Origin of the sequence: Bradyrhizobium sp. Ghvi, assembly GCF_900115265.1 — a bacterium.
Lineage (GTDB): Bacteria > Pseudomonadota > Alphaproteobacteria > Rhizobiales > Xanthobacteraceae > Bradyrhizobium.
Genome location: NZ_FOVU01000013.1, coordinates 1 through 57,300, shown reverse-complemented (window position 1 = coordinate 57,300; position 57,300 = coordinate 1). Strand labels below are relative to the sequence as shown.

At 64.5% G+C, this 57,300-nt stretch carries 51 protein-coding genes and 1 pseudogene (1 of these 52 only partly in view); 26 read left to right on the top strand and 26 right to left on the bottom strand.

What is annotated here, in order from left to right:
* Positions 1-690: the 5' portion of a protein-L-isoaspartate O-methyltransferase family protein gene (locus BM374_RS32330; protein WP_092302234.1), read on the bottom strand. The gene continues 105 nt to the left of window position 1, outside the view; 690 of the gene's 795 nt are visible here — the first part of the coding sequence; the start codon lies at positions 688-690; its stop codon lies off the left edge, out of view.
* Entirely contained in the window at positions 687-4,151 is a 3,465-nt protein-coding gene (locus BM374_RS32325) for an ATP-binding protein (RefSeq protein WP_092302232.1), read from the bottom strand. Before BM374_RS32325 ends, BM374_RS32330 begins: the two co-directional genes overlap by 4 nt.
* 134 nt (positions 4,152-4,285) lie before the next feature.
* Between BM374_RS32325 and BM374_RS32320 the strand changes: the two genes are divergently transcribed.
* The 4 genes from BM374_RS32320 (at position 4,286) to BM374_RS32310 (ending at position 12,955) form a co-directional block, all read left to right on the top strand.
* On the top strand, positions 4,286-10,711 hold the full coding sequence (locus BM374_RS32320) for a non-ribosomal peptide synthetase (protein WP_092302230.1): 6,426 nt from the start codon (positions 4,286-4,288) through the stop codon (positions 10,709-10,711).
* A 138-nt stretch (positions 10,712-10,849) separates the two neighbouring features.
* Positions 10,850-11,017 (top strand): hypothetical protein, encoded by a 168-nt coding sequence (locus tag BM374_RS38925; protein WP_164938853.1) that lies wholly within the window; start codon positions 10,850-10,852, stop codon positions 11,015-11,017.
* Positions 11,018-11,246: 229 nt separating this feature from the next.
* The gene (locus BM374_RS32315) at positions 11,247-11,978 is read left to right on the top strand and encodes a 4'-phosphopantetheinyl transferase family protein (protein WP_092302228.1); all 732 of its coding nucleotides are present in this window, start codon (positions 11,247-11,249) and stop codon (positions 11,976-11,978) included.
* Entirely contained in the window at positions 11,975-12,955 is a 981-nt protein-coding gene (locus BM374_RS32310; protein ID WP_092302226.1) for an LLM class flavin-dependent oxidoreductase, read from the top strand. The genes BM374_RS32315 and BM374_RS32310 overlap by 4 nt, the downstream gene beginning before the upstream one ends.
* A gap of 122 nt (positions 12,956-13,077) precedes the next feature.
* Here BM374_RS32310 and BM374_RS32305 read toward each other — a convergent pair whose 3' ends face one another.
* The 3 genes and pseudogenes from BM374_RS32305 to BM374_RS32295 form a co-directional block, all read right to left on the bottom strand.
* The gene (locus BM374_RS32305; RefSeq protein ID WP_092302224.1) at positions 13,078-14,103 is read right to left on the bottom strand and encodes a histone deacetylase family protein; all 1,026 of its coding nucleotides are present in this window, start codon (positions 14,101-14,103) and stop codon (positions 13,078-13,080) included.
* 131 nt (positions 14,104-14,234) lie between these two features.
* The gene (locus tag BM374_RS32300; RefSeq protein WP_177248692.1) at positions 14,235-15,176 is read right to left on the bottom strand and encodes an SMP-30/gluconolactonase/LRE family protein; all 942 of its coding nucleotides are present in this window, start codon (positions 15,174-15,176) and stop codon (positions 14,235-14,237) included.
* Positions 15,133-17,150: pseudogene (locus tag BM374_RS32295) on the bottom strand (PQQ-dependent sugar dehydrogenase). The gene BM374_RS32300 and the pseudogene BM374_RS32295 overlap by 44 nt, the downstream one beginning before the upstream one ends.
* Before the next feature lie 264 nt (positions 17,151-17,414).
* Between BM374_RS32295 and BM374_RS32290 the strand changes: the two are divergent.
* Complete coding sequence (locus BM374_RS32290) at positions 17,415-17,648, top strand: DUF6894 family protein (RefSeq protein WP_092302220.1); 234 nt, start codon at positions 17,415-17,417, stop codon at positions 17,646-17,648.
* 9 nt (positions 17,649-17,657) lie between these two features.
* The gene (locus BM374_RS38920) at positions 17,658-17,834 is read left to right on the top strand and encodes a hypothetical protein (protein ID WP_177248691.1); all 177 of its coding nucleotides are present in this window, start codon (positions 17,658-17,660) and stop codon (positions 17,832-17,834) included.
* A 185-nt stretch (positions 17,835-18,019) separates the two neighbouring features.
* Here BM374_RS38920 and BM374_RS32285 read toward each other — a convergent pair whose 3' ends face one another.
* Positions 18,020-18,793, bottom strand: a complete 774-nt coding sequence (locus BM374_RS32285; RefSeq protein ID WP_092302219.1) for an enoyl-CoA hydratase-related protein — start codon at positions 18,791-18,793, stop codon at positions 18,020-18,022.
* Positions 18,794-18,871: 78 nt separating this feature from the next.
* Here BM374_RS32285 and BM374_RS32280 point away from each other — a divergent pair, with 78 nt between their 5' ends.
* Together BM374_RS32280 and BM374_RS38915 are read left to right on the top strand one after the other, a co-directional pair.
* Complete coding sequence (locus BM374_RS32280) at positions 18,872-20,461, top strand: gamma-glutamyltransferase family protein (protein ID WP_092302217.1); 1,590 nt, start codon at positions 18,872-18,874, stop codon at positions 20,459-20,461.
* A gap of 205 nt (positions 20,462-20,666) precedes the next feature.
* Positions 20,667-20,897 (top strand): hypothetical protein, encoded by a 231-nt coding sequence (locus BM374_RS38915; protein ID WP_177248690.1) that lies wholly within the window; start codon positions 20,667-20,669, stop codon positions 20,895-20,897.
* Positions 20,898-20,952: 55 nt separating this feature from the next.
* Here the strand turns inward: BM374_RS38915 and BM374_RS32270 are convergent, their stop codons facing one another.
* From BM374_RS32270 to BM374_RS32255, 4 genes are read right to left on the bottom strand one after another with little or no spacing between them, the layout of a single operon-like run.
* Positions 20,953-22,236, bottom strand: coding sequence for an NAD(P)/FAD-dependent oxidoreductase (locus BM374_RS32270; RefSeq protein ID WP_092302215.1), 1,284 nt, complete (start codon positions 22,234-22,236; stop codon positions 20,953-20,955).
* 12 nt (positions 22,237-22,248) lie between these two features.
* Entirely contained in the window at positions 22,249-22,980 is a 732-nt protein-coding gene (locus tag BM374_RS32265) for an amino acid ABC transporter ATP-binding protein (RefSeq protein WP_092302213.1), read from the bottom strand.
* Positions 22,977-23,630 carry an amino acid ABC transporter permease gene (locus BM374_RS32260; protein WP_092302211.1) on the bottom strand — a complete coding sequence of 218 codons (654 nt, stop codon included), beginning with the start codon at positions 23,628-23,630 and terminating at the stop codon, positions 22,977-22,979. Before BM374_RS32260 ends, BM374_RS32265 begins: the two co-directional genes overlap by 4 nt.
* A gap of 24 nt (positions 23,631-23,654) precedes the next feature.
* Entirely contained in the window at positions 23,655-24,413 is a 759-nt protein-coding gene (locus BM374_RS32255) for an ABC transporter substrate-binding protein (protein WP_092302209.1), read from the bottom strand.
* 180 nt (positions 24,414-24,593) lie between these two features.
* Here BM374_RS32255 and BM374_RS32250 point away from each other — a divergent pair, with 180 nt between their 5' ends.
* Positions 24,594-25,235, top strand: coding sequence for a helix-turn-helix domain-containing protein (locus tag BM374_RS32250; protein ID WP_177248689.1), 642 nt, complete (start codon positions 24,594-24,596; stop codon positions 25,233-25,235).
* A 114-nt stretch (positions 25,236-25,349) separates the two neighbouring features.
* On the opposite strand, the gene BM374_RS32245 is transcribed toward BM374_RS32250, so the two are convergent.
* Both BM374_RS32245 and aptA read right to left on the bottom strand, forming a co-directional pair.
* Positions 25,350-26,615, bottom strand: coding sequence for a D-amino acid dehydrogenase (locus BM374_RS32245; protein ID WP_092302204.1), 1,266 nt, complete (start codon positions 26,613-26,615; stop codon positions 25,350-25,352).
* Between the two features lie 70 nt (positions 26,616-26,685).
* Positions 26,686-28,014 (bottom strand): omega-aminotransferase AptA, encoded by a 1,329-nt coding sequence (gene aptA, locus BM374_RS32240; RefSeq protein WP_092302202.1) that lies wholly within the window; start codon positions 28,012-28,014, stop codon positions 26,686-26,688.
* 148 nt (positions 28,015-28,162) lie between these two features.
* Here aptA and BM374_RS32235 point away from each other — a divergent pair, with 148 nt between their 5' ends.
* The 3 genes from BM374_RS32235 to BM374_RS32230 all read left to right on the top strand — a co-directional run bounded on the left by BM374_RS32235 (position 28,163) and on the right by BM374_RS32230 (position 30,821).
* Positions 28,163-28,711 carry a cupin domain-containing protein gene (locus BM374_RS32235; RefSeq protein WP_028180135.1) on the top strand — a complete coding sequence of 183 codons (549 nt, stop codon included), beginning with the start codon at positions 28,163-28,165 and terminating at the stop codon, positions 28,709-28,711.
* A gap of 183 nt (positions 28,712-28,894) precedes the next feature.
* On the top strand, positions 28,895-29,047 hold the full coding sequence (locus tag BM374_RS38910) for a hypothetical protein (RefSeq protein WP_177248688.1): 153 nt from the start codon (positions 28,895-28,897) through the stop codon (positions 29,045-29,047).
* Between the two features lie 391 nt (positions 29,048-29,438).
* The gene (locus BM374_RS32230; protein ID WP_210188613.1) at positions 29,439-30,821 is read left to right on the top strand and encodes a lysozyme inhibitor LprI family protein; all 1,383 of its coding nucleotides are present in this window, start codon (positions 29,439-29,441) and stop codon (positions 30,819-30,821) included.
* On the opposite strand, the gene BM374_RS32225 is transcribed toward BM374_RS32230, so the two are convergent.
* From BM374_RS32225 to BM374_RS32215, 3 genes are read right to left on the bottom strand one after another with little or no spacing between them, the layout of a single operon-like run.
* Complete coding sequence (locus BM374_RS32225) at positions 30,718-32,979, bottom strand: xanthine dehydrogenase family protein molybdopterin-binding subunit (RefSeq protein ID WP_092302198.1); 2,262 nt, start codon at positions 32,977-32,979, stop codon at positions 30,718-30,720. The genes BM374_RS32230 and BM374_RS32225 overlap by 104 nt on opposite strands.
* A complete protein-coding gene (locus tag BM374_RS32220) occupies positions 32,972-34,024 on the bottom strand; it encodes an FAD binding domain-containing protein (protein ID WP_092302195.1) in 1,053 nt (350 codons plus the stop codon). Before BM374_RS32220 ends, BM374_RS32225 begins: the two co-directional genes overlap by 8 nt.
* Positions 34,021-34,518, bottom strand: coding sequence for a (2Fe-2S)-binding protein (locus BM374_RS32215; RefSeq protein ID WP_092302193.1), 498 nt, complete (start codon positions 34,516-34,518; stop codon positions 34,021-34,023). The genes BM374_RS32220 and BM374_RS32215 overlap by 4 nt, the downstream gene beginning before the upstream one ends.
* 241 nt (positions 34,519-34,759) lie before the next feature.
* Between BM374_RS32215 and BM374_RS32210 the strand changes: the two genes are divergently transcribed.
* Entirely contained in the window at positions 34,760-35,398 is a 639-nt protein-coding gene (locus BM374_RS32210; RefSeq protein WP_092302191.1) for a TetR/AcrR family transcriptional regulator, read from the top strand.
* A gap of 53 nt (positions 35,399-35,451) precedes the next feature.
* Positions 35,452-35,859: a DUF4864 domain-containing protein gene (locus BM374_RS32205; protein WP_092302189.1), complete on the top strand. Its 408-nt coding sequence runs from the start codon at positions 35,452-35,454 to the stop codon at positions 35,857-35,859.
* Here the strand turns inward: BM374_RS32205 and BM374_RS32200 are convergent.
* Positions 35,856-37,121 (bottom strand): MFS transporter, encoded by a 1,266-nt coding sequence (locus BM374_RS32200; protein ID WP_092302186.1) that lies wholly within the window; start codon positions 37,119-37,121, stop codon positions 35,856-35,858. The two genes, BM374_RS32205 and BM374_RS32200, sit on opposite strands and share 4 nt — an antisense overlap.
* A 170-nt stretch (positions 37,122-37,291) precedes the next feature.
* Here BM374_RS32200 and BM374_RS32195 point away from each other — a divergent pair, with 170 nt between their 5' ends.
* The 8 genes from BM374_RS32195 (at position 37,292) to BM374_RS32160 (ending at position 44,580) form a co-directional block, all read left to right on the top strand.
* Positions 37,292-37,708, top strand: a complete 417-nt coding sequence (locus BM374_RS32195) for a hypothetical protein (RefSeq protein ID WP_244552767.1) — start codon at positions 37,292-37,294, stop codon at positions 37,706-37,708.
* Between the two features lie 76 nt (positions 37,709-37,784).
* Positions 37,785-38,066 (top strand): hypothetical protein, encoded by a 282-nt coding sequence (locus BM374_RS32190; protein ID WP_092302184.1) that lies wholly within the window; start codon positions 37,785-37,787, stop codon positions 38,064-38,066.
* 9 nt (positions 38,067-38,075) lie between these two features.
* On the top strand, positions 38,076-39,500 hold the full coding sequence (locus tag BM374_RS32185; protein ID WP_092302182.1) for a TolC family protein: 1,425 nt from the start codon (positions 38,076-38,078) through the stop codon (positions 39,498-39,500).
* 13 nt (positions 39,501-39,513) lie between these two features.
* On the top strand, positions 39,514-40,845 hold the full coding sequence (locus tag BM374_RS32180) for a copper oxidase (protein WP_092302379.1): 1,332 nt from the start codon (positions 39,514-39,516) through the stop codon (positions 40,843-40,845).
* Between the two features lie 12 nt (positions 40,846-40,857).
* Entirely contained in the window at positions 40,858-41,337 is a 480-nt protein-coding gene (locus BM374_RS32175) for a cupredoxin domain-containing protein (protein WP_502689477.1), read from the top strand.
* 16 nt (positions 41,338-41,353) lie between these two features.
* On the top strand, positions 41,354-41,653 hold the full coding sequence (locus tag BM374_RS32170) for a copper-binding protein (protein WP_177248686.1): 300 nt from the start codon (positions 41,354-41,356) through the stop codon (positions 41,651-41,653).
* Between the two features lie 290 nt (positions 41,654-41,943).
* A complete protein-coding gene (gene flhA, locus BM374_RS32165; protein ID WP_177248685.1) occupies positions 41,944-44,085 on the top strand; it encodes a flagellar biosynthesis protein FlhA in 2,142 nt (713 codons plus the stop codon).
* A gap of 294 nt (positions 44,086-44,379) precedes the next feature.
* The gene (locus tag BM374_RS32160) at positions 44,380-44,580 is read left to right on the top strand and encodes a hypothetical protein (protein ID WP_092302175.1); all 201 of its coding nucleotides are present in this window, start codon (positions 44,380-44,382) and stop codon (positions 44,578-44,580) included.
* A 420-nt stretch (positions 44,581-45,000) separates the two neighbouring features.
* On the opposite strand, the gene BM374_RS32155 is transcribed toward BM374_RS32160, so the two are convergent.
* The 5 genes from BM374_RS32155 to fliI form a co-directional block, all read right to left on the bottom strand.
* Positions 45,001-45,960 carry a helix-turn-helix transcriptional regulator gene (locus BM374_RS32155; RefSeq protein WP_092302173.1) on the bottom strand — a complete coding sequence of 320 codons (960 nt, stop codon included), beginning with the start codon at positions 45,958-45,960 and terminating at the stop codon, positions 45,001-45,003.
* A gap of 297 nt (positions 45,961-46,257) precedes the next feature.
* Complete coding sequence (locus BM374_RS32150) at positions 46,258-47,307, bottom strand: anti-sigma factor (RefSeq protein WP_092302171.1); 1,050 nt, start codon at positions 47,305-47,307, stop codon at positions 46,258-46,260.
* A 206-nt stretch (positions 47,308-47,513) separates the two neighbouring features.
* A complete protein-coding gene (locus BM374_RS32140; RefSeq protein WP_092302168.1) occupies positions 47,514-48,059 on the bottom strand; it encodes a sigma-70 family RNA polymerase sigma factor in 546 nt (181 codons plus the stop codon).
* Positions 48,060-48,380: 321 nt separating this feature from the next.
* Complete coding sequence (fliJ, locus tag BM374_RS32135; RefSeq protein ID WP_092302166.1) at positions 48,381-48,800, bottom strand: flagellar export protein FliJ; 420 nt, start codon at positions 48,798-48,800, stop codon at positions 48,381-48,383.
* 133 nt (positions 48,801-48,933) lie between these two features.
* A complete protein-coding gene (fliI, locus tag BM374_RS32130) occupies positions 48,934-50,259 on the bottom strand; it encodes a flagellar protein export ATPase FliI (protein ID WP_092302164.1) in 1,326 nt (441 codons plus the stop codon).
* Positions 50,260-50,704: 445 nt separating this feature from the next.
* Here fliI and ctrA point away from each other — a divergent pair, with 445 nt between their 5' ends.
* From ctrA to BM374_RS32110, 4 genes are all read left to right on the top strand, one after another.
* Entirely contained in the window at positions 50,705-51,406 is a 702-nt protein-coding gene (gene ctrA, locus BM374_RS32125; RefSeq protein WP_016848562.1) for a response regulator transcription factor CtrA, read from the top strand.
* A gap of 160 nt (positions 51,407-51,566) precedes the next feature.
* On the top strand, positions 51,567-51,971 hold the full coding sequence (locus tag BM374_RS32120) for a DUF350 domain-containing protein (protein WP_092302162.1): 405 nt from the start codon (positions 51,567-51,569) through the stop codon (positions 51,969-51,971).
* Position 51,972: 1 nt separating this feature from the next.
* On the top strand, positions 51,973-52,413 hold the full coding sequence (locus tag BM374_RS32115) for a hypothetical protein (RefSeq protein WP_092302160.1): 441 nt from the start codon (positions 51,973-51,975) through the stop codon (positions 52,411-52,413).
* 3 nt (positions 52,414-52,416) lie between these two features.
* Entirely contained in the window at positions 52,417-53,577 is a 1,161-nt protein-coding gene (locus BM374_RS32110) for a glutathionylspermidine synthase family protein (RefSeq protein WP_092302157.1), read from the top strand.
* Positions 53,578-53,630: 53 nt separating this feature from the next.
* On the opposite strand, the gene BM374_RS32105 is transcribed toward BM374_RS32110, so the two are convergent.
* The 5 genes from BM374_RS32105 to BM374_RS32085 form a co-directional block, all read right to left on the bottom strand.
* Positions 53,631-54,101: an MORN repeat-containing protein gene (locus BM374_RS32105; RefSeq protein ID WP_092302155.1), complete on the bottom strand. Its 471-nt coding sequence runs from the start codon at positions 54,099-54,101 to the stop codon at positions 53,631-53,633.
* Between the two features lie 249 nt (positions 54,102-54,350).
* On the bottom strand, positions 54,351-55,223 hold the full coding sequence (locus BM374_RS32100; protein ID WP_092302153.1) for a CheR family methyltransferase: 873 nt from the start codon (positions 55,221-55,223) through the stop codon (positions 54,351-54,353).
* Positions 55,220-56,413, bottom strand: a complete 1,194-nt coding sequence (locus tag BM374_RS32095) for a protein-glutamate methylesterase/protein-glutamine glutaminase (protein ID WP_092302151.1) — start codon at positions 56,411-56,413, stop codon at positions 55,220-55,222. The genes BM374_RS32100 and BM374_RS32095 overlap by 4 nt, the downstream gene beginning before the upstream one ends.
* A gap of 70 nt (positions 56,414-56,483) precedes the next feature.
* Complete coding sequence (locus BM374_RS32090; protein WP_007600538.1) at positions 56,484-56,849, bottom strand: response regulator; 366 nt, start codon at positions 56,847-56,849, stop codon at positions 56,484-56,486.
* A gap of 72 nt (positions 56,850-56,921) precedes the next feature.
* Positions 56,922-57,300: chemotaxis protein CheW (locus tag BM374_RS32085; protein WP_092302149.1), on the bottom strand; the 379-nt coding region annotated here is incomplete at its 5' end.

Here is a 57,300-nt window from a genome sequence, read left to right as displayed (position 1 = left end):
GCCGCGGCCATGACCTGGAAAGATCCGGAGCTGCTGCACCGCCTCGGCCTCGAATCCCTTGCCCTTGCGCGTGATCTTGAGGGCGGCTCCCTCGCGGTCCCGCTGCGTCAGCGGCACCAGCAGGCGACCGCGCGGGCGCAGCGCATCAAGCCAGAGCGGATGCGGATGTGAGAAGCCGGCATGCACAATGATGATGTCGGCCGCATTGCCGATATCCCGGCAGCCGTCGCCATGGATGACCTCGACATTGTGATAAGCGCGAAGACAGGCCGCGGCGCGCGAGGCGATCCGCTCATCGCATTCGATGGCGTGCACCCTGCCCTTCGAGCCCACGATCTCCGACAGGATCGCCGAAAAATAGCCGAGCCCGCAACCGATCTGGATCACGCGATCCTTCTCCCTGACACCGAGCAGATCGATGAAATGGGCCCACAGACTCGGCAGCCCGGTATCGAGCTTGCGGCGCGCATCGATGGCGACCAGCACATTGGCGTAGAGATGGACAGGATCGGCATTGGGCGTCAGCCGATAGCTACGTGCCGTCTCGCTCTTGATCCGCCACGGCCCCTTCGCGAGAAAATCTTCGCGCGGCACGGCCGCAAGGGCTGCAAGCAGGCGTGGCGAGCTGATCCGCTCCCGTCTCGCAATCAGCTCGGCGTAGCGGACACGCGCGGCGGACAGATCACTCATTGCATGGGATTTGCCTGCGAACGAACGGGCGCGTCGCCGCCGAGCTCATGCACGAGCTGCATGGCCAGCTTCAGGTCAGGCGTCAAAAACCCCTCGTTGAACTTGCCGACGACCGGCAGGAGCAAAAGACTCGCATGTTCGCGCTTGCCGGCCTCAAGCGACAGCCGCGCCAGGCTGACGGCGGTCCTGAGCTCCCACGACAATGCGCCCTGCTTGCGCGCCGTTTCCAGCGACAGGCCAAATAGATCTTCCGCCTCCTGCACCGAGACCGGATTGGCGTCCGCCAAGGTGACCTCACCTTGCAGGCGATAGACTTCGGCGAGATAGGAGTGATCTCCGGTCCGTCTTGCGATCGCAAGTGCACCGTCCAGCGCGCGCAGGGCGGCATCGCGCATGCCGACCTTGGCATAGGCCTCCGCGAGCAGGCAGCGGAACCAGCAGCCGGCAAGCCAGGAATCCATCGCTTCGTATTCGTCGAGGCCGGAGCGCATCTGAGTAATGCCTTCTTCGGCTTCGCCGAGCTGCGCCAGCGCCCAGCCGCGCAGGATCGCGGCCTGCTGCTTCCAGTGCAGGAAATTATGCTCGGTGGCGATGATCATGGCGCGGTTGGCATGATCGCGCGTGCCCTCGATATCGCGCAGATGCTGGCAGAGATAGGCGCCGAACACCAACGCGAAGGCGAGCGAGAAAGGATGTCGGATCTTCTCCGCGAGCTGGATCGCCTGCTCGCTGTGCTGGCGCGCCGCGTCGGGTTGGCCCAGGAACCAGAGGAGATAGCCGAGATAAGACAGCGAGACAACGCCGGGATCGGTGCCGTGACGCTCCATCAAATCGGAGTGCAGGTCGGGACTGTAAAGATCGATGCAGCGATGTAGATGATGCTGCGCGGCGGCGAAGCGCCCGCGATAAAGCATGGTCATCGCAATCGAGCGGTGCGCCTCGATGAGATAGCCGGTCTGCTGCGCCGGCTCCGCCCGCTCGTTCAGCCGCTCGCGCTTGGCGAACTTCAACAGCTCGACGCAGAGATCGTGCGCACGGGTGAGATCGGCGCGGATGAAGTGACAGACCCAGAGCCCGCGCGTGGCGGCAAAGGCTTTTTCGTCGTCGTCGAGCTGCTGGCCGAGCTCGAGCGCACGGATATAGTTCTCCTCGACCTCCTGCACGGCATAGCCCTTGGCCGCGATCAACGCATTGCCGAGCGCGATGCGCAACTCGAGCTCCATCTCGTCGGCACCCTGCATGCGTGCATTTGCCTGCACCACGCTCAAGCCCCGGCGCAGATGTCCGATCGCCTCCAGGTTGGCGCCGCTCCTCGCCGCCTGCTTGCCGGCCTTGAGCCAGAAGCTGGCCGCACCCTCGCTCTGGCCAGACTCGGTGAGGTGATGGGCGAGCAGCTCCGGCTCACGCTCGGTCTTCTCCGGGTACATCTCGACAAGCACCTGGGCGATGCTCGCGTGCAGCTTGCGCCGCTCGCTGTGCAGCAGGCTCGCATGCGCGGCGTTCTGGATCATGACGTGCTTGAAGGAGTAGAGTGCATCGGGCGGGTGACCGCGGCGCATGATCAGCCCGGCCTCTTCCAGGTGCGTCAGCGCCGCCTCGATCTGCTCTGCCGGCGTGTTGGCGACCGCGTGCAGCGTCTCGTAGGAGAATTCGCGGCCGATGGTGGCGCCGATCTGCGCGATCCGCTTGAACGGCCCCATCCGGTCGAGACGCGCCATCAGCGAATCCGTCAGCGTTGCCGGGATCGCGAGCTGCCGCCATGGGCCCGACAGCACATAGCGTCCGTGTCGCTCGGTCAGGAGGTTGGATTCGAGGACCGTCTTGGTCAGCTCCTCCAGGAACAGCGGCACGCCGTCGGTCTTGACGATGATCTCCTCGACGACTTCCTTGGGAAGCTCACGCCCCGCGACACGTTCGACCAGCGTCGTGCGCAAGGGGCGACTGAGCCGGTTCAGCACCAGCGTGGTGATATGCGAATGCGCGTTCCAACTCGGCTGGAATTCGGAGCGCGCAGTGAGGATGGCGAGGATCGGCCGATTCTGCACCCTGTCGACCAGGAGGTCGACCACCTCGCGGGAGGTCGGATCGATCCAATGCAGATCCTCAAAGACCATCACCAGCGGCATCTCGCGCGCGAGGCCGAGGAAATGGTTGACCAAGGCGACGACGGTCGCGTCCTTCTGCTGCTGCGGCGACAGGTCAAGTGGCGGATAACGCTCCCCGGTCGGGATCGACAGCAGCGCGGCGAACAAGGGCGCCACCTGCTCGATGTCGCCGTGCGCGGCGGTGATCGCCGTCTCCAGGCTCGCCAACGACAGCGCAGACGCATCCTCGCGATCGAGGCCGAGCGAGAATTTGAGCTGCTCGACGAACGGATAGAACGCGGTGGAGGTGTAATAGGGCGAGCACTGGAACGAGACCTGGCCGTGCCGGTCGCCCGCGATCCGCTCGAAGATCTCCTGGATGATGCGGGACTTGCCGATGCCGGGCTCGCCGAACTTGACGACGACCTGGCCGTCGCCCTCCTTGACCTGCTGCCAGCGCCCCATCAGCAGCGCGATTTCCTCCTCGCGATTGACGAGCGGGGTCAGCCGCGTGCCCATGGCCGCCGCAAAGCGGGTCTCCACCCGGGTCGCGCGCACGACATGCCAGGCCTGGGTCTTTTCCGCGATACCTTTCAGGGCGTGGGTGCCGAGATTGCGATAATCGAACTTCCCCTTCAGCAGCGATTGCGTCGAGGCGGAGATCACAACGCCATTGGGCGGCGCCAGCGCCTGCAGTCGCGCCGCCAGATTGACGGTCTCGCCGACGGCGGAGTCGCGCTCCTCGGTGCCCTGGCCAACGAGGTCGCCGACCACCACGAGTCCGGTCGCGATTCCGATGCGGACGGCGGGCGCGTGACTGAGCGCGCCGCGCGGCTCGATCGCACGCGCCGTCGACAGCACCCGCACGATCTCGAGCCCGGCCCGCACCGAGCGCTCGGCGTCGTCCTCATGTGCGGTCGGGTAGCCGAAATAGACCAGAATGCCGTCACCGACGAAGCGGGCGGCAAAGCCTTCGTAATGCTTGACCACGCGCACACAGGTCTCGCGAAAGCTCGCGATCATGTCGCGCACGTCTTCCGGATCGAACTGGGCCGAGAGCGCGGTGGAATCCACCATGTCGCAGAACATGGTGGTGAGCTGACGCCGCTCGGCGCCGACCTCGGTACGGGCCGGCGGCTGCGCGGGTGCAACCGGAGCCTCCGCCGTCTCGGCCCGGAACAGCGCGGCCATCGCGCGTTGCAGCCGCTTGCGATCGCCGAGCGGCAGTCCGAGCTCGGCGAGGTCTGCCTCGGTCAGGTCCGCCATGACATCAAGATCGAGGCGGTGCTGCGCGAACAGATCGGTGTAGTGGCCAAGACCGGCGCCTTCGAGCCAACGCCTCAACCCGGCTTCCGTCTGCGGCTCTTTCTCCAGCATGGTGATTCCGCCCGAATTCCCTCCGTCGAAGGGCTTAAGCGCCCTCAACCACAGATTTGGGGGCCCAAACTTCACCTCAGACTGGACGCGTTCCCTAACTCCAGGAAAGAATAGCCCAATCAGGTCAAAAGGGAATGGCATTGTCGGCAATAGCACCCGGGGCGAGAGGCGGATCGGCCGGCACGGGTGCCGGAGCCGATACCATTGGCGGGCTTCTCGCCTTCCATGCGCGAACGATTCCGGCAGCGCCGGCCCTGCTTGCCCCCGGTCGGCCGCCTCTGACCTATGGCGCGCTCGGCGCCAGGATCGAACATCTCGTCGAGACGCTGCGCGGGCTCGGCATCGCACCCTCCGATCGGATTGCTGTTGCGCTGCCGCGCGGCGCCGATAGTGCGTTGGCTCTGATCGCGGTTGCCTCGGCATGTGCCTGCATCCCCGTCAATCCCGATCTGACGGTGGACGAGCTGCAACGCTATTTCAGCGAGCTGAAGCTGACGGCGCTGGTGACGCGGGCCGACACGAACTCGCCGAGCCGCGATATCGCCAGGACGCTCGACATTCCGGTGATCGATTTCGTGCCGGGACCGCAGACGGATCTCGACGACTGCGAATTCTTCGGTCCGACAATCGGTCCGGCCTGCGCAAGCGGCACTGCGCGCGCCGAGGACGATGCATTCATCCTGCTGACATCGGGCACGGCGGCGCGACCGAAAATGGTGCCGCTGACGCATCGCAACGTTTGCCTCTCCGCCCAAAATGCCGGACGCGTGCTGTCGCTCGCATCGCATGATCGCCTGCTCAACGTCCTGCCGCTGTTTCACGCCCATGGCCTGATCTCCGGCCTGCTGACGGCGCTCGCGGCCGGCTCCAGCGTGATCGTGACCAGCGGGTTCGACGCACCGTCCTTTTTCGGCTGGATGCGGGACCTGCAACCGACCTGGTACACGGCAGTGCCGACCATTCATCGCGCACTGCTGACGGCCGCGGAAGCCAGCCCCGAACGCGTCCGATCGTCATCGCTGCGCGTGATCCGCTCGGCTTCGTCTTCGCTCGCCCCAGCGATCCTCACCGGCCTGGAGGCGACGTTCGGCGTCCCCGTGCTCGAGACTTACGGGATGACCGAAGCGGCTTCGCAGATTGCCGCCAATCCGTTCGAGCTGCGCAAGGTCGGATCGGTTGGCCGCGCCGCGGGTCCTGAAATTGCGATAATGGACGAGACCGGCCGCACGCTCGCGCGCGGAGAGCGTGGCGAGATCGTGCTGCGCGGACCGAACATGAGCCGCGGCTATTATAATGACGAAGCGGCCACGCGGGCCGCGTTCCGCAACGGCTGGTTCAGGACCGGCGATCTCGGCTACCTCGATGCCGACGGCTATCTCTTCATCGTCGGCCGCATCAAGGACATCATCAACCGCGGCGGCCAGAAAGTGTCGCCGCTGGAGGTCGAAGAGGTGCTGCTGGCCCACCCGGCGGTGCTCGAAGCCGGAGTGTTCGCCGTTCCGCACGCAAAGCTCGGCGAGAACGTTGCCGCCCTCGTGGTTCTGCGTCCCAATTTCGAGGCAAGCTCCGATCAGTTGCGCCAATTCGCACGCAAGCGTCTTGCCGCCTACAAAGTGCCGAGCCTGATCCGCAGCGTGGCGGCGCTGCCGAAGGGCGCGAGCGGCAAGGTCAAGCGCAATGCGCTGGCCGAGCTGATTTCGGTCGCACATGACGACGATACGCAGCTGCCGCGCAACGCGCTGGAGACCCAGCTCGCGGAGATCTGGGCCGCTCTGCTCGAGCTTCCGCAAGTCGGCGTCGATCAGGACGTGTTCGCGCTCGGCGCCGACTCGCTCGCGGTGACGCAAATGCGTTCGCGTCTGCGCGAGCGCTTCAACGTGGACTTCTCGTTCGAGGACATTTTCGATTGCGCCACCGTCGGTGCCCTTGCGGCCCGGATCGAGGCCACGACGCATCGCGACGGGGTGCTGCCGGCATGGCGCCAGATGGCTTCCGACGAAGACGCGCCGCTCTCGTTCCAGCAGCAGCGGATGTATGTGCTCTCGCGGCTGGACCCGACGCGCTACAATTATAACGTGGTCGAGGTCGCCGTCTTCAAGGGCAAGGTCGACCACGCCGCGCTTGAGGCGGGCCTTGCCGTGATCTGCGCGCGTCACGAGGCGCTCCGCTCGGTCTTCGTCGAATCCGAGGGCGAGCCTGTGCAGCGCGTGCTCCAGGCTCTGCCGCGGCTCGAGCACATCAAGCTCAAACCCTGTCCTGCGCGCCGGCGGGCTGCGGTCATCAGGCGCGAGGCGCTGAAGCTCGCGCAATACGCATTTGATCTTGCCCGCGAGCCGCCGCTGAAGGTCACGCTGATCTCGTTGGGCAAATCCAGCCATGCGCTGGTCGTCAACATCCATCATCTGGTCACCGATGGCTGGTCGCAGCGGCTGTTCTGGGAGGCCCTCGCCGCCGCATATTCTGCGGCACGCAAGCAAGCCACGGCGGAGCTGCCCCGGCCGAGCTTCCAATATCGCGACTTTGCCCGGTGGCAGCAGAGCTGGGCGCAAACGCCCGCTGCAAAGGAGCAGCTCGATTACTGGCGGGCGCAGCTCGACGGCGTCACCACGCTGCCGCTGCGGACCGACCGGCCGAGGCCCGAGATCTGGAGCGGTCTCGGCGCCCGCCACTATTTCGAATTCCCCAGGACCCTTTCGGCCGGCATTCGCACGCTGAGTCAGGATCAGGGCGTGACGCCTTTCATGACGCTGCTCGCGCTCTTTCAGTGTCTGCTGTTCCGTCATACCGGGCACGAAGATGTCGCGACCGGATCGCTGATCGCGAACCGCAACCAGGTCGAGAGCGAGCGCCTGATCGGATTGTTTGCCAACCCGCTGATCCTGCGCAACGATTTCGGCGGCGATCCGACCTTCGGCGAGATGCTGCGGCGGGTGCGCCAGGTCACGCTCGATGCCTATCGCAACCAGGACCTTCCGATCGAGGAAGTCCTGCGCGCGTTGCAAATCGCGCGCAGGACAGATGGCAATCCGCTGTTCCGGATCATGTTCATCCTCCAGAATGCCTCGATCGAGGCCGCGCGCTTCCCGGGCCTGTCGACACGCCGGCTGGAGGTCGACCCAAGGGTCGCGCGCTTCGATATCACGCTGGAGCTGGTCGAGGCCGAGGGCCGCTTTACCGGCTTCTTCGAATACGCCACCGATCTGTTCGACGCAGCGACGATCGGGTGCATGGCGGATCAGTTCAAAACCCTGCTCAAGGCCGCCATCGCCAATCCCGAGCAGCGCATCTCGCGCCTGCCGCTGCTGACGGAGGTGGAACGCCGGCGGTTGCCGGCGAAAGGCAAGCGAGCCAATTTCGCCACGCGCGGCAATCTCTGCGAACGGTTCGAGCGGCAGGCGAAGAAGACGCCGAACGCGATCGCTGTATCCGATGGACATCTCGGCCTGAGCTATCGCGAGTTGGCCCGCCGCAGCCAGGCGATCGCGCGCTGGCTCGCCCGCGAAGGCGTCGGCGCGGAAACCGTGGTCGCACTGCTGGCGGACCGGGGGCCGGATCTGCTCGCGGCGATGATCGCGGTGCAGCGCGCAGGCGCGGCCTTCCTGAATCTCGATCCTGAGCAGCCGCCGGCGCGGCTCGCAACCATCCTGGGATCGAGCTGCGCAACAGTGCTGCTCGTGGGGCGGCGACAGTCCGCCATGGTTGATGCGCTGCTCGAGCCGCTGGTTGAGCGCATCCGCGTGGCCGAGCTCGAGGACGCGATCGCACTGGAACCGGGGAAGCTCGCCCGTGCGGCGCAGCGTACAAGCGCGAGCCTTGCCTATCTCGTCTACACCTCCGGCTCCTCAGGTGCGCCAAAGGGCGTCATGATCGAACAGCGCGGGCTGTCGAATCACCTGGCGTCGCTGATTTACGAGCTCGGCCTGACGAGCAAAGACGTGATCGCGCAGACCGCGCCGCAGAGCTTTGTCATCTCGGTCTGGCAGTTCCTTGCCGGTCCCATGACCGGCGGGCGCGTCCATGTCTGCAGCAACTCGGTAGTGCAGGATCCGATGCTGCTGGCGCGGGAGATAGAACGCGAGGGCATCACGGTGCTCGAGATCGTCCCTTCGCTGCTCCGCCTCGTTCTGGAACGCCTCGACGAAGCGCCGATGCTGCGCGCCTTTACCCGGCTGCGGCTGCTGATCTCGACCGGCGAGCCGCTGCCGGTCGAGCTCTGTCGCGCCTGGTTCGCGCACTGCCCGAAGGTGCCGCTGATCAACGCCTATGGCGCCTCGGAGTGCTCCGACGACGTCTCGCTGCATCGGCTGACCAAGGCGCCGGACACGGCGACGACCAATGTTCCGGTCGGAGCGCCATTGCCCAACACTCAGCTCTATGTGCTCGATCCGAATCTGGAGCCGCAGCCGATCGGCGTCGTCGGCGAGCTCTGCATCGGCGGTGCCGGCGTCGGCCGCGGCTACATCAACGATCCCGCTCAAAACCGGGAGCGTTTCATCCCCGATCCGTTCGCGCGCACGAAAGGCAGCCGGCTGTACCGCACCGGGGACCTTGCCCGCCGCCGCGCCGACGGCACGATCGAATGCCTCGGCCGCGCCGACCTGCAGGTCAAGGTCCGGGGCTACCGCATCGAGCTCAAGGAGATCGAGGCTGCGCTCGCCGACCACACAAGCGTGCGCGCCGGCATCGTCGAGCCGCGCCGCGACGCCAACGGCGATGTCAGGCTGGTCGCCCATGTCGTCGCCAGAGCCGGCAGCCAGATCAGCGCCAGCGAGCTACGGGACTTCCTCAAGAGCCGGTTGCCTGCGCATGCGATTCCTTCCGCGTTCCTGTTTTTGGATCAGGTGCCTTTGAATGCCCACGGTAAGCTCGATCGCTCCGCCCTGCTGGCCCCCGTGCAACAAGAGGCCACATCGTCCGAGGCGGCCGTGCCGGCGCGACGCTTCACCGAAAGGGTCCTGTCCGACATCTGGATCGATCTGCTGAAGGTTGAGAGTCTCGGTGTCACCGACAATTTCTTCGATCTTGGCGGCCATTCGCTGCTGGCGGGCCAGGCGATGGCGCGCGTGGCCCGTGCGCTCGGAGTCTCTCTGCCGATCAAGACCATCTTCGAGGCACCGACGATCGAGGAGCTCGCCCGGCGCGTCGACAAGGCCGTGGCCGCGAAACCGCAGGGGCCAGCGGCCGGGATCCCACGCCTGACCGACAGCAGACCTCCGACGCTATCGATCGCGCAGGACCAGATGATGCGGATCGAGCAGAACCTGCCCGACCTGCCGCTGTTCAACTTGCCATTCGCCTTCCACCTCGACGGGCCCGTCGATCCGCGCCTGCTGGCGCAGGCCATCGACGACATCGTGCGCCGCCATGACTCGTTGCGGACGGCGTTCGGCTGGAATGGCGAAGAGCCGGTCGGCCACATCGCCGCGCCCGCTACGCTCGGCCCGGTGATGACCGTCGAGACCATCGGTGACGGGCGCCCGCACAACAACAAGCGGCGCAAGGCGCTCGAAGCGAGGAAGATCGCGCTCCTGATCGCGCAGGACACATATACTCCCATCGACACCGCTCGGGCGCCGCTGCTGCGGGCGCGGCTGCTGCAGCTGCATGACCGGGAGCACATCCTGCTGCTGACGCTGCATCATGCCATCGCCGATGGCTGGTCGATCGGTGTCCTGTTCGAGGAATTGTCGAGCCGGTATGCCGCGCTGGAGGGCCGTCAATCGGCGCCTTTGCCAAAGGTGCCGCTCGCATTCTCCGACATCGCACGCTGGCAACGCTGGTGGTGCGGCACCGAGGCGGCCCGCCGGCAGGCGGCCGACTGGACCGAGAATTTGCGCGGCGCAGCCCCTTTGTTCGAGGGCGAAGCGCGGCCGGGCGCATCAACCGGCCATCACCCGCTCTGCCTGGAGCACGATCTCGTCGCCCGGCTCACGTCCTACGCGCGCCAACACAACGCCACGCTGTTCATGTGCTTGCTCACGGGATTGAAGGCCCTGCTGATGGTGCGGACTGGACACACCGATATTTCGATCGCCACCGCCATGGCCAACCGCGCCCAGCCGGACACCGAGCGGATCGTGGGTCCGTTCGAGAACACGGTCATCGTCCGCAGCCGAATCACACCGGATCTGTCGTTCACGCAAGGATTGGCGCGGGTGCGCGAAGCCGTGCTCGAGGCGCATGCGCGCCAGGAGCTGCCGTTCAACATCCTGGCCGACCATCTGGAGCAGGAGGGCATCGACCCGGCCTCGCTGCTCCAGGTCTATTTCACCTTGCAAAATCCGTTGCGCCAGCCGCTCGACCTGCCCAATGTCGCGGTGCGATCGATTGGAAACGTCGCGCGCGAAGGCCAACCCGTGCTGCCGGTTGACCAGACTTGGCTGTCGCTGATGCTGAAGGAGCGCCCGAGCGGGATCACCGGTTCATGCAACTACAAGCGCGAGCTGCTCGATGGCGGCGTCGTCGGTATGTGGATGGAGGATCTCGTCGCGCTGCTGACGGCGGCCCTCGCCCAGCCCCATGCACCGCTCCATCGGCTGCTCGATCGCCGTGCGGCATGATGGCCCTTCGTCGGCACCGAACGGATATTCACTCGCCGAAGCTGTGCATGGTCAAGTTGCATCTTGATTCTTTGGCGCCAGCGCGCAAGATTATTCCCGTGTTTTGATTTGGACGATATTTTCAACCGGGGGAGTGTTATGGGTTTCATCAAATTTACCAAGGGCACCTCGCTGAGCGACAAGGACCGCAAGGCCCTGCAAAAACTGCTCACCGACGAGAAGAAGAAGCTCCAGTCCGCGCTGAAGGAAGTCGACGCCAGCCTTTCGGTGCTGGGCGGCTCGAAGAAGGCCAAGAAGAAAAAGTAGGAGTCGGCGGCCGGGACGCCGCACGAATCTCCGGATTTCATTTCCGAATTTCGGCCGCTCGCCTGTCGAGTTGGGGTCTCGCACAAGCTTGCGGCTGTAAACCGGCCAGCAATCGACAAGAATTTGCCCGAGTGGACCGCTAGAAGCGATCCGCTCAGTCGCTTCCTGTTCAGTTGATTCTTCAGTCAGGGCCGGATTTGGCCTCCACCTGGCGCTATGGGCCCACTTGATGCCAAACGACGGAATTGAACTGTTTGTCGGACTGATCGAGAGCATCGATACGCCCGAAGTGGTCGATGGATGCCGGCGACTGCTCTCGGTCGACGAACGCATACGCGCCGGCCGCTTCAAGTTCGAGCGTCATCAGCGGCAATATATTTTTGCGCACGCGATGTTGCGCATGGCGCTCTCGCACGCGGCACCCGATGTCGCCCCAACCGACTGGTCGTTCTCAACCGGCCGCTACGGACGGCCCTTTGTCGCAAAACCCAGGCAAGCGACGGCCCTGCATTTCAGCCTGTCCCATGCCGACGGTTGTGTTGCCTGCGTCGTATCGAAGCACGAGGCTGTTGGCATCGACGTCGAGACCGTGTCGCGGCGTGTCGCGCCGCTATCGACCGCGCTTCGCTTCTTTGCGCCGGAGGAGGTCGAAACGTTGCGCGGCCTGCCGGAGCCGGCCGCAATCGAGCGTTTCTTCGACTATTGGACGTTGAAGGAGGCCTATCTGAAGGCCAGGGGTTTCGGGCTCAATCTGCCGCTCGATGCCTTCGCGATGCGGGTATCGCGGGAGGCGATCGGGATCAGCTTCAAGCCTGACATCGCCGACGATCCCGCAGGCTGGCGCTTCTCGCTATGCTCGCCGTCGCCTTCGCACCGCCTGGCGATCGCCGACGGCTCCCGTGCGGCCGGCGGCCTTCGCATCATCCGCAACGCGTGGCCGCTCCAGGAAGCGGCGGAATGATGCCGGCGCGGCTACGCGTGTTTCCAGCGATCTCGCGCAACCGCGATCCGAAGAAATATGTCGGCGAGCTGATGCGGGTGGCGGAGTTCGCCGACCACAACGGCTTTGAGGGCATTCTGCTGTTCGAGGGCAACGACGTTTTTGTCGAACCTTGGGCCATGGCCCAGCATATCATGGCCGCCACGACGCGATCTTCGCCGCTGATCGCGGTCAATCCGGTCTACATGCACCCGTTCACGGCGGCAAAGTTCGTGTCGTCCTTGGCGCAGCTCTACGGCCGCAAGGTCTATCTCAATATGATCACGGGGACCGCGATCAGCGATCTGCAGGGGCTCGGCGACCACCAAGCGCATGCCGACCGCTATATCAGGCTGGGCGAGTTCGTCACCCTGATGCGCCAGTTGCTTGCGAGCCCGCGCCCGGTGAATGTCAACGGCCGGTTCTATCGCGCCAGCAATCTGCAACTACGGCCACGCCTGCCGCCCGAACTGATGCCGGAATTTCTCATTGCCGGACAATCTGATGCGGCGCAGCGCGTCGCGGCGGAGACCGGCTGCATCAAGATGCAGATGCTGCCGCCCGATCTCGATCGCGGTCTCGGCGCATCAGGAATGAATTTTGGCATCTTCGCGCGCGAGAGTAGCGAGGAGGCGCGACGGGCCGCCAAAGCTCGCTTCCGCGACAACGCCGACGATCGCGAACTGCTCGCGCTCACGGTGGAGAACTCGGATTCCGTCTGGAAGCGGCGGCTGTATGAAGGGCAGAGCGGAGAGCTTCAAGATAACGGCTACTGGCTGCTGCCGTACCTCACCTTTCAGGCCGACTGCCCCTATCTGGTCGGTAGCTATGCCGAGATCGGCGCGAGGCTGAAGGAATTTGCCGCGAGCGGCCTGACCACCGTCATGCTCGACATGGTCGCAGACGAGAGCGAGATGCTGCACGTCTGCAAGGCGCTCAGAGCGAGCGGGATGTTCTAGATATCCCTCTCGTCATGGCCGGGCTTGTCCCGGCCATCCACGCCCTGCCGCACAGCACGAAGAACGTGGATGCCCGGGACAAGCCCGGGCATGACGATCTCCTGCGCGGAAAAGAGCCTGCCTCACCGTGCCGCTTCAAACCCCGCCAGTACCGAGGTCAGGTTCGCACCCAGAATATCCGACAGATATCCGCCCTCCTGCACGAACACAGTCGGCAGGCCCAGCTTCGCGATGGCCTGGCCGATGCGGCGGAAGCCAGGCGTGGTGACGGCGAGGCCCTTCAACGGATCGTGCTCGGAGGCATCCAGGCCGAGCGCGATCACGAGCGCGCCGGGCGCAAAGGATTCGATCGCCTTGCGCGCGACATCCAGCGCCTGGATATAGCCGTCATCACCAGTCCCGATCGCCAGCGGGATGTTGAGATTGGTGCCGAGGCCCGGACCTTCGCCGCGCTCATGCGCATAGCCCCACACGAAAGGATAGTAGGCGGTCGGATCGGCGTGGATCGAGATCGTGTAGACATCCGGGCGCGCGTAAAAGATCCCTTGCGTGCCGTTACCGTGATGGACGTCGACGTCGAGGATCACGACGCGCTCGTGCTTCTGCCGCAGATGCGCCGCGGCGATCGCGCTGTTGTTGAGGAAGCAAAAGCCGCCGGCCATGTCGCGGTAGGCGTGATGCCCGGGCGGACGGCAGAGCGCGTAGACCGCGTCCTCGCCGTCCATCACCATCTGCGCCGCGGTGACTGCGACATCGGTTGCGGCACAGGCCGCCGCCCAGGTGCCCGGACCAATTGGAGCTGCGGTGTCGGCCGTGTGCCAGCCGAGCTTGCCGACGATATGGGTCGGATAGGTCGCGGCATGGCGCACGGGATGGATGTTGCCGATCATCTCCGGACCGGAATCGCCCAGCGCCGTCCAGGCCTCCCAGGCTTCGCTGAGGAACGACAGATATTCCGGACTGTGAATGCGCGCGCGCGGGCCCTGGCCGAATCTCGTCGGCTCGACCAGTTGATGCTTGCCGTCCCTCAAGCCCTTGAGCAGGCGGTCAGCGCGTTCGGGCTGCTCGGTGGTGCGCTTGACGACACCGCGAACCAGAAAGAATTGCGGATCGTGGCTGCGGTGCAGTTCGGTATGGACGGCTTTCACTCAAACACTCCGTGATCGCGCTCTTTGACATGGCCACAGATGTCTTGATCGCTGCGGCGGCCAGATGCAAGCAAGAAGAATGCCGCACCTGCCGCAGCGCTCTGCGTCGGAAGCAGATCGGCCGAGAAAGTTCAGCAGCGCCCACGCTGGAGACAGTTCTCGCGGCCCTGCCTATCGGTGCGGAAGGACTCGATGAAGCCGCCCTGGCGCTGGGTGACGAAGACGGTCTTGCCGTCGCTGCCGCCGAAGGCGAGATTGGTCGGCTCCTTGGCCTTCAGCGCGATCTCGCGCTCGACCGCGCCGTTGGGTTTCATCAGCGATATCGTACCCTTTAGGATGCGCGCAATGTAAAGGCGGCCGGCGACGTCGGTACGCAGGCCGTCGATGGTGTCGGGCTGGAATGCCTTGACGAGCTTTGCGTCGGTGAGCGCGTTGCCATTGATGGTGTAGGACCAGACCTGGCCATTGCTGGATTCACCGACATAGAGCGTCTTGCCGTCGGGGCTGAGATCGAGGCCGTTGGTGGTGCCCATCGCGCGCGGCGCCGACATGATCTGTCCCTGCACCACACCATCCGCGGCTTTGGCGATGCGCCAGATGTGGCCTTCCCGACCCTTCCAGTTCGGGTCGCTCGCATAGATCGTGCCGTCGCGGGCGATCGTGATGTCGTTGGGCTGGTTCATCTCGTCGGAGTGAAACCAGACGACCGGCTCGGTCGTGCTCTTCGGGATCGCAAAGATGTTGTGCTTCTTGTAGTCGGCGACGAACATCGTGCCGTGGGAATCGAAGCGGATGGCATTGCCGACGCTTCCCTCGGGGAGCGTCGTGAAGGCTTCCGACGCCGCAGCCCCTGCGGGCAATCGACCGATCGTGCCTGATTTGCCGAAGTTCACGACAAAGAGGTTGCCATCGAGATCGGCGGCGGGCCCCTCAATGCCGTGTGTGTATTCGTCTGACGGCGTCACCTGCACGCTTTCGAACAGCTTGGTCTCAGCGGCGACGAGCGGTGTTGCGACAAGAAGCAGAAGGCTACTGCACAGGCACCAAAAATTCCTGCCGGACGTAATAGCCATCGTCGTCGCTGCACTCGCCATTCAAGTAAGGATCGGCCGGCCGGTAGAATCGGCTGAAGCCCAGTTTGTCTACAGCGTTCCTTTGTGTCACGACAACGACCTTGGCGGCCGGCATTTCGCCGCATTCCTTGTTCGTCTTGCTGAAGAACTTGCGCTGCGGCAGGCCGAGCCTGATCCGCATCGGTGTTCCCGGAACCATCTTGGCAACGAAGAGATCAGCGGTGTTGAGCAGAGCCTGGTAACCGGGCTCGGTCTTCGGCAGACCCTCCCCGCCCGGCGGCATCAGCTTCTCCGCACCGATGCCGCGCAGCCGCGTGCGCAGCCTGCTAGATGCCGGGTCGCCGGGATAGATCCAGCCATCCTGCGACAGCATGAAGCGGAGCACGGCTACGTCCTTGTCTGCATCAGACTGTCCCGCCTTCAGGCCGAAATCGGAATGGCAGCCGACACAGTGCTTTTCGACAAGGTTCTTGCGCAGCGTGGAGAGCCGCGTCTTGTTCTGCGCATCCTTGGCGACGAAGGCGGCAAGCTGGTCGATCAGCACCTGAGTGCGCGTGTCGCAGGGCAGCGGGGGCGTGGATCGCCGGCAGTGCGGTCGATGCGGATGATCGTCTGGTTCTTGTCCTCGACCAGCCAGATCGCACCATCGTCCGCAACCGTGATACCGGCCGGCGCGCCTTGCGGCCGCGCACCGTTGACGCGATGCCAGCCGACGACCAGTTCGTCGAACGGCGCGGCGGCAACATCGCCGGCGTCGGTTTGAAAATTGTGGGTCGGATCGGCGGCACAGCTGACGTGGTAGCGCACGGGTGCCGGAGCTGGCTTCGGGAAGCCGTGCTCGTCAACATCGTAGATCAGCACGCGACTGCCGGTCGGGCGATAGCCGTGCAGCCCAATCAGGAGCTTGCCTTCGAGCTCCGGAAATTTTGCGCCGTGATAATACAGCATCGCAAGCGGCGCGCCATGCGGCGGCAGCAGCGAGAGCGGCGGCTTGTAGAGCGCATTGGCCGAGCACAGCGACTTGTAGACGCCGGATTGCAGCACGAGCCTGAACTCCGGACTCGGCGTCGACAGGTCATAACAATAGGGCCAGCCATAGTGCCTGCCCTGTTCGATCGCATTGATCTCCTCGTTCGGCTTGAAGATATCTGGCAGGTCACGGCCGTTCTCGCCTTGCAGGAAAGCGTAGCCGGCGTCGGGAAAATTCGGGTGCAGCGCCAGCGCCAGCGAGTTGCGCAAGCCCCGCGCGTAGATCGTGTGCGGCGGATCGGGATCGTTCGGTTTCAGCGCCGGGAATATGCCGCCTGACGGCGGCGCGAACAGCCAGATCGCGGCCATCGCGGACGCGCCTTCGGCAGCCGCGCAAGGGTTCGTGATCGGTGCCGGCGTGATGCAATCGTCGTTGTGGGCGCCGATATTGACGAACAGCCGCCCGTTGCGATCGAAAACGAACTGCTTCAGCGGATGCGCCGCCTCATCGAGCTTCGTTCCGTCCGGCAGCGTGATGCGGCGGCCAGGCATGTGACGGATGATGGTCTCGACCGTGCTGCGCGGATTGTCCGCAAGCGGATCGAAGCGGAAGATCGTTTCAGCGGTCGAGGCATAGATTTTTTTGTCCGGCCCGATCACGAGCCCGAACGGATATTCGACCCCGGTCAGGAGCTCCCTGAACCGCTGGCCACTCGGCGCGCGGGGATCGAGCAGCAGCAGCCGACCGTCGGCGTGGCCCCAGCCGCCCATGTCGGCAACCACGAACAGGTCACGGCCGGGCACCCGGATGATCGATCGCGGAAATTTCAGATGGTCCTCTTCGCTGGCGACAAGGCCAGCGCAAAAGCCTGCCTTCATGTCGATCTGGAGCCTGGGAAAGGCGAGATCGCCGCTACCGCAAGTCTCCGTTCCCAGCGTATAGCCGCTTTTTCTCACGGGTTCGGACGCGGCGGGCGAAGCGAAGCCGAGAATGATCGCGGCCAGGGCGGCAACACGCACGCGCAAGCTTCGGCGTCCATCCTGCAGTGTGAGCTGAATCACGGCGGCCTCCCCGATTTTCGGGCGAAGGTTGTTCCATGCCGTGCGGGCCCCGTCCAGTTGAACATCACCGGCCTGTGATCAAACCCGCCAGGCGCGTGGTGCCGACCAACTTCCGTAGATTCCCTTACCGGGCTTGGCCCGAATGTTTTTCGCTTCGTTCGGGTGGTACCGATATGCCATCCAGTTCGCTTTCCAGAGGAGGCGTCTATGGTTCAGATGTATTTCCACTGCTCGAATGCTGAAGGCACGTTGATCGATCGCTACGGCACCGCAGTCGCCAGTCTCACCGAGGCGCGCGATCGCGCCGCCCAGATCATGCGCTCGATGATCCTGACGCCCGGCGCTGAAGACTGGCGCGATTGGGTGATCCATATCAGCGACGACGACGGCGAGGAGATTCTGGACCTCCCCTTCACCGCCATGCTCGGCAAGCCGCATTGAGGTGATGCCATGCTGTTCGCTTCTCTGACCCTGCTCCGCCAGCCCCTCACCTTCGTCGCCGGCAAATGGCAGACGCTGATCCGGGTCGCCGGCGCCCCCTACCGCCCCGAGCTGCACTATATGCGCGGGCCTGGCCCGAAATGGCGCGCCAAGTATCAGGCCAGCCGGCTGAACCGCGGGCTCTGAGTTCGGCGAGTTCGCCGCTTTTCGAAAACTGGTCACTCCACTCGTCATGCCCGGGCTTGTCCCGGGCATCCACGTTTTTGGTACAGGACAAAGGTCGTGGATGGGCGGGCCTTCGGCTCGCCGAAGCGGCTTCGGCCGCGCAGGCGGGACAAGCCCGGCCATGACGGCAAGAGATCGCGCCGGCTTCACCTGCCCGTAAACTTCGCCTTGCGCTTTTCGACGAAGGCTTTGCGGCCCTCGATCGCGTCGGCGCTTTGGCGAATAATGGCCTGAAGCTCGATCTCGCGACGGAACTGCGCCTCATAGCTGGCGTGCTCGCTCTCCTCGACAAGCGTGCGGGTGGCGACCAGGGCGCGCGTCGGCCCCTCGGCCAGACGGCGCGCCAGAGTCAGCGCCTCGTCCATCAGTTTCGCATCCTCGACGACCTGCCGCACCAAGCCGATCTCATGGGCGCGCTCCGCCGTCAGCGGTTCGTTCAGCAGCATCAGCTCGAGCGCGCGCTGCCGGCCGATCAGCCGCGGCAATAGCCAGGTCGAGCCGAGGTCAGGCACGAGCGCAATGCGACTGAAGACTTGAATAAAACTCGCCGAACGCGCTGCAACAATCATGTCGCCAGCCATCGCGAGGCTAAAACCGCCGCCGGCCGCGACACCGTTGACCGCAACGACGACGGGCACCCGGCATTGGCGGAGCGCCCTGAAGGCCGGCCAGTAGAAGCGCATCACGCCGGCGGCGAGGTCCTCACCGAGCGCCCCTGCTGCCTTCAAATTCTGTCCTGAGCAAAATCCGCGCCCCGTGCCGGTGAGGATGAGGGCGCGGACCTGCTCATCGGCAGTCATATCGGTGACCGCAGTTGCGAGCGCACCGAGCAGGTCCGGCGTCATCGCATTGAGGCTTGACGGCTCGTCGAGCGTCAAAATCCCGACCGCAACATCCCGCGCCTGCTTCACACCAGCCATGTCGCGTCTCCCTTTCGATGTTCTCGTTGGCGCCAATGTGCCATTCTTACGAGCGACAAAATCAGCACAAGCGATATCATGCCTCACCAGTTCAGCCTCAGCCAAACCGTCCGCAAACCCGCCGTCACTTCCAAGGGCGGCATTGTCGCTTCGCAATCACGGCGGGCGGCCGAGGTGGGAGCGCAGGTGCTGGCAGCAGGCGGCGACTGCGTCGACGCGGTCGTGGCGACCACCTTTGCGCTGAACGTGCTGGAGCCCTGGAACAGCGGCATCGGCGGCGGCGGTGTGATGGTGCTCTACCGCGCCAAGGACAATCGGTATGAGGTGATCGACTACGGCATGTCCGCGCCGCAGAGCCTGCGCGCCGCCGATTATCCGCTCAGTGGCGAAGGCGCGGCCTCCGATCTCTTCCCCTGGTCGCGGGTGAAGGATGACCGCAACATCCACGGCCCCGGCGCGATTGCGGTACCCGGCGTCGTCGCCGGGATGGAAGAGGCGCATCGCCGCTACGCCAAGATGCCGTGGAAGGATCTGGTCGCACCGGCTGCCGCGCTCGCCGGCGAAGGCCTGCTGGTCGATTGGTGGACCGCACTGACGATCACGGCCTCAGCGGCCGATCTGCGGCGTTATCCGGCAAGCGCAGCCACCTTCTTGAAGGACGGCCTGCCGCCGAGCCCGCCATGGGGCATCAAGTCCGAGATCCGGCTGCCGCAGGACGCGCTCAAGGCGACGCTGTTGCATCTTGCCGAGGCCGGTCCGCGCGACTTCTACCAGGGCGATCTCGCCAAGAGCATTTCAACGGACATCAGAGCTGACGGCGGCCCGCTGTCGGTCGAGGACCTCGCCGCATTCCGCGCTCACCTCCGTGAGCCGCTGGCGATCCCCTATCGCGACGGCAAGGTGTATGCGACCCCGGAGCTCACGGCCGGCCCGACCATGGCGCATGCGCTGCGGCTGTTGCAGCAGAGCCTGGAGCCGGCAAGCGCGCCGGACACAGCCACCTACGTAGAATATGCGCTCGCCTTGCAGGCGGCTTTCCGCGAGCGGCTCAAGGACATGGGCGATGCCGACGGCAAGCGCTCGCTCGGCGCCGAATATCTCGCGCCGGGCTGCACCACGCATTTCTCGGTGGTCGACCGCCACGGCAACATCGCCGCAGTGACGCAGACGCTGCTTTCCTCGTTCGGCTCTAAATATGTGACGCCGCACAGCGGCATCGCCATGAACAACGGCATCATGTGGTTCGATCCGACGCCGGGCACCACCAACTCGCTCGCGCCGGGCAAGCGCTGCCTCTGCAACTATACGCCCGTCATCGCCGAGACCGGGGGCGGCAAGCGCCTTGCGGTCGGCGCCTCCGGCGGACGACGCATCCTGCCGGCGGTGATGCAGCTCGTCTCCTTTGCGATGGATTTCGGCATGGATCTGGACGCAGCCATCCACCAGCCGCGCATTGACGCCAGCGAGGGCGCGGTCGTGATCGGCGACGTCAGGCTGCCGGAGGAGACACGCAAAGCCCTGGCCGGGCGCTTCGACTATCAGGAGAGTCGCGTGCAGGCTTTGCCGCAAAAATTCGCCTGCCCGAGCGTGGTGATGCGCGACGGCGACCTCAATTCGGGCGCAGTCGAAATCTTTCAGCCCTGGGCCGACGCAGTGGCGGAAGGCTGAGCATCCACGCGACAAGCATGCGCCGGCGACAACGATCCACGGATCGATGCGACACGGCACCAACCCGCGTTGAGCGAGCGCGCAGTTGCGCACCTTCACGAAAGCCACGACTTCCCCCCATTTGCAGGGAACTTACCTGCTCACGTCTCGTTCATTGCGTGGACAAATGCGCTTGCCCTGAATCGGGGCTCACCTGGAGGACATGATGAAAAAACTCGCCCTCGCCGCTTCGCTGATCGTTGCAGCCGGCCTCACGCTGACCGGCCCTGCGCTCGCCAAGGGCGGACATGGTGGTGGACATGGAGGCGGGCACGGTCATGGCCATGCGATGGGCCATCATTACCACGGCACGCCGCCCGGCTGGTATCACGGCCGAAAGGTCGGCTGGCGCGGTTACGGGTGTCCGCCTGGCCTGTGGAAGCAGGGCCGCTGCTGATATTCAATCTGCCAATCATGCAAGGCGTCGCTCCTCAGGTGGAGCGGCGCCTTCTTCAAATGCCGAGCCGGTCGCGCACGCGCCCTGCGAACACGGCCGTGGTCACGCCCACCGGCCAGAACGCGTGCATCGGGATCGGCTTGATGCCGGTGATGGGCATGTCGATCTCGGCCTTGGCGCCGCCGATCAGCCGCCGCGCGAGTTGCGCGCCCATCGCCGTTGCAAGCGCGACCCCTCGACCGTTGTAGCCGAGCGAGATCAGGATGCTCTCCGTGGGCTCGTGCACATGGGGATAGTGATCCCCGGTGATGGCGAGGCGGCTGTTCCAGCCATGCGTCCAAGCCACGCCTTTGAGCTGCGGCCATAGGCGCTCGGCATAACGCATGAGATAGGCAACATCGTTGGGCGAGCGGATCCAGCGCATCGGGCCCCGGCCGCCCATGAGAAGACGGTTTTGCTGATCGACGCGGTAATAGACGGTGATGTGGCCGCTCTCATAAAGCACGGGCCGCGTCGGCATGATCGACTGCGCGACGTCGTCCGACAGCGGCGCGGTGGCAGCAATCGACGAAAACACCGGCACGATGGTGCGGCGGAGCGCCGGCCAGAGATTGTCGGTAAAGCCGTTGGTGGCGAGCAGGACCTTGTCGGCAAGCACGACCGCGCGCGGCGTCTCGATGCGCCAACGCGAGCCCTCACGGCGCAGCGACAGCGCAGGCGTCTCGCCATGCACCTTCGCACCCGCCGAGATAGCCGCGCGCGCAAGACCGCGCGCGTAGCTGAGCGGATGCAAATCGCCACCGCGCGTATCCAGCATCGCACCGATGTAGCGATCGGTGCCCGTCATCTCGCGCAATTGCTCGCGGTTCAGGTAGGACACCGGCATGCCGCGACGGATGCATTGCTGCGCAGTCTTCTCGATCGCGGCGGCGCTGGCCTCGTTGTAAGCCGCGCGCAGCGTGCCGTTCTGCCGCGCCTCGCACGGGATCTGGTAGCGGCGGATCAGGTCGTGGGTGAAGTTCGTGGTGCCGTAGGAGAACGCGATCATGCGGCGGCCGAGTTCAGCGCCGAAATCAGCCTCGATCTGATCGGGATCGTGCTTCAGGCCGGGATTGGTGTGACCGCCATTGTTGCCAGAGGCGCCCCAGCCGGGCTCCTGCGCCTCCAGCACCAGCGCCTCGACACCCTGCTCCGCCAGATGCAGCGCCGTGGAGAGGCCGGTGTAACCGCCGCCGACGATCGCGACGGAAACACGCTTGTCCGCATCGAGCGGCGGCGTGTCCACCGGCGTGACGGCGGTGTCGGCATAGAGCGAGGGCGGCAGCGGCAGGCGCGTCATGGCGAGAACCGGTCAGAGCGGATGTAGCACGCGGCGCAAAAAGTCCTGCGTGCGCGGATGCCGGGGTTGGTTGAGCAGCGCTTTCGCGGGTCCTTGCTCGACGATGACGCCGCCATCGATGAACAGGACGCGGTCTGCGACATCGCGGGCAAAGCCCATCTCGTGAGTGACGACGACCATGGTCATGCCGTCGTCGGCGAGCTTGCGCATCACGCCGAGCACGTCTCCGACCAATTCGGGGTCGAGCGCCGAGGTCGGCTCGTCGAACAGGATCGCCTTGGGCTGCATGGCGAGGGCACGTGCGATCGCGACGCGCTGCTGCTGACCACCGGAGAGCTGCGGCGGGTGCGCGTCGGCCTTCTCGGCGAGCCCGACCTGGGCGAGAAGCGCCCGGCCTCGCTCGAGCACCTGCGCACGCGGCTCCTTCTTCACGAAGAGCGGTCCTTCGACGACATTCTCCAGCACCGATCGATGCGGGAACAGATTGAAGCGCTGGAACACCATCGAGACCTGGGTGCGGATCTTCACGATCGAGGGCGCGTCACGATCGACCTTCAGGCCCTCGACGCTGATCTCGCCCCGATCGTAGCTTTCGAGACCATTGATGCAGCGGAGGATGGTCGACTTGCCTGAGCCCGATGGTCCGATGATGCAGACCACCTCCCCCTTCTCGACGTTCGCCGTGATGCCCTTGAGCACCTCGACCTTGCCGAAGCTCTTGTGGACGTCGGTGAGCTCGATCATTTCTTGCCGGCTCGCTTCTCGAAGTGACGGACCAGCAGGATCAGCGGGATACTCATGGTGAGATACATCAGCGCTACCAGCGTGAACACGCTGGTGTTCTTGAAGGTCGAGGATGCGATCAGCTTGCCTTGCAGCGCAAGTTCGGCGACCGTGATGGTCGAGGCTTGCGAAGAATCCTTCAGCATCATGATCATGACGTTGCCGTAGGGCGGCAGTACGATGCGCACGGCCTGCGGCAGCACCACGCGGCGCATGGTGAGCCACCAGCCCATGCCGATCGACTGCGCCGCCTCGATCTGGCCCCTGTCGATCGCCTCGATGCCGGCACGAAAGTTTTCCGCCTGATAGGCGGAATAGGCGATGCCGAGGCCGAGAATGGCGGCCTGCAAAGCCGTCAGCGTAACACCGAGATCGGGCATCACGAAGTAGAGGTAGAACAGCAGCACGATGATCGGAATGCCGCGGATCACGTTGATCAGCCCGGCGCTGAGCATCGACAGCGCTCTTATGCCGGACACCCGCATCATCGCCCAGATCAGGCCGAGCACGGTCGAGAGCAGCAGCGAGCCGATGGTGACGACGATCGTCAACGCGACGCCGTTCATCAGGATCGGGAAGAACTCGGCGGCGTCGCGCCAGAAGCCTTTCATCTGAGAGCCTTCGATGCGCCGCGATCAGCCCTGGGCCTTCAGGCCCCATTTACCGAGGATCTTGTCGATGGTGCCGTTGGCCTTCAGCTTGGACAGCGAGGCGTTGATCTTGCCGAGCAGCGCGGTCTCGCCCTTGCGCACGCCGATCCCGACCGAGCCGACTGTGACCGGCTTGTAGCCGTCGACGAGACGCACCTCGGGGAAGCCGCCCTGCTTCAGATTGTAGGCAAGGATCGGATAGTCGGCGTAACCGGCTTTGAGGCGGCCGGTGTTCACGTCGCGCAGGATGTCCGGAATGGTGTCGTAGGCTTTCACCTCGGCGAACAGGCCGGTCTTTTTCAGCGCATCGACGAAGGCGGTTCCGACCTGGGCGCCGACCGTCTCGCCCTTCAGGTCATCCTGCGTGGCATAGGCCTTGGTATCGCTCTTCGGCACGACCAGGCCTTCGCCATAGGAGTAGATCGGGTCGGAGAAGTCGATGACTTCCTTGCGGGGCGCCGTGATGAACATTGCGGCCGCGATGATGTCGATTTTGCTCGATGTCAATGATGGGATCAGAGCTGAGAACTGCATCGGCTCGATCTGCACGTTGAACCCAGCGTCCTTGCCGATCTCGGTGACGAGATCGACCATGATGCCCTGGATGGAGTTAGTCTTGGTGTCGAGGAAGGTGAAGGGAATGCCCGTCGGTGTCGATCCGACCTTCAGCACCTGCTGTGCTTGAGCCGGCGTCACTGCAGCCATTGCAAGCGCCGCGATCGCGGCCAGACCAAAACGCTTCATCGCATCCCCCTTTGGGTCCGGCCGATGGCGGCTCTCGCACGTCGTGATCGCAGACGTTGCGGGCCGAGCCGTTTCGGCCTATTTTCACCAATATGAAAATTTGGTCACACTTTTTCGGATCACGCAAGCGGTTTTCATGCACATGAAGGAAGCAGGTTTGACGTGAGCGGTAGCAAGAGGATGCGCAAACCGGCCGCGGCAAGGGCGGCGAAGAAGGTGAGAAGCAAGGCCACTAGGCCGGCCGAGCCGGCGATGGACGTTGCGGTCGGCCGTCGCATCAGGGATCTCCGGCGGGTCAGGCAGTTTTCGCTCGAAACGGTCGCGGCGCGCACGGACCTATCGATCGGCTTTCTCAGCCAGATCGAGCGCGGCCTGTCGTCGCCGTCGCTGCGCGTGCTGGCTACGCTCGCCGACGTGCTCGGCGTCGGGATTGCCGCGCTGTTCGGTGCGAGCCCAAGTGCTGACGGTGCATCCGATCAGGTGGTGACGCGCGGACTGCAGCGGCCGGAGCTGAAGCTCTGGCGCACCGGCGTCTCCAAGCAATTGCTGAGCCCGGCCAACGCTGACAACAAGCTGAACTTGTTCCTGGTGCATCTCGAGCCGGGCGGCTCAACCGGCGATGAGCTCTACACCCATGACGGTGAAGAAGCCGGCCTCGTGCTCGAGGGCGAGATGATGCTGACCGTGGACAGCGAGACCTGGTCGCTGAAGACCGGCGACAGTTTTCGGTTTGCGAGCCGCAGACCGCACCGCTTTTCAAATCCGGCGCAAGATGCGAAGGCCGTCGTGCTGTGGGTGAATTGCGTGACGGGGGCCGGTTAAGTCACCGTCATTCCGGGACGATGCGAAGCATCGGACCCGGAATCTCGAGATTCTCAGGTGCGCAATTGCGCACCATAGTTCGCCTCCTCGAGGCGCCCCGGAATGACCCCACAATCACCCAAACCGATGCTGATACCGCTGCACCGACAGCGCACTCACATCCACGTCCGGCTTCTTGCCCGACAGCATGTCCGCGAGCACGCGCGCCGAACCGCAGGACATGGTCCAGCCGAGCGTACCGTGGCCGGTGTTGAGGTGGAGGTTGGAATATTGCGTCGGGCCGATCACGGGCGGGCCGTCCGGCGTCATCGGGCGCAGGCCGCTCCAAAACTTTGCCTTGGCGAGATCGCCGCCGCGCGGGAACAGGTCGGTCAGCGAATGGTCGAGCGTGGCACGGCGCGCATCATAAAGCTTGTCCGAATAGCCGGAGATCTCGGCGGTGCCGCCGACGCGGATGCGATTGCCGAGGCGGGTGATCGCGACCTTGTAGCTCTCGTCCATCACGGTCGATTCCGGTGCGCCGGAGGCGTCCTTGATCGGCACCGTGATCGAATAGCCCTTCACCGGATAGACCGGCAGCGAAATGCCGAGCGGCGCGACGAGACGCGACGACCAGCTGCCGAGTGCGAGGACATAATTGTCGGCCTGCAGCAGGCCGGCACTGGTCGCGACGCCGCTGACGCGTCCGCCTTCCGTAACGATGCGATCGATGCCGGTGTTGAACAGGAAGCGCACGCCGAGCGCCTGGGCATGCTTGGCCAGCGCCTGCGTGAACATGTGGCAGTCGCCGGTCTCGTCCTGCGGCAGGCGAAGGCCGCCGACGAATTTTTCTTTCACGCCCGCGAGCGCCGGTTCGACCGCGATGCAGCCTTCGCGGCTTAGCGTCTCGTAAGGCACGCCATATTGCTTGAGCACCGCGACGTCTTCGCCGGTGCCGTCGAGCTGAGCCTGATAGCGGAACAGCTGCAGCGTTCCTTGCGAGCGCTCGTCATATTGAATGCCGATGTCGCGGCGTAGATCGCGCAAGGAGTCGCGGCTGTACTCCGCGATCGGAATCATGCGGCTCTTGTTGACCGCATAGCGCGCGCTGGTGCAATTGCGCAGCATCTTGAGGAGCCAGACCCACATCACGGGATCCAGCTTCGGCCGGATCACCAGCGGGCCATGCTTCATCAGGAGCCACTTGACCGCCTTCACCGGCACGCCAGGACCTGCCCACGGCGACGAATAGCCGGGCGAAACTTCGCCGGCATTGGCAAAAGAAGTCTCCAGCGCCGGCTCAGGCTGACGGTCGACGACCGTCACGTCGTGGCCGGCACGGGCGAGGTAGTAGGCAGAAGTGACACCGATGACACCGCTGCCGAGGATCAGAACTTTCACGCTTGGTCAAACTCCCGCGGCATCACTCTCGCCGCTGCAAGATAAAACTCACCAGCGGCGAGAGCAATTATCAGGCCACCTTCTTGATGGCGTCTCCGAGGATCGAAACCATCTGGTCGATGTGGCTCTTCTCGACGATGAGCGGAGGGGACATCGCGAAGCTGTCGCCGCTCATGCGCAGATAAAGGCCGGTGTTGAAGCAGTCGACCATGACGTCATAGCCGCGCGCACCGACGACGCCGTCGCGCGGCGCGAGCTCAACCGCGCCCATCAGGCCGCAATTCCTGATATCGACGACGTTGGGCAGGCCCTTGAGCGAATGCAGCGCATCGCGCCAGTATTCGGCCATCGTGGCACCGCGCGTCAGCAGGCCTTCGTCCTTGTAGATGTCGAGCGTCGCGATGCCGGCCGCGCAGGCGGTCGGATGCGCCGAATAGGTGTAGCCGTGGAACAGCTCCATCATGTTCTCGGGACCGACCATCATGCCGTCGTGAACCTTGCGGCTGGCGAACACTGCACCGCACGGAATGGTGCCGTTGGTAATGCCCTTCGCCGTCGTCATCAGGTCCGGCGTGACGCCGAAGAAATTGGCGGCGAACGGCGTGCCGAGGCGGCCGAAGCCGGTGATGACCTCGTCGAAAATCAGGAGGATGCCGTGCTTGTCGCAGATCTCGCGCAGGCGCTGCAGATAGCCCTTCGGCGGCGGCAGCACTGCGGTCGAGCCCGGCACCGGCTCGACGATCACAGCGGCGATCGTCTCGGCGCCATGCAAACCGACCAGACGCTCGAGATCGTCAGCAAGCTCGGCGCCGTGCTCGGGCTGATCCTTGGCGAAGGCGTTGCGGGAGAGATCATGGGTGTGGCGGATATGGTCGACGCCTGGCAGCAGCGTGGTGAAGGCGCGACGGTTGGCGACCATGCCGCCGACGGAGGTGCCGCCGAAACCGACGCCATGATAGCCGCGTTCACGGCCGATCAGGCGGGTGCGGCTGGCCTGGCCGGTGGCGCGGTGATAGGCCAGCGCGATCTTCAGCGCGGTGTCGACCGATTCAGAGCCGGAGTTGGTGAAGAAGACGCGATCGAGTCCCTTCGGCGCGATCTCGGCGAGGCGCTCGGCGAAATCGAACGCCAGCGGATGGCCCATCTGGAACGACGGCGCGAAGTCCAGCGTCATCAACTGCCGCTCGACGGCGGCGGCAATCTGCTTGCGGCCATGGCCGGCATTGACGCACCAGAGGCCGGCGGAGCCGTCGATCACCTTGCGGCCGTCCACCGTGGTGTAGTGCATGCCCTCGGCCGAGGAAAACAGGCGCGGCGCCTTCTTGAACTGCCGGTTGGCCGTGAACGGCATCCAGAACGAGTCGGTCTTGATAGTGTTCGGAATCTGATGAAGGGTCACGGGCCACGCTCCTTTGCTGACGGATTAGCAGAGCCACGGCTTCACAAGCGCAACAAGTCCTTTTCTGCTGACCAGCAAGCCATTGATTTTGCTATGGCGGCCGGTCCATATTTGCACGATCCGCAACACTTGAAACAGGGCCAGAGGCATGAGCGTCGACATTGGTGGACGGCTGCGATTCATCCGGGCTCGCCACAAGCTGTCGCAGCGGGAGCTCGCCAAGCGGGCCGGCGTCACCAATTCAACCATCTCTCTCATCGAATCCAACCAGATGAATCCGTCGGTCGGAGCGCTCAAGCGCATCCTCGACGGCATTCCGATGGGGCTCGCCGAGTTCTTCGCGCTGGAGCCAGAGTCTCGCCGCAAGATCTTCTACCGCGCCGAAGAGCTGACCGAGGTCGGCAAGAAGCCGATCTCCTATCGGCAGGTCGGCGACAATCTGTTCGGCCGCAGTCTGCAAATTCTGAAAGAACGCTACGAACCCGGCAGCGACACCGGACGCGTGCATCTCGTTCATGAAGGCGAGGAAGGCGGCATCGTGATCTCGGGCAAGCTCGAGGTCACCGTCGAAGACGAGCGGCGCATCCTCAATCCCGGCGATGCCTATTACTTCGAAAGCCGGCGACCACATCGCTTCCGCTGCGTCGGCGGCAAGCCGTGCGAAGTGATCTCGGCCTGCACCCCGCCGACATTCTGAAGGCGACCGTACCCCTCCGCAATCATACGGAGCACCGGCATCTACGGTGCTTGAGCCAGCTCAATTTCTGCTGGCCCGACCGCTTTATATTACAGATGTAGCCGAGCAGCCTCGCGCAAAGGTGTTGAGGTTATGGCCCCGGACTCCTAGGCACTCCGGGGCCGCTTCGTCGGAGGTTCGCAGATGAAGATCATGCTCCCCAAGGCAGTAGCAACGCTCGACCAGCTCCAGCGTGATGCCGACAAGCTCCACACGCAAGAGCTGCGCAAGGCGATCGAGAAATATCTCGAGGAGCAGAAAGAGCAGATCAAGACGCTGCGCCGGATGATGAACTGACGCATGTCCAAAGCGCGCGGGACGTTGCGCGTTCGCCTGAACCGGGACGAGGTAACCGGCGACCAAGCAGCAGGCACCATCTGCTTCGATCCAAGAGCCGCTCATGCCCACGTCGTTCCGCCTCGCGCTGCTTGTAGCCGCGCTGTTCGCTCCCGCTTCTGCCCAGGCCATGGACGATTTCCTGCGCGCCAGCAGCAGCGGACCGATGACGATAATGTTCTGCGTGGCGAGCTCCGACGGCAGCAAGACCGAGGGCCCGAGCCAGTTCTGCCGGGAAGCCGGCTACGACAAACTCGTCGCCGCGGTCGATAGATCGTTTGCGGCCGCTCTCACCAAGGCTCCGGTCAACATCCGACCGTTGTTCAAGCGCGATCAGGCCTGGTTCAACGAGATGATCGGTGAGGCCGCCGACACCGTCGAGCAAGCCGAGGAAGCAGAACTCCGCGACAGTCTGGTCGACGCGCTCCGCCGGCGGGCAGCCACGCTCGACGACATCGCCCGCGGCTTCGGACGTGGTGGCCTGAGCGGCGAATGGGCCAACGCGCTCGGCGGCGTCACGCTCACGGCAACCGAGGCGGGCGCCCATCGCCTCGAGGCGGAGTTGAACTCCAACTATGGCAGCGACAAGCATTGGCGCTGCAAGCTCACCGCGATGGTCAAGCCGGCCGCCGACGGCTGGCACGTCGGCGTCACGATGCCGGCGCAACCGTCCGAGTCAGGTGCGAAGCCCGCAGAGCCGGTCGCGATCAAATTGCGACGGCAGGGCGATACGCTCCGCATCGTGCTCCTGGCAAACGAAGAGCAATGGTTCTCCTCCAACGATCCGGACTGCGATCGGCTCGGCCAGGTGACCGGCAGCTATTTTGCGAGCGGAAAGCAGGATGGGACCGACAAGACCGACACCAGCTTCGTGACTCCGACGTTCGACTGCACGCGGCCGGACACGGCGACCGACGAGGAAATCTGCGCCGACCCGGATCTGGCCGCGAACGACCAGCGGCTGAACCGGGCATGGAGAGCGCTGCTGCCGCGTCTCGACGAGACAACTCGCGGCGCGCTCACCGAGGACCAGCGCCACTGGGTGAGCGCCCAGACCTTGCAATACCCGGAATTCCTGCATCCGGCGTGGGAGAAGCACACCTCGGCGATGCACTACACCGTATTCGGGCGCGAACGTCTCAACAGCCTGCAACGCGAACGCATCGCGCTGCTCGAAGGATTCGACGACAAGCGCATCGGTCTTGCCGGCACCTGGCTCGCCTACAACGCCATCATCAAGGTCACCGTCGACAAGGACGGCTCGGTGGAAGCCCAGGGCTGGAAGTGGTCACAGGCCGACTGGAAGGGCGGCTGCGACTACGAGATCAGCGGCGACCTCAGGGGCAGCAGCTTCCGCTCCAGCGAGCAGCGCAAGAACGCTGGAGCGCGACCACGCCATGCTGGTCGTCAACAGGCTCGACGATGTCTTTGCCAGACAACGCGAGGGCAAGAACGACAACGCCGACGACGAGCCGAAATGCAAGCGCAACACCACGATCTCCTCGACCGCGCGGCTGTTTCCGGTCAAACCGTCCCAAGACATCGACAATCCGCCGGGCGCGATACGCTAAAAGCGCGATGCGATTCCGATGAATCGTATCGCGCTTTGTGGCTGCATCAATCTGCGGGTTTCAGAGCTGCGTCAGCAACTCCTCGATCCGGATCGGGAAACGGCGCACCCGCACGCCGGTCGCATGCCAGACGGCATTGGCAACCGCGCCGGCACTCCCGGTAATGCCGATCTCGCCAACGCCCTTGATGCCGAGCGCATTCACGTGCGGATCGTGCTCCTCGACCGTGATCACGTCGAGCGGCGGCACGTCGGCATTCACTGGGATATGGTACTCGCCGAGATTGGCATTCATGATCCGGCCGCTGCGGCGGTCGGTGATGGCCTCCTCGTGCAGCGCAAAGGACATGCCCCAGATCATGCCGCCAAACAGCTGGCTCTTAACCAGATGCGGATTGACGATGCGCCCCGCCGCGAAGGCGCCGACCATGCGGGTGACACGGATCTGGCCAAGCTCGGGGTCGACCTTAACCTCCGCGAACACCGCGCCATGGGCGTGCATGGCATACTCCTCCATTGCCGCCGGATTTGGCGCGCCGGTGCCGCGGGCCTCGACCTCGGCGAGGCCTGCTCGCGCGAGGATATCGGTATAGCTTTCGCTGCGGCTCTCGTCGTCGCGCCTGACCAACCGGCCATCGCGCGCGATCACGCCGGCATTGCCGGCACCGAACAACGGCGAGCGCTCGTCATTGGTGGCTAGATCCGCGAGCTTGGCGATGACGGCCGCGCCCGCGCTGTGAATCGCGGCGCCCGCGGTCGCGGTATGCGCCGAGCCGCCGGCAATGCCGGCATCGGGCAGGTCGGACGTGCCGGCCTTGAACGTGACGCGATCGATATCGAGCGCGACGGCATCGGCTGCGATCTGCGCCAGCGCCGTCCAGCCGCCCTGGCCCATATCGTGAGCACCAATCTCCATCGCACCGGAGCCGTCGCGCCGAAGCACGGCGCGAGCTTCAGCCTGGAACATCAGCGCGGGGAACGTCGCCGTGCCCATCCCCCAGCCGACCAGCAGGCCGGAATCGTCGCGCATCTGCCGCGGCTGGAGCGTGCGCTTCGCCCAGCCGAACCGCGCTGCGCCCTCATCGTAGCAGGCGCGCAGCGCTTTCGAGGAAAACGGCTTGCCCGTGATCGGCTCGACCTCGGCATAGTTCTTCAGGCGGAAGGCCAGCGGATCCATGCCGCAGGCAAAGGCCATCTCATCGATTGCGCTTTCCAGCGCAATCGACCCCGTCGCCTCGCCCGGCGCACGCATGAACAGCGGCGTGCCGGTGTTGACACGCACGGCGTCGTGCGAGGTACGGATCGCGGGCGCCGCATAGAGCGTGTGCGAGGCATCGGCGGCAGGCTCATAGAAGTCGTCGAACGTGCTCGACACGGTGCGCGCGTGGTGATCGAGCGCGATCAGGCGCCCCTCAGCGTCGGTGCCGATGCGCAAGCGCTGACGCGTCGGCGCGCGATGGCCGACCGGGCCATACATCTGCTCCCGGCGCAGCACCAGCTTCACCGGCCTGCCGACCAGCTTTGCGGCCATGATGCCGAGCACCGGCGGACCTGCCATGAGTCCCTTGGAGCCAAAGCCGCCGCCGAGGAAAGGGCTGCGGATGTGGATCTTGTCGTGCGGGATACCGAACAATTCGGCGACGCGCGCCAGCGACAGCATGAGACCCTGGGTCGGCATGTCGATCTGAAGACTGTCGCCGTTCCAGGCTGCCACAATCGCATGCGGCTCCATCGCGTTGTGATATTGCGGCGGCGTCTCGTAGATCGCGTCGATTCTCTTGTCGGCCGAGGCAAGGCCCGCCTCGACGTCACCGCGATGATGTTCCGCGGGATTGCCGACCCCAACGACCGGCGGCACGTAACTATCGTCGGCATCGAGGCCGACGAGAGCGGGCAGCGTCTCGTAGCGCGGCGCCAGCAGCACCGTGCCTTCGGTCGCAGCCTCGAGCGTCTCGGCGATTACGACAGCAATGGGCTGATTGGCGTAGCGGACCTCGTTGCTCTGCAACACCTCCATCCGGAACACGAACGGGTTGGTCTTGATCTCCGGATCGATCGCGAGCTGCGGCTTGTGGTCCGGCGTCATGACATCGACGACGCCGGGATGGCGCTTGGCGGCAGTGACATCGAGCGAGGTCACGCGGCCATGCGCGATGCTGGACACCGCCATCACCGCAAACAGCATGCCGGGCGGATGATTGTCGGCGGCATAGGTCGCCTGCCCCTTGACCTTGAGCACGCCGTCACGGCGGGTCAGCGGCTGGCCGATGTTCGAACCATGGCGGAGATGGGCGGGAGCGCTGGTGAGATTGAGCTCAGGCATGGATGGCTCCAGACGAAGCAAAGGGAGATGCCGGTAGCGCGGGGATACGCGCGGGCGTACCGGCGGCGGCAAGGGTCAGCGCGCGCGCGACGATGCGGCGCGCGAGCTCGATCTTGTAGGCGTTGTTGCCGGACGGTTTTGCGTCGGTGAGCGCACGCCATGCGGCTTCCTGGAAGGCATCTGCCGTTGGCGAGACGCCCTTCAGAACCTCTTCCGCGGGCCGGGCACGCCAGGGCTTTGCGGCAACGCCGCCAAGCGCAAGCCGCGCGTCCGCGATTTTGCCGTTCTCGATCCGCAGCGCCGCCGCGGCGGAGACGATGGCGAACGCGTAGGACGTCCGCTCGCGGACCTTGAGGTAGCGCGCATGCGCGGCAAAGCCGCGTGCGGCAGCCGGCAACCGCACAGCGACGATCAGATCGCCGGGTTCAAGCACGGTTTCACGCTCAGGCGTATTGCCGGGCAGACGATGCAATTCGTCGAACGGAATTTCGCGGCGACCACCTCTGCCCTCGACCTCGACGATGGCGTCGAGTGCGACGAGCGGCACGCAGAAATCGGACGGATGCATGGCGATGCAGCTCTCGCTCCAGCCGAGCACGGCATGGGTCCGGTTCTCGCCGTCGCGGGCGTCACAGCCACTGCCGGGCTCGCGCTTGTTGCAACGGCTGGCGGTGTCATAGAAATAAGCGCAACGCGTCCGCTGCAGCAGATTGCCGCCCACGGTCGCGGCGTTGCGCAGTTGCGCCGAGGCACCGGAGAGCAGCGCTTCGGCAACGGCCGGATAGGCCTTCGCGAACTCGACATCATGCGCGAGATCGGCATTGCTCACGAGGGTGCCGATGCGCAACGACCCATCACCGAGCCGATCGATCCGATCGAGCCCGTCGAGATGAGTGACATCGACCAGCCGATCCGGCCGGCTGACATTGCCCTTCATCAGGTCGAGCAGATTCGTGCCGGCGGCAAGATACGCCGCGCCCGGCTGGGCGGCGGCGGCAATGGCTTCCTTGACCGTCGCGGGCCTGACGTAATCAAACTGTTTCATGCCGAGCGCCTCTGGTTGGATTCATCGGCACCCGCCTGCGCCTCGAGCACGGCATCGACGATGCCGGCATAGGCGCCGCAGCGGCACAGATTGCCGCTCATGCATTCACGGATGCGCTCGGGATCGCTGCCCGCCTGAGCTTCCTGCATCATGCCGATCGCGCTCATGATCTGGCCGGGCGTGCAGAATCCGCACTGGAAACCGTCATGGGCGATGAAGGCGGCCTGCACCGGGTGAAGCTGGTCGCCGCGGGCGATGCCTTCGATGGTGAGGATGTCGGCGCCGTCATGGCTGATGGCGAGCGCGAGACAGGAATTGATGCGCTTGCCATCGACATGAATGGTGCAAGCGCCGCATTGGCCGCGGTCGCAGCCCTTCTTGGTTCCGGTGAGATGGAGGCGCTCACGCAGGAGATCGAGCAGCGTGACGCGGGGATCGTCGAGGACGAAGTCGCGCCGTGCACCGTTCACGGTGAGGCTGATGGAGTGGTTCATACAAGGCTCCGATCAGAAATGGACATGGCCCATCGCTCGGCGCCCACCGCCGTGGCCGCCGTCGATATCTGCCCGTTCGGAGGTGGTCCGGACTGGCGTGTCACGGAAGATACGGAGGCACCCTCCGCTTAACAAGGGTCGTCGAAAAATATTTGGAATTCGTCAAAAGCCCGTGCGCAGACAACGCGATGCAGCCAGCTAAGGGTTCAATCTAACCAATTCGTGATCTACATTGCCTGCCATGGACGACCACAGCGACCAGACCCGCAGGCCTCGCGCCGATGCCGTGCGCAATCGCGAGCGTGTGCTCGAAGCAGCCAAGGCGGTGTTCAGCGCCGGCGGTCCGGAGGCGAGCCTGGAGGCCGTGGCCAAACGCGCCGGTGTCGGCATCGGCACACTGTACCGGCATTTTCCGACGCGCGAGGATTTGTTCGAAGCGGTGTACCGGCGTGAGGTCGAGCAGCTCAGCGAGTTCGCCGAGCAATTGAAGAGCGCGAAGGATCCGGTCGATGCATTGAGGCGCTGGCTGCGCTCAGGTGTCGAATTCGTTGCCACCAAAAAGGGCATGGTGGCCGCCCTGGCGCTCGCAGTGCAGAGCGGGTCCGAGTTGCATGCCTTCTCGTTCGATCGGCTGACCAAGGCGACCGGCTCGCTGCTCGACCGTGCGGTCGCGGCCGGCGAGATGCGAGCCGACATCAGTCCGGAGGACTTGCTGCGTGCGTTCTTCGGCATGTGCTACATCCACGACCAGCCCGGCTGGCAGTCAACCGCGCTACGGCTCCTCGACGTGTTCGTGGACGGCCTGCGCACGCAGCCAGCATCCAAAACGAAGGCGCGAGCCACCAGGCCAGCGAAATCGGCAGCGAAGCGAAAGCGGTAAGCGCGGGAATGTGCTAGGGTCGGCGTTGCCACGATATCAATGCGGAGCCTGTCATGCGCATCGCAGCCTTGGTCGCCGCCATCGCTATTGCCTTCAGCCCCCTTGCCGCTCGCGCCGACGATGCCTCAACAGCGCAACGCGTGATTCGCGCCCAGGAGCAGGCCTTCATCCATGACGATGCGGCGACCGCTTATTCCTATGCCGCACCGGCCATCAAGCAAATCTTCCCCTCACCCGAGATCTTCATGGCGATGGTGCAGAACGGCTACGCGCCGGTCTATCGCCACAAGAGTTTTGAATTCGGCGATAGCAAGACCGAGGGCCGCTCGGTTGCACAGCGCGTCCATATCATTGATGCCAATGGCGAAGCCTGGGAAGCGCTCTACACACTCGAACAGCAGGCCGACGGAAACTATGAGATCACCGGCTGCTCGCTGCTGAAGGCGGGACAGGCGGTTTAGGTGGCGAAATTCGGTCCGGTCTTGACCGAATTCATGCGCGATCGGATCAACAGCGTCAATACGATGCCGACATTGAGCGCGTTCCAGGCCACGCCGTTGGCGAACGCAGCGGCATAGGAGCCGGTGGCATCGAAGATGACACCCGACACCCAGCCGCCGAAGGACATGCCGAACACGGAAGCGAAGATCACGATGCCGACGCGCGTTGCAGCTTCGCTCGCCGGCATCGCCTCGCGCACGATGATGGCATAGCTCGGCACGATGCCGCCCTGGAACAGGCCGAACATCGCGGAGATCAGATAGAGCGAGGTAAGACCGTCGAAGAACAGGTAGAACACCAGCGCAAAGCCCTGCGCCAGCGATCCGAGCAGCAGCGTACGGATGCCGCCGATCTTGTCGGCGAGATAGCCCGAGCCGATGCGACTGATGATGCCGCAGCCCATCATCAGGGACAACATCTCGGCGCCGCGCGCGACGCCATAGCCGAGGTCACCGCAATAGGCGACGATATGCACCTGCGGCATCGCCATGGCCACGCAGCAGGCGATGCTGGCGATCGAGAGCAGCACCGTCAGCGTGTTGGTCGATAGTTTCAGATCGACCCGCGGCGGCGGCGCATTGGCATGATTGCGAATCTGGTCGTTGCCCATCTGGGCGCGCAGGACGAGGACCAGAAGCGCCATCGTGCTCGCACAGACAATGCCGATGCCGATATGGGTGCTGCGCCAACCGGCGGTCTGCGTGCCCCAATTCACGATCGGCGGCCACATCGTGCCGGCGACATAATTGCCGCTCGCGACGATGGTCACGGCGAGGCCGCGATAGCGTTCGAACCAATGCGAGGCTTCCGCCATCAGCGGCGCGAAGGTCGCGGACGTACCAAGCCCGATCAGGAAATAGGCTGCCACGAACTGCCAGAGCTGCGTCGACAGCCCCGCCAGCACATTTGCGATGCCGAGGAAGACGATGCTGATCGCCATCGCCGGCACGATGCCGAATCGGTCCGTGATCTTGCCCGCGATCACGCCGCCGAGCCCGAAGCCGAACATCATCAGCGTGAAGGCCAGCGACACTGCACCACGCGTGGCGGCGAATTCGACCTGCACGACAGGAATCACCACGACCACCGCCCACATGCCGACGGCGCCGATCGAGCCGATCACAAGGGCGATCGCAAGCCTCACCCAAGCCTGACGCGAGTCAGGGGCGAAAGAACCCGGCTTCTGTCCTGGGTGATTTGGCGCGTGCACGGGCCGGACCATGTTCGCTGATCGCTTGATGGTCAAGCATTGTGCCGCGATAATGGGCATGCGCAGTGCGCTGCGGTAAGAAGGGCTTGGCGGAACCACACTTTGCGACTAGGTTGCGATTTGCGCGCAGTTTGTCGCGCGACGAGCATGACGGCGGGATGTTGTTGCATTTGACGAGATCGATGCGGATCAGGGTGGGGCAGCTCGTTGCCTTCGCCTATCTGTTCTGCGTGCTCGCCCCTGCTGCAGCGCTGGCTTGGGGCCATGGTCCGGCGCCCTGTCTTGATGAGGCGGTGCTGACTGATGTCGCTCCGGCCTATCAAACGATGCCGGCGGGCCACGTCCACGGCGCTTCGTCGCAGGATCATGCCGGCCTGCACGCGCATCACCAGGCCGCGCAAGACGCTCCTGTTCAACACCATCACGATGGCAAGGGCAAAGCCGGCGCCTGCTGCGGAATGATGTGCGTGAGTGCGCTGCCGGCCGAATTCCCCAGCGTCGCCAAGCCGCTCCAGCCGACCTCGGCCTGTACAGTCGAGATCACGGCGAGCCTGCACAGCGAAGCACCGCCCCAGCTCTACCGTCCCCCCATCGCCTGATCCGACGCGACGACGTCAGGCTGAGCGCGCGTCTGCGCGCGTGAGCCTTTGTCATCTGACAGATCAGGGATAAATCATGCTTGCGCTTTCCGGGGCGAAGTCCGCCGCCGCATCTGCGGCGCGTGGACGAGATGTGCTGTTTTGTTGGCTGCTGGCCTCAGCCGCGCTGGCGTTGTCCGGCTGCATGCCGGCAACGACCTCCGTGACCCCCGCGGATCCTGCCGATCCTGCGGCAAAGGTGGCGCGCGCCGGCTATCGGTCGACGATCGCGCCCTATACGAGCCTCCGGCCCGCGCCGCCCTCCCCCTGGCGCGAGCGCAACGATGCGGTGGCGCCGCCGGCTAAGCAGAATCAGTAGGAGCGCGCCGTGGCACACCATTTTGCGCGCAGTCTGTTCGCGCTTGCCGCGCTCAGCCTCTCCGGCTGCGCCGCGTTCTCGCCTGACAGCGGCATGACAGCTGTCTCGGACCTGACGAGCCAGTCCATCAACAAGGACGTCGCCTTCGTGCGGGCGGCCGAGGGAGCCGGCGCGGTCGATGCGCGGGTTCGCCAATTACTGACGCGGACACTCAACGCAGATACGGCCGTACAAATTGCCCTGCTCAACAACAAGGGGCTGCAAGCCGCCTACAATGAGTTGGCACTGGCCGAGACCGATCTGATCGAACAGAGCCTGCCGCCCAATCCCGTGTTCTCGATCTCGCGGATCTCCGGCAATGGCGCCAGCGAAATCGAACGCCAGGTGGTGGGCGACATTCTGGCGCTGGCCACGCTGCCGTTCCGATCCGACATCGCACGCGATCGCTTTCGCCAGGCGCAACTCCGCGCGGCACTGGCGACGCTTCGGCTCGCCGCCGATGTGCGGCACGCTTATGTCCGTGCGGTCGCAGGTAACGAGATGGTGGTTCTGCTGACGGATGCGAAATCGACGGCGGAATCGACCGCGCAACTCGCCCTCAAGCTCGGCGAGACCGGCGCTGTCAACAAGCTCGACCAGGCCCGCGAGCAGGTGTTTTACGCCGAGACGACCGCCGATCTCGCCACCGCGCGGCAGGCAGCGACCAGCGCGCGCGAAAGGCTGGCCCGGCTGATGGGGCTTTGGGACGCCGGTCTCGATTTCCGCTTGCCCAATGCGTTGCCGGCATTGCCACGGCGGCCGCAGGCATTGCCGTCGATCGAAGCCGACGCGGTCGCGCATCGCCTCGATCTGCAGATCGCTCGGCTGGAGCTGACGGCGCTGGCGAAGTCCTTGAACCTCACGGAAGCGACGCGCTTCGTGACGCTGCTCGATCTCGCCGGCATCTCCCGCCGCACCCAGGATCCTGAAGGCGCGCCGTTCCGCGAGCGCGGCTTCGACGTGCAGTTCCAGATCCCGATCTTCGACGGCGGCGAGGTGCGGGTGCGGCAGGCGGCGGAAACCTACAACCTCGCCTTCAATCGGCTGACCGAGCGTGCCGTCAACGTCCGCTCGGAAGCGCGCGATGCTTATCGCGTCTATCGCTCCACCTACGACATCGCGAGCCACTATCAGCGCGAGATCCTGCCCTTACGAAAGATCATCACCGGGGAGATGCAATTGCGCTTCTCCAGCATGCAGGTCGACATCTTTGCGCTCCTGACCGAAGCGCGGCAGCGACTGGCATCGCTGCGTGGCGCGATCGGTGCAAAGCAGAACTTCTTCCTCGCCCAGTCCGACCTGCAGACCGTCGTCAACGGCGGCGGCGCGCCGGCGGCCGGCGGCGACGCTCCAACCACCATCGCCGCGGCAGCGCCTGCCGATGGCGGCCACTGACATGGAGACCAGCATGTTTTCCCGCCGAGGATTTTTGGGCAGCGCCGCACTTGCCAGCGCATCCGTCGTCAGCGGCCGTGTCCAAGCGGCATCGATTCCGGAAGCGCCCACCATGGACAAGACGGTGATGCAGCCGCCGCTGCACCCCACGAGCGGCCCCGATTATCGTCCCGTCGTCACGCTCAACGGCTGGACGCTGCCGTTCCGCATGAATGGCGACTGGAAGGAATTCCATCTCGTTGCCGAGCCCGTGGTGCGCGAGTTCGCCGAAGGCATGAAGGTGAATTTGTGGGGCTACAACGGCCAGTCGCCAGGCCCGACCATCGAGGCGGTCGAAGGCGACAAGGTCCGCATCTTCGTCACCAACCGCCTGCCCGAATACACCACTGTGCATTGGCACGGCATGATCATTCCGAGCGGCATGGACGGCGTCGGCGGACTGACCCAGCCGCACATCCAACCCGGCAAGACCTTCGTCTACGAGTTCGAGATGAAGAAGAGCGGGACCTTCATGTACCACCCGCATTCCGACGAGATGGTGCAGATGGCGATGGGCATGATGGGCATGGTCGTCGTGCATCCGCGCGAGGCGAACTTCCGTCCCGTCGATCGCGACTTCGTCTTCGTGATGAGCACGTATCGCGTCGATCCCGGCACGTCTTTGCCGCATGTCAACGAGATGACCGATTTCAACATGTGGACCTGGAATGCGCGGGTGTTCCCCGGCATCGATCCGCTGCCGGTCCGGCTTGGCGACAAGGTGCGCGTGCGCATCGGCAATCTCAGCATGACAAACCATCCGATCCATCTGCATGGCCACAGCTTTGCGGTGACCTGTACCGATGGCGGCTGGATTCCCGAGAGCGCGCAGATCCCCGAGACGACCACCGACGTCCCGGTCGGCGCAGTCCGGGTGTTCGACGTGCTCGCCGACAATCCCGGCGACTGGGCGTTCCACTGTCACAAATCGCATCACACCATGAATGCGATGGGGCACGAGGTGCGCAACCTGATCGGTGTGTCGCGCAAGGATCTCGCCAAGGCGATCCGCAAGCTCGCGCCCGATGCGATGGCGATGGGCTCGACCGGCATGGCGATGGGCAACATGGAGATGCCGGCCCCCGAAAACACGCTGCCGATGATGACCGGCGCCGGCCAGTTCGGCCCGATCGAGATGGGCGGCATGTTCACGGTGATGAAGATCCGCGAGGACATGGCGCGCGACGATTACCGCGATCCCGGTCCCTACAAGTTCCCGCAGGGCACCGTCGCCTATGAGGTCGCGGTGCCTGCGGAGGAGCCGGCACGGCAGCCCGCCGGGCCGATGCAGAAGATGAAGATGTAAGTGAGCGTTTCAATGAACCACCAATCGGAGACTGCAATGACAAGAACAATCGGCATCTTGCTGGCGCTGGCCGCGCTCTCGGTCGCACCCGCCCTCGCGCACGAAGGACACGGCCATCACGGTTTCTCGGCCGGCGAGCCCGGCGACCCCAGCAAGCCTGCCCGCACCGTCGAGATCGCGATGAGCGAGATGTCCTACGAGCCGTCGAAAATCGATGTGAAGCGCGGCGAGCAGATCCGCTTCGTGCTGCGCAATGTCGGCAAGGAGGATCACGAGTTTCTGCTCGCCACCACCAAAGAGAATCTTGCCCATGCCGAGGTGATGAAGAAGCACCCGCACATGGAGCATGACGATCCGAACGGAGTGCGGCTTGCCCCGAACAAGTCAGCCGAGATCGTCTGGAAATTCACCAAGGCCGGAACATTCGAGTTTTCCTGCCTGATCCCCGACCACCGCGACTACGGCATGGTCGGCCACGTCAACGTGAAATGAACCAGTGGAGACAAATATGAAGCCGATCATCCGCACCACCGCAGCGCTCGCGCTGACCCTCGGCCTGACCACGGGCGCGCTCGCGCAAGCCGCTTCCATCAACGGCGAGGTCAAGAAGATCGACGAGAGCGCCGGCAAGATCACGCTCAAGCACGGCCCCGCCAAAAGCCTCGGCATGGACGAGCCCATGACCATGGTCTACCGCGTCAGGGACCCCGGCATGCTCAAGCAGGTGAAGGTCGGCGACAAGGTGTCGTTCGAGGCCGAGGAAGCGGCCTCGGGCTATACGGTGACCAAAATGCAGAAGGCAAAATAGCCAAGCGCCCCCTCAATTGTCATTCCGGGGCGGCTCGAAGAGCCGAACCCGGAATGACGACCTGGGCCCCCGAAATACCGCAGCCCACCCCTCCTCCGCCCCCTCCGTTAACCCTTTGCTAACCATACACCGGGCAAAAATTGCCGGGTGAAGTCGAGTGTCGTCAGCCGCGTAGAACGGGAGCTCCCGTGGACGCCAGTGCGGTGCCTCACTTTCGGAACGGCGGCCCATCGGCCGCCGCGCAGACGTTTGGGGCGCGCGGACGGCAGTCGCGCGGGGAGGCAGCTACCATGGTCGACGTCACCGCGGGACAGGGTGTAGGCGCAGCAAAGCCGGGCATCCCCTCCCTCTCCGAAATCGTCACCATCCTCAAGCGCGGCGACATCGCGCTGGCACTCGGCATCCTCACCATCCTGGTGGTGCTGATCCTGCCGCTGCCCGCGATCGTGCTGGACCTGTTCCTGGCGATCTCGATCACGCTCTCGATCCTGATCCTGATGACCTCGCTGTTCATCCAGGCGCCGCTGGAATTCTCCGCCTTCCCGACCATCCTCCTGATCTCGACCATGCTGCGCCTGTCGCTCAACATGGCCTCGACCCGCCTGATCCTGTCTCATGGGCACGAGGGGACGGATGCAGCCGGGCACGTCATCGAAGCCTTCGGCAGCTTCGTGATGGGCGGCAATTTCGTCATTGGCATCATCGTCTTCGCCATCCTGATCATCGTCAATTTCGTCGTCATCACAAAGGGCTCGGGCCGTATCGCCGAAGTCGCCGCCCGCTTCCACCTGGACGCCATGCCCGGCAAGCAGATGGCGATCGACGCTGACCTCTCCGCCGGCCTGATCGACGAAAAGATTGCCAAGGAGCGCCGCAAGGCGCTGGAGGACGAAAGCGGCTTCTTCGGCGCCATGGACGGTGCCTCGAAGTTCGTCCGCGGCGATGCGATCGCCGGCCTCCTGATCGTCTTCATCAACGTCGTCGGCGGCATGATCATCGGCGTGGCGCAGCAGGGCCTGTCCTTTGCCGACGCAGGCCGCAGCTACACGCTGCTGACCGTCGGCGATGGCCTCGTCACCCAGGTCCCGGCGCTGATCGTCTCGACCGCAGCCGGCCTGCTCGTCTCCAAGGCCGGCGTCTCCGGCGCGGCCGACAAGGCGCTGATGAAGCAGTTTTCCGGCTATCCGCAAGCGCTGGCGATGTCCTCCGCCGTGATGCTGGTGCTGGCGGCGCTGCCGGGCATTCCAACCATCCCTTTCCTCGCGCTCGGGGCCGGCGCCGGCGCGCTGGCCTGGACCGCGCGCAACCACAAGCGCACCACCGTCAAGGCCGAGGAAGCCGCCAAGGCCGCGCCGGCTCCGGGAACGCCCGGCGCGCCGGGCGCAGCGGCGGCCGACGAGCCGATCTCGGCGGCGCTTAAGATCGACGATCTCAAGATCGAGCTCGGCTATGCGCTGCTGCCCCTCGTCAACGGCCCAGATGGCACCGACCGCCTCACCGAGCAGATCAAGGCACTGCGCCGTTCGCTCGCGATCGAGATGGGGTTTGTCATGCCGGCGGTGCGCATCCTGGATAACGTCCAGCTCGAGGCGAACACCTACATCATCAAGATCAAGGAGGTCGACGCCGGCACCGGCAAGATCTGGCCGAACCAGTTCATGGTCATGGACCCCGGCGGCAGCCAGGTGCAGGTGCCCGGCATCCACACCACCGAGCCGACCTTCGGCCTGCCCGCGACCTGGGTCGACGCCAGCCTCAAGGAGGAGGCCTCGCTCAAGGGCTATACCGTCGTCGATGCCGCAACGGTGCTCTCGACCCATCTGACCGAGCTGCTCAAGGCCAACATGTCGGACCTCTTGTCCTATGGCGAGGTGCAGAAGCTGCTGAAGGAGCTGCCGAAGGAGCAGAGCGAGCTGGTCAAGGACATCGTGCCGGCGCAGGTCACGGTCTCCGGCATCCAGCGCGTGCTGCAGCTGCTGCTCGCCGAGCGCATCTCGATCCGCGATCTCTCGACCATCCTCGAAGGCATTGCCGACTCGCTCGCCTTCTCGCGCAACCCCGCGACCATGGTCGAGCATGTTCGCGCACGGCTGGCGCGGCAGATCTGCGCCCAAAACACCTCCTATGCCGGCTATCTGCCGCTGATCGCGCTGTCGGCGAAATGGGAGCAGGCCTTTGCCGAATCCATCATCGGCCAGGGCGAGGAACGCAGCCTCGCGATGCAGCCCTCGAAACTGTCGGAGTTCATGACCGCCGTGCGCGAGGCTTTCGAGCGCGCGGCCCGCGAAGGCGAGGCGCCGGTGCTGGTGACCTCTGCGGCAATTCGTCCCTTCGTCCGCTCCCTGGTGGAGCGGTTCCGCGCCCAAACGACGGTGCTGTCGCAGGCGGAAATCCATCCGAGGGCGAGGCTGAAAACGGTCGGAAGCGTCTGATTTGCCTTAAGAAGCCGTGTGTTTTTCGGCCACAGGCAAATGGTTTTTGAGTTCCTGGCGCTTGGTCGACCAAGTGTTGAAAAAGCGCCTTATAGGTAGGTTACATAATTGAAATAATTAGATAATCAGGCGATCGCTATAGAATTTTGATCGCGATCTTTCACGTCCTATCACGCTCTTGTGATGGCCTCTTGGGAACGAATCCCCCCAATACTAGGTTGTTGGGCACCGGAAGCATGAACCTGCCTGAAGAGGCCGGCGACTACTTCGGGTAGATGGCGGCAGGAGCCTTCCATGAACCACTCGATCTACAGCGCAGATCGCTCGACCCATCTGAAGATTGTGGTCGTGGCCCTCGTCGCAGGGATCGCGGTGGCTGGCTTCGGCATCACGGCCCGCACGGGTTCGGATGACGGCCTGACCCAGACTGCCCGCGTCATCAAGGCCGGCAAGCCGGTTGTGATCACCAGTTCGAACGCAACGCTCGTTCGCTAAGGAGATTTTGAGTTTCAGGAATTCACGCGGCCCTTTACCAGCCCCCCAAAGTCGCCACGTGGATATGTAGACGACCCCAACCCCAAGTCGACTACAGAAAGCGCCCGCCCCCCACGGGCGCTTTCTCATGTCTGGGGTATGTCGGCCAATTGTGAACGCCCACGCTTCGAGCTTGACCGTCGTGTCCCGGCTCTGCAGTGCGTAGCCCCGAGGCGCCGGGGTGTCCCGTGACAGATCCGTAGGGTCTGCATCTGACGGCCGGAAGCATAACCGCAAGCACCATGAGTGCCTGATACCGGGCCGCTGGCCTGGAACGAATGCCCCGGCGAAAAGCGGATGCGCGAAAACAGAATTTCGCGATCAGGAAGATCAAATCGTCTGCAGCTGCGGCGGCGGTGCGCCCCTGCAGAAATCCGGACTTCAGGCCTCACGCAGGTCCGATGGCGTCGCACCAAAGCGCTTGCGGAAGGCGCGGTTGAAATAGGACAAATCCGAAAAGCCGGAGGAATGCGCGATGTCGCTGATCTTGCGCGCCCGCGCGCGGGGATCGCCGAGCAGTTTGCGCGCCAGCAGCAGACGCTGCTCCAGAACGAATTCGGTGAAGGTGGTACCGGCCTGCTCGAACAGTCGCTGCGCCTGGCGCGGGCTGAGGCCTGAGCGGGTTGCGACCTCGGACAGGCAGAGATCGTTGCGACCGAGGGCGGCCATCACGTCGGCGCGCATGAGATCGAGGCGGGCCGCCGCATGACCGCGACCGCGTGCAAGCGCGGCGTGCTCGGCGTCGGTGCCGAGCAACAGGCCGACGAGATCGACCATGTGCTGCGCCGTCAGGCGCTGGCCGACGGCGTCGAGATGGGGCGCGTGATGGGCGGCAAGGGCGTGATAGCGGAAGATGGTTTCGGCGACCGCACCATCCGACAGCACCTGCGACAGCTTCTCCTCGGCACGCGGATTGATGTCGAGCAGTGCGCGGCGCGGCATGCGGATGGTGGTGAAGCGGTTCTCGTCGGTGTGGCCGACACTGCCGGTGATGCTCATGTCGGCCAACACCATCTGCTCCGGCGCCAGCTCGACCGTATGGCCGTTCTGCCGGACGCTGACGAAGCCGGCATGCGCGGCGATCAGCACCAGATCGTCGCTGCCATCGGCAAGGCCGCTCTGCGTGCGGGAATATTGCGCGGAGGCCCCTTCAGGGATGGCGAGCGCGATGTTGTCGACGACACTGACCTGCAGGCGGCAATCGATGCTGTCGCCGCGGCTCGGCCCGATCTCCAGGCCGCAGGAGCCTAAGGCCCGCTCGCGCCAGTGTTCGAACGCCGGCCCCTGCGGCAGGCCTGCATAGTGGTGGACAAAGATGCCGGTCGGCTTGGCTGCATCCATCTGGTTTCTAGCCCTCTCTGGCACCTTGATCGGCCACGCCGACTGCAAATTCCGGGCATTTGACGCCGCGAAACGGAGGGAGGTTCAAATCGGGGCTGGATTTGGCAGGACTTGTCGGATCGCGACGACGGAATGGACCGTGGCGACATTGCTGAAATTCGTGCAGAGCCATTGCCGTCATACCCCGCGCAGGCGGGGTATCAGTACGCCGCGGCTCATCGGCTCCATCATAGCCGTCTCGGAGTACTGGATCGCCCGGTCAAGCCGGGCGATGACAGCCCGCCCTTACACGCGGCTCTACTTCTTGGCTGGCGCCTGCGGCTGGGACGGCGGCACGGTCTCGATCAGCTTGCCGGAAAATACCGGCGCCGAAGTTGGCTGGCCGTTGGGCGAGCCGCCCGACGGCTCGACGGTGACGGCATAGGTTGCGCCGTTGACGACGTCGGCATCGTAGCCGGCGAGCACGGGACGCGCGGTGAAGTCGCCGCTGCCGATCACGCCGAGCGAGCGCGGCCGCGGCAGCTTGTCGGAGATCAGCCAGAGCTCGAAGCTCTTGCCCGGCTCCGGCGTCGCACCGACCTTGCGCACCGTGAAATTCTTGGTCGCGCCATCGATGGTGAGGATGAAGGCGGGACCGCCGCTCTGGCCCTGCAGCAACGCGACATATTGCGCGGGCGAAGACAGCGGCGAAGCCGGTGTCTTCACCTCGACCGTCTGGATGCGCGGTGCCGGCCGTAGGGCGCCGGGCAGCGCATCGGGCAGGAAGATCTGAAGCGACAGCGTCACCACCAGCACGGCCGCGAGCGCGCCCACGGCGGAGGCGATCGTGCGCCAGCGCTTCACGCGGCTCTCGAGCAGGATCACGTTGCTATCGTGGATAACGGGCGCCTGCGTTGCGGGTGCGACGCTCGGATCTGGCGCATGGGTCTGCGGCACGAATTGCGGCGGGAAGATCGGAATGGCGTCGGAGCTGGATCGCGACGGCTCCGATTGCTGTGCATCCGGCGACGAAGATTCCAGCGTTGGAGGCTCCAGCGCTGGAGGCTCGGGCGCAGGTAGCTCCGGCGGCGGCGGCGCATCCGACAGAGCTGGCGGCTGTTGCGACGAATCCTGTGTCGATGCCGCCGAGGCGATCTCGCGCCTGATGTTCTCCCACACGATCGGCCGCGGCTCGATGTTGCCAACCATCTGGTTGAGCACACCGAGCCGGATTTGCCAGGCCTGCACGATTGCGGCGAACTCCGGGTCCGCAGCCATCATGGTCGCAATCTCAGCGCGCTCGTCGGCATCAAGTGTGCCGAGCGCATATTCCGCTGCGAGCGCGATATGGTCCTCGCTGTAGGCCATCACTTGCTTTCACCTCTCCCGAAGGGAGAGGTCGATTTGCTCCCGGCGATGCGAAGCATCGTCCAGGGCAAATCGGGTGAGGGGTTCAGGTCCCACGAGAGAGCGCAGCCCCTCACCCGGATTGCATCTTGCGACGCAATCCGACCTCTCCCTATGGGAGAGGTGAAGCGAGAACGCCGCACCATTTTATGCACTGTCATCATCCTCTAAAGTCCGAGGCATTCCCGGATATCCAGCATGCTGCGCCGGAGCCACGTCTTCACCGTGTTGACGGGCGCTGCGAATTTTTCCGCCAATTGCTCGCGGCTCCAGCCGTTGTAATACGCGAGAAGCACAAGCCGCTGACGGTCCGGCTCGAGCCGGCCGATACATTCCAAGAGCCGCTTCAGCTCCTCGCTCATCTCGCGGCGCGCCAGCGGATCGGGACTTTCAGCAGCGACCTCCATCGCCTGCGGCTCTTCCTCGAGAGAGGCTTCCGTCTTCTTGCGCACGATATCGATGGCGCGATTCCGCGCGATCGACGCCATCCACGTGATTGGCGATGACAGTGTCGGATTGAACTGGCCCGCACTGTTCCAGATCTTGACATAGGTCTCCTGAATGACCTCCTCTGCGAGATCCTGTCGGCGCAAGATACGGAGCACGACGCCATAAAGTTTCGCGCGCGTGGCACCGTAGAGGCGCTCGAACGCCGCAGAATCGCGCTTCGCCACCGCCTCAATCAGCCCGACCAGCTCTGCTGGCGTCAGCATTCAGCCCCCCAACGCTCAGGCCCCGTCACATCCCTCTTCACCTCTCCCCGACGGGGAGAGGTCGATTTGCGCAGCAAATCGGGTGAGGGGGCGGAGGGCTGACGGGAGACCGTAACCCCTCACCCGGCGCTCCGCGCCGACCTCTCCCGAGGGAGAGGTGGGCACCGCCGTCGCTGGCACAGCATCATTCCGGCTACCATAGCGCGCGGCCGAGCCGGTCACCAAGAGGCGGCGCGCCACACTGTGGACAGCACACGCAAAAACCCGGACCTTGCGGGTCCGGGCTCGCAAATTCGCAACGATTTTGACGCGGGCTGCCGCTTACGCGACGGCGCCGATGCGAGAGCGCATCAGGCCGATGCTGTCGAGATCGGCCTGCTCGCGGGCGTTCTCCTCGGCGCGCTCGCGGGCCTGGTCGCGCTCGTCCAGCAGCTCGACCTTCTTCAGCTCCTCGAAGGCTTCGCCGAGCGCGGCCTTGGCTTCCTCGAGCTGGCCCTTCAGCTCGTCGGCCGAGCGGGTCAGGTTCTCGCGGCGCTGGATGGCAGCCTTGGCGTAGGTCGGATAGGCGAAGTGCGAGGGATCGTTGATCCCGGCGCGGTCCTGCTCGGTCTGGATCTCACGTTCAAGATCGACCGACATCCGCTGGAAGTCGGCGATCATGGACTCGATCTGGGCGACCCGGCGGCGCTTCTCGTCGACCTGAAACTTCTTCAGGCGGATGAGGGTATCTCGTGACTTCATCGACTCGTACTCCCCAGAAGTCCCTTGGCTGCTCGACATACACACATTGGGACGGCACCGGTCTCCCCACAGGCCCTGATGGGGCCCAGACCGGCTCTGCTACTCTGTGGGGACGGATGATGACGCGACAAAGTTAGCGTTCCGTTTCCAAATTACCGAGGATTTGCGCCAATTGGCGGTAGCCGTCGGCCAGCGAGGCGTTTTCGTCCTTGCGCTGGCGCAGGAAGGCCTCCAGCGGCTCATGCAGGCGGATCGCCTCGTCGACCTCGGGGCTGGAGCCGGCCCGGTACGCGCCGAGGCGGATCAGTTCTTCCATGTCGGCGTAGGTCGCCATCACCGCCCGCGCCTTCTGGATGACGGGCCAGAACTGCGGATCCGCCGATTTCGGCATGGTGCGGGAAACGGATTTGAGGATGTTGATCGCGGGGTAGCGGCCGCGCTCGGCGATCGAGCGCTGCATCACGATGTGGCCGTCGAGGATGCCGCGGACGGCGTCGGCGATCGGCTCGTTATGATCGTCGCCGTCGACCAGCACCGTGAAGATCGCGGTGATGGCGCCTTCCCCGAGCCCCGGGCCGGCGCGCTCCAGCAGCTTCGGCAACTCGGTGAAAACGGTCGGCGTGTAGCCCTTGGCGGTCGGCGGCTCGCCGGCGGACAGGCCGATCTCGCGCTGGGCCATGGCAAAGCGCGTCACCGAGTCCATCAGGCAGAGGACATCCTGGCCCTCGTCGCGAAAATATTCGGCGATCGCGAGCGTCAGATAGGCGGCCTGTCGCCGCATCAGGGCCGGCTCGTCGGAAGTTGCAACCACCACGACGGAGCGCGCGAGCCCTTCTTCCCCGAGATCGTCCTGCAGGAATTCCTGCACCTCGCGGCCGCGTTCGCCGATCAGGCCGATGACGCTCACGGCGGCATCGACGTTGCGCGCGAGCATCGAGAGCAGCACCGATTTGCCGACGCCGGAGCCTGCGAAGATGCCCATGCGCTGGCCGCGGCAGCAGGTCAGGAAGGTGTTCATCGCACGAACGCCGAGATCGAGCGGGCTGCCTACGCGCTTGCGCGAATGCGCCGGCGGCGGCGTATTGCGGAACGGCATCGGCGAGGCGCCTTGCGGCAACGGCCCCTTGCCGTCGATCGGCTCGCCCAACGCATTGACGACACGGCCGAGCCAGGCCGACGACGGACGCACCAGATTGGCGGCATTGGCGATCACGGCCTTGCAGCCGCGGCGTACGCCCTCGAGTCCGGCGAACGGCATCACGACAGCATTGCTGCCTGAGAAACCGATGACCTCGCAGGGGATCGAACGGTTGGCGCCGGTCTCGATCACGAGCCGTGCGCCGACTGACATCGCGTGAATCGGGCCGGCGACTTCGACCATCAAGCCGCGCACGCCGACCACGCGACCATAGATATTGATGCCGTCGATATCGCCGATCTGTTCGGCAAGAGCTTTCATTGACCGGCCTTCATCAAACAGCCTTCATAAGAGTGGCCTTCACAGCAGCGCACGCCTTCATGATTTGGCCTTGACGGCGAAACGATTAAGTTTCGCCATATTTCTGAACGGCGCTTAACGTCGTGTTTACCCGCATCGTTAATCATTGCGTCACTGTCTTTGTGACTGAGCGTGGCTCCCTTTCAGAAGAAGGCTGAGTCGCGGGAGTCGGTTAGGCCCGTCTCTTAAAGTGGAACTTGAACGGACTCGGGTAACGAAAGCTGCTTCGCGGACAAGACCTTAGGGCGATTCGACAAAAATTGCACCCGGGGGGACTTGCGTTCCAGAATCAGGATTTGTTAACCATCTGTTGTCAGGATCCGAATCAGTTGTTCAAAGGCGTTTTGTTGAGTGCCGCGAATGCGGCCGACCTGACGCCCAGGAGCGGCGACTATGGGGAACTGGCATGCGCGTTTTGCTGATTGAAGATGACAGCGCCGTCGCGCAGTCGATCGAGCTGATGCTGAAGTCTGAGAGCTTCAACGTCTACACGACCGATTTGGGGGAAGAAGGCGTCGATCTCGGTAAATTATACGATTACGACATTATCCTTCTCGACCTTAACCTGCCCGACATGTCCGGCTACGACGTGCTCAAGCAGCTTCGGGTCTCCAAGATCAAGACACCGATCCTGATCCTCTCCGGCCTCGCCGGCATCGAGGACAAGGTCAAGGGTCTCGGCGTCGGCGCCGATGACTACATGACCAAACCCTTCCACAAGGACGAGCTGGTTGCCCGCATCCATGCGATCGTGCGCCGCTCCAAGGGTCACGCCCAGTCGGTCATCCAGACCGGCGACCTCGTCGTCAACCTCGACACCAAGACGGTCGAAGTCGGCGGCCAGCGCGTGCATCTGACTGGCAAGGAGTACCAGATGCTGGAGCTGCTCTCGCTCCGCAAGGGTACGACCCTCACCAAGGAAATGTTCCTCAACCACCTCTATGGCGGCATGGACGAGCCCGAGCTGAAGATCATCGACGTCTTCATCTGCAAGCTCCGCAAGAAGCTCGCCAACGCTTCCGAGGGCCGCAATTTCATCGAGACCGTGTGGGGCCGCGGCTACGTGCTGCGCGAGCCGCACGAGGCCGACGAGCGCATTCCCGCCTGATCCGTTTACGTCGCGAGCCGCCTTTCGGCTCGCTCCTCCCAGCCTGGACCCCGCCGCAAATGGCGGGGTTTTGTTTTTTGAGGGGATCGCTTCGCCCGAAGCTGAGGTTTGAACCGCTACCCTTTGCCAGCCGACGAATGGTCTGCATGATGGGGGGACCATGATCCTGCAATCGCTCGCCGGCCTGCCCGCCTTCCTGGTCTATTTCTGCACCGGGTTGATCGCGGTCGTGGCATATCTGTTCGTCTATACCCGGATCACGCCGCACAACGAGTTTCAGCTCATTCGCGACAACGATCCAGCGGCTGCGATCGCGCTCGGCCTCAGCCTGCTCGGCTTCGTGGCGCCGCTGTTCAGCGCAATCGCGCATTCGGCCAACGTGCTGGACTGCCTGATCTGGGCTGCGATTGCGCTGATCGTGCAGGTCGCAGTGTTCTACATCGTCAAGATTCCGGTGCCGAACCTGTCGGGGCGGATCGCCGCCGGTGAGCTGGCACCCGCAATCTGGCTTGGCCTCTCGTCACTCGCCGCAGGCCTGCTGAACGCCGCCTGCATGATTTACTGATATGGCCGCGAAGCCTCCCAGCAAGGAGTTCGGCAAGCGCCGGCCGCGTATGCCGGCGGATCTGCCCCTGCCGCCGCGCGAGCCGGTGAAGCGCTCGGGCCATGTCGCGCTGCTGGTGATGGGCACGATCGCGGTCGGCACCACTGCCTTCACGTTGATGCCGCGACGAAACTGCGATCCCACGCCTCCCGGGGCGATAGTCCCCGGGGCGACAGCCCCCGGGACGACTGTCCCTGGCGCATTGGCGCCCGTGCAGACGAGCACCAATTGTAGCGGCAGCTCATCGGGCAGCAGCGGCTCGCACTGGTCGTCCCGGTCCAGCTTCTACAGCAGCGACTCCTCCAGTCATTCCTCGTCGGGCGGCTCGTCCGACTCAGGCTCCGGCGGCGTCAGCCGCGGCGGGTTCGGCTCGTTTGCGCATGCGTTCGCGGGCGGCAGCTGACGCATGCAACGCATCATCTGTCCGGAGCGCGATGACTGGCGGCACACTGCCGAGCAATGCGGCTTCGCCTTCCATACCATCGACGGCGAACGCTATTGGGACGAGAGCGCCTATTACGCCTTCGATCTCGCTGAGATCGAGCGCGGAATCGAGACGCCGACCGGCGAGATCGACGCGATGTGTCTGGAGCTTGCCGGCCGGGTGATCGGCGAGGAGCGCTATTTGCGGCGTTTGAAGATTCCGGAAGCATTTTGGAACTTCATCGCCGAGAGCTGGAAGCGCGATGACCGCAGCCTCTACGGCCGCCTCGATCTGAAATACGACGGCGAGGGCCCGGCAAAACTGCTCGAATACAACGCGGACACGCCGACCTCGATCTTCGAGGCCGCGGTATTTCAATGGACCTGGCTCGAGCAGGCCATCGAGCGGCGGATCATCCCCGCGCGCGCCGACCAGTTCAACTCGATCCATGAACGGCTGATCGCTGCCTGGAAGGAGATTGCCGCCGGCCAACATCTGCACCTCACCGGCACGACGGGCAACGAGGAAGACGCCGGCACGCTCGCTTATCTCGAAGACACCGCACGTCAAGCGGGCCTCTCGACCACGCTGCTGGATGTCGAGGAGATCGGCTGGCGCAACGAGGCCGGCGGCTTCGTCGATCTCGATAACAACGACATGGCGCTCGTCTTCAAGCTCTATCCCTGGGAATGGATGTTCCATGACGCCTTCGGCACCAAGCTGGTGGAGGCACCAACGCGCTGGATCGAGCCGCCATGGAAGGCGGTGCTCTCGAATAAAGGCATCCTGCCGTTGCTCTGGGAGATGTTTCCGAACCATCCCAATCTGCTACCGGCCTTCTTTGAGGACGATCCGCGTGCAGCCGAACTCGGCAGCTCCTATGTCCGCAAGCCGCTGCTGTCCCGCGAAGGCGCCAATGTCACGATAGTGTCGGGCGGAATGTCGCTCGACGAGCACGAAGGTCCCTACGGCGCCGAAGGCTTTGTGCGCCAGGCGCTGTCACCGCTGCCGAATTTTTCGGGCGTCTATCCCGTGGTGGGAAGCTGGCTGGTGAATCACGAGCCGTGCGGGTTGTCGATCCGCGAGGACGAGAGTCCGATCACGGGAAACGGCTCGCGGTTCTTGCCGCATGCGATTTTGTGAAATGCGCTCGCGACCCCACCGGGGGACGCGAGCGCGAAAGCCCGCATGCTGGCTTAGGGCGTCTTGACTATGAACCTACCGTCGTACAGGCCCGCGCCCTTGAACCCGCTTTGCACACTCTCGAAGCCGCCTGTGCCCGTCGCGTTTGCGTACGTTCCGGTGCCCGACAGGATCGTATATTCCCCCTTGGCCTTTCCGTCCTTGACCGCGCCGGTGTAGCGCGCCGTGATCGAGGAGCCGTCTTCGAAGGTGTAGGTGCTGTAGCCGAACATCGGCCCTGAGCCTTTCAGCAGGTCGGAGGAATTGACGAAATCCTTCACGGCAACGCGGCCGTCCTTGAAGAAGGCAACCCCGAACATCTTGCCGGACATGACCGTCTGACCTTCGACGTTCGCGACCTCAGTGACTTTGACGTCGATCGGTTTGGTGACGAGCTTGAATTCGAGCACCTGCTCGCCGGCGAGAGCCGTCGCGGGCAACGAGAGTGCTGCCAACAGGAAATAAGAGGCGCAAGACATTCGCATGATATGTCCTCCTTAAAACAGGTCACGATATTGAAAAAACCGCCTCCCTAGGGCGGGCGATCGAGACCATAGCACAAAGGCCGGACGCCCATGAGGGCCACGTCGAAGCGCACCGCTGGTGCGGTAGCCGAGTAATCCGCGCTATCTCAAATGCCGCTGAAATTCCGGGTATGACAACGAAAGAGCCGGCAGGCACCGGCGCTCAGCCGCAACAACGCCGCTCGCTCCGACCGACAGTCGTACGGCAGATCACCGCGCTGCGGCGACCTTCAGCGGTTGTGGCATCAATCCCCCCATCGGGCGGCCGGAGCGCACCGGATTGAGCTGATAGAGGCCGCGACGATCGGACATCGGGCGGAATGCATCGGTGATGCCGACGACGGATTCCGCCGCGCCCAAGAGCAGCGCGCCATCGGCTTCCAGGCCCTTCGCCATGCGCTCGAAGATCACCGCCTTGGTATCCTGATCGAAATAGATCAGCACGTTGCGGCAGAAGATCACGTCGAATGTGCCGAGATGGGAGAAGTCCTGCAACAGATTGAGCTGGCGGAACTGCACCATCGCGCGGACATCGGCATTGAGCTGCCAGACATCGCCAGCTTGCGTGAAGTATTTCATCAGGAGCTGGATCGGCAGACCGCGCTGCACCTCGAACTGGCTGTAGACGCCGGCCCTGGATTTCTCCAGCACCTCCTGCGACAGATCAGTGGCGACGATCTCGATGCGCCAGCCGGCGAGCGCAGCGCCCATCTCCTTCAGGCACATCGCGATCGAATAAGGTTCCTGCCCCGTCGACGAAGCCGCCGACCAGATGCGCAGGCTCTTGCGCGCGGCGCGGGCCTGGATCAAGCTAGGCACGATGCTGTCGCGCAGATGGTCGAACGGGATCCTGTCGCGGAAGAAGAACGTCTCGTTGGTGGTCATGGCCTCGACCACGTCGGTCGCAAGCCTGCCATCGCCGTTCCTGATCTTGAGAACGAGATCGGTGATGCCTGACAGACTCGCCTTGCGGGCCAGCGGCAACAGCCGGCTCTCGACCAGATATTGCTTGTCGGGCGACAAATCGAGACCGGAGCGCTCCTTCAGGAACTTGCGCAGGTAGTCGTAATCCGCGGGCGTCACGAGCGGTCTCCCGCAAACAGACGGTTGACCTTGGCGCCGATCTGGTTGAGCGGCAGGATCGCGGCGCAAATGCCGGCGTTGGCGGCGGCTCCCGGCATGCCCCACACCACGCTGGAAGCTTCATCCTGCGCGATCACGCTGCCGCCGGCTGCCACGATATCCTTGCCGCCGCGCATGCCGTCAGAACCCATGCCCGTCAGGATCACGGAGAGGATGTTGCCGTGCCAAATGTCGATCGCGGAGGTGAAGAGCGGATCGACCGCGGGCTTGCAGAAATTGACGGCAGGGCCGTCGTCGAGCGCGATCACGGTGTCCACACCGCTGCGGGCGACACGCATGTGCTTGCCGCCGGGCGCGAGATAGATGCGCCCCGGTTTCACCGGCTCGCCGTCGACCGCTTCGGCTGCCGGCCGGCGGCTCGAACGCCCCAGATGCTCGGCGAGAATGGTGGTGAAGGTCGGCGGCATGTGCTGGGTGATCAGCACCGGGAAGCGGTCGATCACAGGGCCGAGCTCGGTGACGAGCGCCATCAGCGCCTGAGGGCCGCCGGTCGAGGAGCCGATCAGCAGCACCTTCGGCGCCTGGGTCGAGAACGGACGGGTGGTGAGCGGGCCCGATGACAAGGCAGGCGCGGCGGCAGCCGGTGCCGGCCGCACCACAACCGGTGCACGCGCAGCCGGTGCAGCGGGGCTCGCGGGCGCCAGCGGCGGACTCGCCACGGCCGCCTTCCGGCGCAGCCTTGCACCGAGGTGACGGATCTTCTGGATCAGGTCATGATGGAAGATATCCGCAGCGGCTGTCTCGCGCGTCGATTCCGGTTTCGGAATGTAGTCGGCCGCGCCGAGCGACAGCGCCTTGAAGCTGATCTCAGCGTTGCGGCGGGTCAGCGTCGACGCCATGATGATGACGAGATCGCGCTTCTTCGCCAGCAGTTTCGGCAGTGCCGAGATGCCGTCGAGCTCGGGCATTTCGATGTCGAGCACGGCGACGTCGGGGTTGATGCGTTCGAGCTGGTTGACCGCCTCGAGGCCGGTGCGCAGCGACGCCGCGACCTCCATGTCGTGCTCGGCTCCGACCCAGCGCGAGATCAGACCGCGTATCACGACGGAGTCGTCGACGATCATCACCCGCAGCGGCCCGGCTTCGCGCGACGGGCTCGTGGTCGAATTGCCTGCGTACGCCACACTCATTACTCACCAACTCAGACTGAAACGGTTTTAGTTGAAACGAATGCCGAAGGAGCCAGCCTCCGGTGTTTCGCTAGATCAAGCCGACTTCCTGGAACTTCGCCGTCACGATGTCCTTGTCGAACGGCTTCATGATGTATTCGTTGGCGCCGGCGTGCAGCGCGCGCGCGATATGCGCGACGTCGTTCTCGGTGGTGCAGAACACCACCTTGGGCTGGTCGCCGCCGGGCATGCGGCGAAGATGGCCGAGGAACTCGTAGCCATCCATGACCGGCATATTCCAGTCGAGCAGCACGGCGTCGGGCAGTCCGCGCTTGCAGGCTTCCAGCGCCTTCTCACCGTCCTCGGCTTCAAGAATCTGGAAGTCGAGGCCTTCCAGGATCCGGCGGGCAACCTTGCGGATGACGCTGGAATCATCAACGACGAGACAAGTTCGCATGTGAACCTCTGCTTCCTGTCCCCTGTGCGGGGCACTTTCAATTGCGGGTCTGCCGGCGGCAATGCCGCCGTATCAGGCCGCCATCATCTCGGGCGCGAGCTCGAGGACGCGATCGACGTCGAGGACGACCATGAGCTGTCCGTCGAGGCGATGGACGCCGCCGGCGAGCTTGGCCATGCGAGGGTCGAGATTGACGGGGTTGTCTTCCTTGCCGTCCTCGGGCAGGCGCAGCACCTCGCCGATCTGGTCGATCAGGAGGCCGTAGGATTCGCCGCGCAGGTCGACGCCGACCGCCATCGGCGTCTTGCCGTCCTCGTCCCTGGGCAGGCCGAGGCGAGCGCGCATGTCGACCACGGTGACGATGCGGCCGCGCAGGTTCAGGACGCCCGAGATCTCGCGCGAGGACAAGGGAACGCGGGTGACGCGCTCGGGCATGAACACGTCCTGGACG

What these genes read in the sequence shown, in the direction of transcription:
- BM374_RS32325 (WP_092302232.1), bottom strand. Translation starts at nt 4,151, where the DNA reads ATGCTGGAGAAAGAGCCGCAGACGGAAGCCGGGTTGAGGCGTTGGCTC.
- BM374_RS32320 (WP_092302230.1), top strand. Translation starts at nt 4,286, where the DNA reads ATGGCATTGTCGGCAATAGCACCCGGGGCGAGAGGCGGATCGGCCGGC.
- BM374_RS38925 (WP_164938853.1), top strand. Translation starts at nt 10,850, where the DNA reads ATGGGTTTCATCAAATTTACCAAGGGCACCTCGCTGAGCGACAAGGAC.
- BM374_RS32315 (WP_092302228.1), top strand. Translation starts at nt 11,247, where the DNA reads ATGCCAAACGACGGAATTGAACTGTTTGTCGGACTGATCGAGAGCATC.
- BM374_RS32310 (WP_092302226.1), top strand. Translation starts at nt 11,975, where the DNA reads ATGATGCCGGCGCGGCTACGCGTGTTTCCAGCGATCTCGCGCAACCGC.
- BM374_RS32300 (WP_177248692.1), bottom strand. Translation starts at nt 15,176, where the DNA reads ATGGCTATTACGTCCGGCAGGAATTTTTGGTGCCTGTGCAGTAGCCTT.
- BM374_RS32290 (WP_092302220.1), top strand. Translation starts at nt 17,415, where the DNA reads ATGGTTCAGATGTATTTCCACTGCTCGAATGCTGAAGGCACGTTGATC.
- BM374_RS38920 (WP_177248691.1), top strand. Translation starts at nt 17,658, where the DNA reads ATGCTGTTCGCTTCTCTGACCCTGCTCCGCCAGCCCCTCACCTTCGTC.
- BM374_RS32285 (WP_092302219.1), bottom strand. Translation starts at nt 18,793, where the DNA reads ATGGCTGGTGTGAAGCAGGCGCGGGATGTTGCGGTCGGGATTTTGACG.
- BM374_RS32280 (WP_092302217.1), top strand. Translation starts at nt 18,872, where the DNA reads ATGCCTCACCAGTTCAGCCTCAGCCAAACCGTCCGCAAACCCGCCGTC.
- BM374_RS38915 (WP_177248690.1), top strand. Translation starts at nt 20,667, where the DNA reads ATGAAAAAACTCGCCCTCGCCGCTTCGCTGATCGTTGCAGCCGGCCTC.
- BM374_RS32270 (WP_092302215.1), bottom strand. Translation starts at nt 22,236, where the DNA reads ATGACGCGCCTGCCGCTGCCGCCCTCGCTCTATGCCGACACCGCCGTC.
- BM374_RS32265 (WP_092302213.1), bottom strand. Translation starts at nt 22,980, where the DNA reads ATGATCGAGCTCACCGACGTCCACAAGAGCTTCGGCAAGGTCGAGGTG.
- BM374_RS32260 (WP_092302211.1), bottom strand. Translation starts at nt 23,630, where the DNA reads ATGAAAGGCTTCTGGCGCGACGCCGCCGAGTTCTTCCCGATCCTGATG.
- BM374_RS32255 (WP_092302209.1), bottom strand. Translation starts at nt 24,413, where the DNA reads ATGAAGCGTTTTGGTCTGGCCGCGATCGCGGCGCTTGCAATGGCTGCA.
- BM374_RS32250 (WP_177248689.1), top strand. Translation starts at nt 24,594, where the DNA reads ATGCGCAAACCGGCCGCGGCAAGGGCGGCGAAGAAGGTGAGAAGCAAG.
- BM374_RS32235 (WP_028180135.1), top strand. Translation starts at nt 28,163, where the DNA reads ATGAGCGTCGACATTGGTGGACGGCTGCGATTCATCCGGGCTCGCCAC.
- BM374_RS38910 (WP_177248688.1), top strand. Translation starts at nt 28,895, where the DNA reads ATGAAGATCATGCTCCCCAAGGCAGTAGCAACGCTCGACCAGCTCCAG.
- BM374_RS32230 (WP_210188613.1), top strand. Translation starts at nt 29,439, where the DNA reads ATGATCGGTGAGGCCGCCGACACCGTCGAGCAAGCCGAGGAAGCAGAA.
- BM374_RS32225 (WP_092302198.1), bottom strand. Translation starts at nt 32,979, where the DNA reads ATGCCTGAGCTCAATCTCACCAGCGCTCCCGCCCATCTCCGCCATGGT.
- BM374_RS32220 (WP_092302195.1), bottom strand. Translation starts at nt 34,024, where the DNA reads ATGAAACAGTTTGATTACGTCAGGCCCGCGACGGTCAAGGAAGCCATT.
- BM374_RS32215 (WP_092302193.1), bottom strand. Translation starts at nt 34,518, where the DNA reads ATGAACCACTCCATCAGCCTCACCGTGAACGGTGCACGGCGCGACTTC.
- BM374_RS32210 (WP_092302191.1), top strand. Translation starts at nt 34,760, where the DNA reads ATGGACGACCACAGCGACCAGACCCGCAGGCCTCGCGCCGATGCCGTG.
- BM374_RS32205 (WP_092302189.1), top strand. Translation starts at nt 35,452, where the DNA reads ATGCGCATCGCAGCCTTGGTCGCCGCCATCGCTATTGCCTTCAGCCCC.
- BM374_RS32200 (WP_092302186.1), bottom strand. Translation starts at nt 37,121, where the DNA reads ATGGTCCGGCCCGTGCACGCGCCAAATCACCCAGGACAGAAGCCGGGT.
- BM374_RS32195 (WP_244552767.1), top strand. Translation starts at nt 37,292, where the DNA reads ATGCGGATCAGGGTGGGGCAGCTCGTTGCCTTCGCCTATCTGTTCTGC.
- BM374_RS32190 (WP_092302184.1), top strand. Translation starts at nt 37,785, where the DNA reads ATGCTTGCGCTTTCCGGGGCGAAGTCCGCCGCCGCATCTGCGGCGCGT.
- BM374_RS32180 (WP_092302379.1), top strand. Translation starts at nt 39,514, where the DNA reads ATGTTTTCCCGCCGAGGATTTTTGGGCAGCGCCGCACTTGCCAGCGCA.
- BM374_RS32175 (WP_502689477.1), top strand. Translation starts at nt 40,858, where the DNA reads ATGAACCACCAATCGGAGACTGCAATGACAAGAACAATCGGCATCTTG.
- BM374_RS32170 (WP_177248686.1), top strand. Translation starts at nt 41,354, where the DNA reads ATGAAGCCGATCATCCGCACCACCGCAGCGCTCGCGCTGACCCTCGGC.
- flhA (WP_177248685.1), top strand. Translation starts at nt 41,944, where the DNA reads ATGGTCGACGTCACCGCGGGACAGGGTGTAGGCGCAGCAAAGCCGGGC.
- BM374_RS32160 (WP_092302175.1), top strand. Translation starts at nt 44,380, where the DNA reads ATGAACCACTCGATCTACAGCGCAGATCGCTCGACCCATCTGAAGATT.
- BM374_RS32155 (WP_092302173.1), bottom strand. Translation starts at nt 45,960, where the DNA reads ATGGATGCAGCCAAGCCGACCGGCATCTTTGTCCACCACTATGCAGGC.
- BM374_RS32150 (WP_092302171.1), bottom strand. Translation starts at nt 47,307, where the DNA reads ATGGCCTACAGCGAGGACCATATCGCGCTCGCAGCGGAATATGCGCTC.
- BM374_RS32140 (WP_092302168.1), bottom strand. Translation starts at nt 48,059, where the DNA reads ATGCTGACGCCAGCAGAGCTGGTCGGGCTGATTGAGGCGGTGGCGAAG.
- fliJ (WP_092302166.1), bottom strand. Translation starts at nt 48,800, where the DNA reads ATGAAGTCACGAGATACCCTCATCCGCCTGAAGAAGTTTCAGGTCGAC.
- fliI (WP_092302164.1), bottom strand. Translation starts at nt 50,259, where the DNA reads ATGAAAGCTCTTGCCGAACAGATCGGCGATATCGACGGCATCAATATC.
- ctrA (WP_016848562.1), top strand. Translation starts at nt 50,705, where the DNA reads ATGCGCGTTTTGCTGATTGAAGATGACAGCGCCGTCGCGCAGTCGATC.
- BM374_RS32120 (WP_092302162.1), top strand. Translation starts at nt 51,567, where the DNA reads ATGATCCTGCAATCGCTCGCCGGCCTGCCCGCCTTCCTGGTCTATTTC.
- BM374_RS32115 (WP_092302160.1), top strand. Translation starts at nt 51,973, where the DNA reads ATGGCCGCGAAGCCTCCCAGCAAGGAGTTCGGCAAGCGCCGGCCGCGT.
- BM374_RS32110 (WP_092302157.1), top strand. Translation starts at nt 52,417, where the DNA reads ATGCAACGCATCATCTGTCCGGAGCGCGATGACTGGCGGCACACTGCC.
- BM374_RS32105 (WP_092302155.1), bottom strand. Translation starts at nt 54,101, where the DNA reads ATGCGAATGTCTTGCGCCTCTTATTTCCTGTTGGCAGCACTCTCGTTG.
- BM374_RS32095 (WP_092302151.1), bottom strand. Translation starts at nt 56,413, where the DNA reads ATGAGTGTGGCGTACGCAGGCAATTCGACCACGAGCCCGTCGCGCGAA.
- BM374_RS32090 (WP_007600538.1), bottom strand. Translation starts at nt 56,849, where the DNA reads ATGCGAACTTGTCTCGTCGTTGATGATTCCAGCGTCATCCGCAAGGTT.